Annotated in this window: 48 protein-coding genes and 1 pseudogene (1 of these 49 cut by a window edge); 19 read left to right on the top strand and 30 right to left on the bottom strand. The window is 67.2% G+C overall.

Annotated elements, in window-relative coordinates:
- Positions 1-579: the 5' portion of an AAA family ATPase gene (locus AC1RL8_RS24885; protein ID WP_095746764.1), read on the bottom strand. Its footprint begins 276 nt before the window's first position; 579 of the gene's 855 nt are visible here — the first part of the coding sequence; it begins with the start codon at positions 577-579; its stop codon lies beyond the left edge, outside the window.
- Between the two features lie 150 nt (positions 580-729).
- On the opposite strand from AC1RL8_RS24885, the gene AC1RL8_RS24880 reads away from it, so the two are divergent.
- Entirely contained in the window at positions 730-1,422 is a 693-nt protein-coding gene (locus AC1RL8_RS24880) for a c-type cytochrome (RefSeq protein WP_095948066.1), read from the top strand.
- Positions 1,423-1,494: 72 nt separating this feature from the next.
- Here the strand turns inward: AC1RL8_RS24880 and pcaG are convergent, their stop codons facing one another.
- Positions 1,495-2,106, bottom strand: coding sequence for a protocatechuate 3,4-dioxygenase subunit alpha (gene pcaG / locus AC1RL8_RS24875; protein WP_159279303.1), 612 nt, complete (start codon positions 2,104-2,106; stop codon positions 1,495-1,497).
- Between the two features lie 12 nt (positions 2,107-2,118).
- A complete protein-coding gene (gene pcaH, locus AC1RL8_RS24870) occupies positions 2,119-2,841 on the bottom strand; it encodes a protocatechuate 3,4-dioxygenase subunit beta (RefSeq protein ID WP_307584532.1) in 723 nt (240 codons plus the stop codon).
- Positions 2,842-2,944: 103 nt separating this feature from the next.
- Here pcaH and AC1RL8_RS24865 point away from each other — a divergent pair, with 103 nt between their 5' ends.
- Positions 2,945-3,940: a LysR substrate-binding domain-containing protein gene (locus AC1RL8_RS24865; RefSeq protein WP_492686556.1), complete on the top strand. Its 996-nt coding sequence runs from the start codon at positions 2,945-2,947 to the stop codon at positions 3,938-3,940.
- Between the two features lie 4 nt (positions 3,941-3,944).
- Here the strand turns inward: AC1RL8_RS24865 and AC1RL8_RS24860 are convergent, their stop codons facing one another.
- A complete protein-coding gene (locus AC1RL8_RS24860) occupies positions 3,945-4,379 on the bottom strand; it encodes a DUF1841 family protein (protein ID WP_070062687.1) in 435 nt (144 codons plus the stop codon).
- Positions 4,380-4,677: 298 nt separating this feature from the next.
- Between AC1RL8_RS24860 and AC1RL8_RS24855 the strand changes: the two genes are divergently transcribed.
- From AC1RL8_RS24855 to AC1RL8_RS24825, 7 genes are all read left to right on the top strand, one after another.
- On the top strand, positions 4,678-9,051 hold the full coding sequence (locus AC1RL8_RS24855) for a hypothetical protein (protein WP_493196608.1): 4,374 nt from the start codon (positions 4,678-4,680) through the stop codon (positions 9,049-9,051).
- 89 nt (positions 9,052-9,140) lie between these two features.
- Positions 9,141-9,638: an OmpA family protein gene (locus AC1RL8_RS24850; RefSeq protein WP_492686558.1), complete on the top strand. Its 498-nt coding sequence runs from the start codon at positions 9,141-9,143 to the stop codon at positions 9,636-9,638.
- 111 nt (positions 9,639-9,749) lie between these two features.
- Positions 9,750-12,842 (top strand): glutamate ligase domain-containing protein, encoded by a 3,093-nt coding sequence (locus AC1RL8_RS24845; protein ID WP_159272919.1) that lies wholly within the window; start codon positions 9,750-9,752, stop codon positions 12,840-12,842.
- A gap of 11 nt (positions 12,843-12,853) precedes the next feature.
- Positions 12,854-13,132 carry a hypothetical protein gene (locus AC1RL8_RS24840; RefSeq protein WP_492686559.1) on the top strand — a complete coding sequence of 93 codons (279 nt, stop codon included), beginning with the start codon at positions 12,854-12,856 and terminating at the stop codon, positions 13,130-13,132.
- A 91-nt stretch (positions 13,133-13,223) separates the two neighbouring features.
- On the top strand, positions 13,224-15,068 hold the full coding sequence (locus tag AC1RL8_RS24835; protein WP_390348642.1) for a peptidase domain-containing ABC transporter: 1,845 nt from the start codon (positions 13,224-13,226) through the stop codon (positions 15,066-15,068).
- 100 nt (positions 15,069-15,168) lie between these two features.
- Positions 15,169-16,464 carry an HlyD family type I secretion periplasmic adaptor subunit gene (locus AC1RL8_RS24830; RefSeq protein ID WP_492686586.1) on the top strand — a complete coding sequence of 432 codons (1,296 nt, stop codon included), beginning with the start codon at positions 15,169-15,171 and terminating at the stop codon, positions 16,462-16,464.
- A complete protein-coding gene (locus tag AC1RL8_RS24825; RefSeq protein ID WP_492686560.1) occupies positions 16,461-18,035 on the top strand; it encodes a TolC family protein in 1,575 nt (524 codons plus the stop codon). The genes AC1RL8_RS24830 and AC1RL8_RS24825 overlap by 4 nt, the downstream gene beginning before the upstream one ends.
- Before the next feature lie 129 nt (positions 18,036-18,164).
- Here the strand turns inward: AC1RL8_RS24825 and AC1RL8_RS24820 are convergent, their stop codons facing one another.
- From AC1RL8_RS24820 to AC1RL8_RS24745, 16 genes are all read right to left on the bottom strand, one after another.
- Positions 18,165-19,580 (bottom strand): sigma 54-interacting transcriptional regulator, encoded by a 1,416-nt coding sequence (locus tag AC1RL8_RS24820; protein WP_492686561.1) that lies wholly within the window; start codon positions 19,578-19,580, stop codon positions 18,165-18,167.
- 33 nt (positions 19,581-19,613) lie between these two features.
- On the bottom strand, positions 19,614-21,806 hold the full coding sequence (locus tag AC1RL8_RS24815; protein WP_492686562.1) for a TadG family pilus assembly protein: 2,193 nt from the start codon (positions 21,804-21,806) through the stop codon (positions 19,614-19,616).
- 18 nt (positions 21,807-21,824) lie between these two features.
- Positions 21,825-22,319, bottom strand: a complete 495-nt coding sequence (locus AC1RL8_RS24810; RefSeq protein ID WP_235926939.1) for a TadE/TadG family type IV pilus assembly protein — start codon at positions 22,317-22,319, stop codon at positions 21,825-21,827.
- Entirely contained in the window at positions 22,316-22,798 is a 483-nt protein-coding gene (locus tag AC1RL8_RS24805; RefSeq protein ID WP_492686563.1) for a TadE/TadG family type IV pilus assembly protein, read from the bottom strand. The genes AC1RL8_RS24810 and AC1RL8_RS24805 overlap by 4 nt, the downstream gene beginning before the upstream one ends.
- Before the next feature lie 39 nt (positions 22,799-22,837).
- Positions 22,838-23,236 carry a DUF3613 domain-containing protein gene (locus AC1RL8_RS24800; protein ID WP_159279296.1) on the bottom strand — a complete coding sequence of 133 codons (399 nt, stop codon included), beginning with the start codon at positions 23,234-23,236 and terminating at the stop codon, positions 22,838-22,840.
- Entirely contained in the window at positions 23,233-24,090 is an 858-nt protein-coding gene (locus AC1RL8_RS24795) for a tetratricopeptide repeat protein (RefSeq protein WP_492686564.1), read from the bottom strand. Before AC1RL8_RS24795 ends, AC1RL8_RS24800 begins: the two co-directional genes overlap by 4 nt.
- A complete protein-coding gene (locus AC1RL8_RS24790) occupies positions 24,087-25,043 on the bottom strand; it encodes a type II secretion system F family protein (protein ID WP_159279294.1) in 957 nt (318 codons plus the stop codon). The genes AC1RL8_RS24795 and AC1RL8_RS24790 overlap by 4 nt, the downstream gene beginning before the upstream one ends.
- Positions 25,040-26,035 (bottom strand): type II secretion system F family protein, encoded by a 996-nt coding sequence (locus tag AC1RL8_RS24785; protein WP_492686565.1) that lies wholly within the window; start codon positions 26,033-26,035, stop codon positions 25,040-25,042. Before AC1RL8_RS24785 ends, AC1RL8_RS24790 begins: the two co-directional genes overlap by 4 nt.
- Complete coding sequence (locus AC1RL8_RS24780) at positions 26,028-27,341, bottom strand: TadA family conjugal transfer-associated ATPase (protein ID WP_159279292.1); 1,314 nt, start codon at positions 27,339-27,341, stop codon at positions 26,028-26,030. The genes AC1RL8_RS24785 and AC1RL8_RS24780 overlap by 8 nt, the downstream gene beginning before the upstream one ends.
- Before the next feature lie 4 nt (positions 27,342-27,345).
- Complete coding sequence (locus AC1RL8_RS24775; protein WP_492686566.1) at positions 27,346-28,632, bottom strand: CpaE/TadZ family protein; 1,287 nt, start codon at positions 28,630-28,632, stop codon at positions 27,346-27,348.
- 37 nt (positions 28,633-28,669) lie between these two features.
- Entirely contained in the window at positions 28,670-29,959 is a 1,290-nt protein-coding gene (locus AC1RL8_RS24770) for a type II and III secretion system protein family protein (RefSeq protein ID WP_235926960.1), read from the bottom strand.
- A gap of 139 nt (positions 29,960-30,098) precedes the next feature.
- Positions 30,099-31,112 (bottom strand): Flp pilus assembly protein CpaB, encoded by a 1,014-nt coding sequence (gene cpaB, locus AC1RL8_RS24765; protein WP_159279289.1) that lies wholly within the window; start codon positions 31,110-31,112, stop codon positions 30,099-30,101.
- A 79-nt stretch (positions 31,113-31,191) separates the two neighbouring features.
- A complete protein-coding gene (locus AC1RL8_RS24760; RefSeq protein WP_159279288.1) occupies positions 31,192-31,689 on the bottom strand; it encodes an A24 family peptidase in 498 nt (165 codons plus the stop codon).
- Positions 31,690-31,699: 10 nt separating this feature from the next.
- Positions 31,700-31,924 (bottom strand): Flp family type IVb pilin, encoded by a 225-nt coding sequence (locus tag AC1RL8_RS24755; RefSeq protein WP_308789340.1) that lies wholly within the window; start codon positions 31,922-31,924, stop codon positions 31,700-31,702.
- Positions 31,925-32,297: 373 nt separating this feature from the next.
- Positions 32,298-33,773 (bottom strand): L,D-transpeptidase family protein, encoded by a 1,476-nt coding sequence (locus AC1RL8_RS24750; RefSeq protein ID WP_492686567.1) that lies wholly within the window; start codon positions 33,771-33,773, stop codon positions 32,298-32,300.
- The gene (locus AC1RL8_RS24745) at positions 33,773-34,945 is read right to left on the bottom strand and encodes a YybH family protein (RefSeq protein ID WP_491513621.1); all 1,173 of its coding nucleotides are present in this window, start codon (positions 34,943-34,945) and stop codon (positions 33,773-33,775) included. The genes AC1RL8_RS24750 and AC1RL8_RS24745 overlap by 1 nt, the downstream gene beginning before the upstream one ends.
- A 205-nt stretch (positions 34,946-35,150) precedes the next feature.
- On the opposite strand from AC1RL8_RS24745, the gene AC1RL8_RS24740 reads away from it, so the two are divergent.
- The gene (locus tag AC1RL8_RS24740) at positions 35,151-36,155 is read left to right on the top strand and encodes a Bug family tripartite tricarboxylate transporter substrate binding protein (RefSeq protein WP_095746745.1); all 1,005 of its coding nucleotides are present in this window, start codon (positions 35,151-35,153) and stop codon (positions 36,153-36,155) included.
- A 27-nt stretch (positions 36,156-36,182) separates the two neighbouring features.
- Here the strand turns inward: AC1RL8_RS24740 and AC1RL8_RS24735 are convergent, their stop codons facing one another.
- Complete coding sequence (locus tag AC1RL8_RS24735; protein WP_492686568.1) at positions 36,183-36,980, bottom strand: IclR family transcriptional regulator domain-containing protein; 798 nt, start codon at positions 36,978-36,980, stop codon at positions 36,183-36,185.
- 137 nt (positions 36,981-37,117) lie between these two features.
- Between AC1RL8_RS24735 and AC1RL8_RS24730 the strand changes: the two genes are divergently transcribed.
- The 6 genes from AC1RL8_RS24730 (at position 37,118) to AC1RL8_RS24705 (ending at position 45,198) form a co-directional block, all read left to right on the top strand.
- On the top strand, positions 37,118-37,819 hold the full coding sequence (locus tag AC1RL8_RS24730) for a 3-oxoacid CoA-transferase subunit A (RefSeq protein WP_492686569.1): 702 nt from the start codon (positions 37,118-37,120) through the stop codon (positions 37,817-37,819).
- Positions 37,816-38,463 carry a 3-oxoacid CoA-transferase subunit B gene (locus tag AC1RL8_RS24725; RefSeq protein WP_062482449.1) on the top strand — a complete coding sequence of 216 codons (648 nt, stop codon included), beginning with the start codon at positions 37,816-37,818 and terminating at the stop codon, positions 38,461-38,463. Before AC1RL8_RS24730 ends, AC1RL8_RS24725 begins: the two co-directional genes overlap by 4 nt.
- 30 nt (positions 38,464-38,493) lie before the next feature.
- Positions 38,494-39,699: a 3-oxoadipyl-CoA thiolase gene (gene pcaF, locus AC1RL8_RS24720; protein ID WP_492686570.1), complete on the top strand. Its 1,206-nt coding sequence runs from the start codon at positions 38,494-38,496 to the stop codon at positions 39,697-39,699.
- Positions 39,699-40,676, top strand: coding sequence for a Bug family tripartite tricarboxylate transporter substrate binding protein (locus tag AC1RL8_RS24715; protein WP_492686571.1), 978 nt, complete (start codon positions 39,699-39,701; stop codon positions 40,674-40,676). The genes pcaF and AC1RL8_RS24715 overlap by 1 nt, the downstream gene beginning before the upstream one ends.
- A gap of 56 nt (positions 40,677-40,732) precedes the next feature.
- A complete protein-coding gene (locus AC1RL8_RS24710; protein ID WP_095948087.1) occupies positions 40,733-41,746 on the top strand; it encodes a Bug family tripartite tricarboxylate transporter substrate binding protein in 1,014 nt (337 codons plus the stop codon).
- Between the two features lie 350 nt (positions 41,747-42,096).
- A complete protein-coding gene (locus AC1RL8_RS24705; RefSeq protein ID WP_492686572.1) occupies positions 42,097-45,198 on the top strand; it encodes an autotransporter outer membrane beta-barrel domain-containing protein in 3,102 nt (1,033 codons plus the stop codon).
- A 29-nt stretch (positions 45,199-45,227) separates the two neighbouring features.
- On the opposite strand, the gene AC1RL8_RS24700 is transcribed toward AC1RL8_RS24705, so the two are convergent.
- The 5 genes from AC1RL8_RS24700 to AC1RL8_RS24680 form a co-directional block, all read right to left on the bottom strand.
- Positions 45,228-45,647 carry a ribbon-helix-helix domain-containing protein gene (locus AC1RL8_RS24700; protein ID WP_159272942.1) on the bottom strand — a complete coding sequence of 140 codons (420 nt, stop codon included), beginning with the start codon at positions 45,645-45,647 and terminating at the stop codon, positions 45,228-45,230.
- A 75-nt stretch (positions 45,648-45,722) separates the two neighbouring features.
- The gene (locus AC1RL8_RS24695; protein WP_492686573.1) at positions 45,723-46,301 is read right to left on the bottom strand and encodes a DJ-1/PfpI family protein; all 579 of its coding nucleotides are present in this window, start codon (positions 46,299-46,301) and stop codon (positions 45,723-45,725) included.
- A 127-nt stretch (positions 46,302-46,428) separates the two neighbouring features.
- A complete protein-coding gene (locus tag AC1RL8_RS24690) occupies positions 46,429-47,283 on the bottom strand; it encodes a carbohydrate ABC transporter permease (RefSeq protein WP_095948089.1) in 855 nt (284 codons plus the stop codon).
- Positions 47,280-48,170, bottom strand: coding sequence for a carbohydrate ABC transporter permease (locus AC1RL8_RS24685; protein ID WP_159279278.1), 891 nt, complete (start codon positions 48,168-48,170; stop codon positions 47,280-47,282). The genes AC1RL8_RS24690 and AC1RL8_RS24685 overlap by 4 nt, the downstream gene beginning before the upstream one ends.
- Before the next feature lie 87 nt (positions 48,171-48,257).
- A complete protein-coding gene (locus AC1RL8_RS24680) occupies positions 48,258-49,481 on the bottom strand; it encodes an ABC transporter substrate-binding protein (protein WP_492686574.1) in 1,224 nt (407 codons plus the stop codon).
- Positions 49,482-49,811: 330 nt separating this feature from the next.
- On the opposite strand from AC1RL8_RS24680, the gene AC1RL8_RS24675 reads away from it, so the two are divergent.
- The 3 genes from AC1RL8_RS24675 to AC1RL8_RS24665 are packed head-to-tail and all read left to right on the top strand — an operon-like array spanning position 49,812 to position 53,294.
- Positions 49,812-50,600 carry an SDR family oxidoreductase gene (locus AC1RL8_RS24675; RefSeq protein ID WP_492686575.1) on the top strand — a complete coding sequence of 263 codons (789 nt, stop codon included), beginning with the start codon at positions 49,812-49,814 and terminating at the stop codon, positions 50,598-50,600.
- A gap of 36 nt (positions 50,601-50,636) precedes the next feature.
- Positions 50,637-51,833, top strand: coding sequence for an ABC transporter ATP-binding protein (locus tag AC1RL8_RS24670; RefSeq protein WP_492686576.1), 1,197 nt, complete (start codon positions 50,637-50,639; stop codon positions 51,831-51,833).
- A gap of 18 nt (positions 51,834-51,851) precedes the next feature.
- The gene (locus AC1RL8_RS24665; RefSeq protein ID WP_492686577.1) at positions 51,852-53,294 is read left to right on the top strand and encodes an aldehyde dehydrogenase family protein; all 1,443 of its coding nucleotides are present in this window, start codon (positions 51,852-51,854) and stop codon (positions 53,292-53,294) included.
- A 33-nt stretch (positions 53,295-53,327) separates the two neighbouring features.
- Here AC1RL8_RS24665 and AC1RL8_RS24660 read toward each other — a convergent pair whose 3' ends face one another.
- The 4 genes and pseudogenes from AC1RL8_RS24660 to AC1RL8_RS24645 form a co-directional block, all read right to left on the bottom strand.
- Positions 53,328-54,287, bottom strand: a complete 960-nt coding sequence (locus tag AC1RL8_RS24660; protein WP_492686578.1) for a LysR family transcriptional regulator — start codon at positions 54,285-54,287, stop codon at positions 53,328-53,330.
- 42 nt (positions 54,288-54,329) lie between these two features.
- A complete protein-coding gene (locus tag AC1RL8_RS24655; RefSeq protein ID WP_492686579.1) occupies positions 54,330-55,814 on the bottom strand; it encodes an N-acyl-D-amino-acid deacylase family protein in 1,485 nt (494 codons plus the stop codon).
- A 21-nt stretch (positions 55,815-55,835) separates the two neighbouring features.
- The gene (locus tag AC1RL8_RS24650; RefSeq protein ID WP_492686580.1) at positions 55,836-57,140 is read right to left on the bottom strand and encodes an alanine racemase; all 1,305 of its coding nucleotides are present in this window, start codon (positions 57,138-57,140) and stop codon (positions 55,836-55,838) included.
- Between the two features lie 132 nt (positions 57,141-57,272).
- A pseudogene (locus AC1RL8_RS24645) lies at positions 57,273-57,385 on the bottom strand (peptide ABC transporter ATP-binding protein); the annotation flags it as partial.

The raw sequence follows: 57,385 nt of genomic DNA, 5'->3' as shown, positions 1-57,385 counted from the left end.
GACGATGTGCTTCATCGTCTCGGCATCGGGGAACTTGATGTAGTGGAAGAAGCAGCGGCGCAGGAAGGCGTCGGGCAGTTCCTTCTCGTTGTTCGAGGTGATGAACACCAGCGGACGGTGCTTGGCGCGGATGAGTTCGCGCGTCTCGTAGCAGTAGAACTCCATGCGGTCGATTTCGCGCAGCAGGTCGTTCGGGAATTCGATGTCGGCCTTGTCGATCTCGTCGATCAGCAGCGCGACCGGCTTGTCGGCCGTGAAGGCCTGCCACAGCACGCCCTTGACGATGTAGTTCTGGATGTCCTTCACACGCTGGCCGCCGTCCACGTCGGCCAGCTGCGAGTCGCGCAGGCGGCTCACGGCGTCGTATTCATACAGGCCCTGTTGCGCCTTGGTGGTCGACTTGATGTGCCACTGCAGCAGCGGCATGTCGAGCGCTTGCGCCACTTCCTCGGCCAGCATGGTCTTGCCGGTGCCGGGCTCGCCCTTGACGAGCAGGGGGCGCTGGAGTGTGATGGCCGCATTGACCGCCAGCATCAGGTCCTGAGTGGCGACGTAGTTGTCTGAGCCCTTGAATTTCATGAGTGGAGCGGAGGCAGGGTGGAGAAAAGAACACACTCGATCTGCATTGCGCAGTCTCTTGTGCAGCCCGCGCGAGGTTCCCGTGGGACCCTTGCATATAATCGAATGTTGATTCGAAAAACTGTATCTCCACGAGATTGTGCGCGCAAAATGAACAAGTTGTTGACCACGATGTTTGCCCTTGCTGTCGCTTGCGTGACGGTCTCGGCCCAAGCCCAACAAGTCACTGGCAAGGCCCAGGACGGAGCCAAGAAGGTCCAGATGTGCGTGGGTTGCCACGGCATCATCGGCTACCAGGCGAGCTTCCCCGAGATCCACAAGGTCCCGATGATCGCGGGCCAGAGCGCCACCTACATCTCGGCCGCGCTCACCGCATACAAGGGCGGTGACCGCAAGCACCCGACGATGCGCGCCATCGCCGACAGCCTCACCGAACAGGACATCGCCGACCTCTCGGCCTACTACAGCCAGCTGGGCGTGAAGGAAGGTGACGCACCTCCGGCCGCACCGGCCAAGGCCGCGTCCGAGAACGTCCAGGCGCTAATCGCGCGCGACAAGGACAACAGCTGCACCAAGTGCCACGGTGCCAACTTCAACACGCCGAACGACGGCACCGTGCCCAAGCTGGCCGGCCAGCACGCCGACTACCTGTTCGTGGCGCTGAAGTCGTACCGCGTGAAGAACAACCCCCACCTGGGCCGCTCGAACGCCGTGATGGCCGCACAGGTCGAACCCAAGAAGTTCACCAACGCCGAGCTGAAGACGCTGGCCACCTACATCAGCTCGCTGCCTGGCGAACTGAAGGTCGTGCCTGAATCGCGCCTGCATCACGCGCCTCAGTAAGCCAGGCCAGACTGGTATCCAAAGAAAAAGCCCGCTGATGCGGGCTTTTTTTCGTCCGGATTTTCCCGGGGGTCAGACGTCGAAGAAGGCCGTCTCGTCCGCGCCCTGCATGCGGATGTCGAAGCGGTACGTCACCGCGCCGCCTTGTTCCACGCGCTCGGCGATCAGCGTGTGGCGGCGATCGGCCGGCACGCTCTGCAGCACGGCGTCCTTCGCGTTGGCCTCGGCCTCGTCGCTGAAGTACACGCGCGTGAAGGCATGCAGCAGCAGGCCGCGCATGAGCACGATCACGTTGATATGCGGGGCTTCGCCGGGCGTTTCGGCGCCGGGCTTGACGGTGTGGAACACGAAGCGGTTCTGCGCGTCGGTGCCCGTGCCGACACGGCCGAAGGCGCGAAAGCCCAGGGCGCGCGCCTCGTCGGGCGTCTGCGGGTAGCGGCCTTCGCCGTCGGGCTGGCTGATCTCGACCAGCGCGTCGTTGATCGGGTTGCCGTCGCCGTCGATCACGCGGCCTTCGAGGCGGATGCGCTGGCCGCTGGCGGTGTCCAGCGCCAGCACGGCGTCGAAGGGCTGGTTGAAGTTGTAGCCGTACTGCGTGGCGGTGAGGCCGTAGGCGAAGTAGGGGCCCACGGTCTGCGAGGGGGTCTGGCCGAAGTCGGCTTCCTGTGCGGTCATCAATGGCATGGGGAATTCCTTTCAGCGGTTCTCGAACGGCGTTTCATCGGCGCCGCGCAGCACCATGTCGAACTGGTAGCCCAGGGCGTAGCCTTCCTCGGTGATGTCGAGGCTGAAGTCGGCAATGAGGCGGTTGCGGTAGCGCTCGGGCGTGCCGGTGACCATCGGGTCGTACTGCAGCAGCGGGTCGCCGGGGAAGTACATCTGCGTCACGAGGCGGCTGGCAAAGCTCTGGCCGAACAGCGACAGGTGGATGTGCTGCGGGCGCCAGGCGTTGGGGTGGTTGCCCCAGGGGTACGCGCCGGGCTTGATGGTGAGGAAGCGGTAGCGGCCCTCGCTGTCGGTCAGGCAGCGGCCCGCGCCCAGGAAGTTGGGGTCCAGCGGGGCGTCGTGCTGGTCGACCTTGTGCACGTAGCGGCCCGAGGCGTTGGCCTGCCACAGCTCGACCAGCGTGTTGGCCACCGGACGGCGGCGCTCGTCGAGCACCTGGCCCGTGAGGATCATGCGTTCGCCCAGCGGCTCGCCGTTGACGCGCGCGTTGCGCGTGAGGTCGTGGTCGAACTCGCCGATGCTGTCGTGGCCGTACACCGGCTGCTGCAGCTCGCCGAGCGAGGCCTTCAGCGGGATCAGGGGCTTCTGCGGGCCGCGCTTGCCGGTCGACTTGTAGCCGGGATAGATGTAGCTGGGATGGGCGTCCCAGTCGCGCGGGGTGAGGGTGGGCTGAACGCCGCCGGTCTTGGTCATGTACGTTGTCTCCTGTCGTGGGACGAATCCGAAGCCCGCACTGTAGAAGTCGCAATCAATGATGTAAATTGAAGATTGTTCCAGTTTCAATAACCAGAAGGCATTGAAAAAGTCTCCCGCCGAGCTTCGCCAGGATTTCGTGCGCAACGTGCAGCTGCGGCACCTGCGCGCCTTCGTCGCGGTCGCCCAGGAGCGCCACCTCGCGCGCGCGGCCGAGCGGCTGGCGCTGAGCCAGCCGGCGGTGTCCAAGACGCTGTCGGAGCTCGAGGCCGTGGTCGGCACCCGCCTGGTGGAACGCAGCCAGGCCGGCCGCCGCGGCGTGCAGGGCCTCACGCCGGCCGGCGAACAGCTGCTGGCCCACGCCTTGCGCGTGCTCGAAGCGATGGACGCCAGCGCCCAGGCCGTGGCGCCGGCCGCGGGCGGGCGCATCGAGCGCCTGCGCATCGGCGCCTTGCCCAGTGTGGCGCCCGCGCTGCTGCCGGTGGCGTTGGCGCGGCTGCGCGAGGGCTGGCCGGCGGTGCAGATCCTGGTGAAGAGCGCGGCCAACGCCGTGCTGCTCGACGAGTTGCGCGCCGGCGAGCTCGACCTCGTGGTCGGCCGCATGAGCGACCCGCGCCTCATGGGCGGCCTGAGCTTCGAGCTGCTGCACACCGAGCCGCTGGTGTTCGCCGTGCGCGCCGGCCATCCGCTCGCGCTCAAGCCGGCGCCGGTGCAGGCGGTGCTCGACTATCCGCTGGTCGTGTACGGCGAGGGCACGATCCCGCGCCACAACACCGAGAGCTTCCTGTCGGCGCGCGGCCTGGCGCTGCCGCGCAATGCCCTGCAGACGCTCGACGTGGCGGTGGCACGCGCGCTGGTGGCGGTGTCGGACGCGGTGTGGATCACGCCGCTGGGCGCCGCGCGCAGCGAGCTGGCCGATGGCCGCCTGGTGCGCCTGCCGATTGACACCACCGGCACCGAGGAGCCGGTCGGCCTCCTGCAGCGCAGCGAGGCCGAGCCGTCGCCGCTGCGCGCCGCGATGGCGGGGCTGCTGCGCGAAGCGGCGAAAGCGCAGGGCGCGTTGCCGGCGCGAAAAGGAACGCCGCGCGCCGCTGGCTGATTGCTCAGTCCTTCGTGGCGCGACGCTGCACGCAGGCCACATAGCCATCGCCATCGGGCGGGCGCCCCGCGCGCTGGCTCTCCCACATCATTTGACCGAGGCAATCCATCGCCTCGTGATGCGCATGCAGCAGCGAGCCGCGGCGCGCGGCCAGCAGCTCGACGGCCTGGCGGATGCCGCGCGGCTGGTCGATGGAGCACTGCTCGCTGATCGACAGGTGCATCGACAGATGCAGGAACGGGTTCTCGCGGCCGTTCGATCCGTCGTAGACCCGCGCCACGGCCGCGTCGGCGTCGAGCAGGTCCTCGTGGTACTCGGGGTGCTCGTCGATCCAGCCGGCCGCGATGGTCTCCAGCGGCTCCATCGGCAGGCCCTGCCGGTGCTTGGCGTACACGTCGCAGAAGAAGCGGCGCACGTCTTCCTGGGAGGGATTGAACATATATAGAAGAGAGAAGAAGGAAAGAGAAAAAGCGGGTGGCGCGGCGCGGGCGCCAGGGCTGTGGAAAGTGCGCGCGACACGCCCGGCGTTCCGGGTACGAGGCGTTACATCGTTACGTAACGAATCGCGAATTGACCTCCTTACGGGCTGTTTCGGAGGTCGGTGCGTTGCGCGGTTTTCAGAAAAATATCCATACAAATCAATCACTTGAAGCGCCGATGGCGCGGCGTTGGCACGGCGGCGGAAAAGCGGCACGCAAGTTGCCCCTGTAGATGCATCTTTTGTCACAGAGGCTGCCATGACCGCTCCACAAGCATCGACCGTTTCGACCGAAGGGCTCGCCGCCACTGGCGCGCCCGTGGTTCTCGCCCAAGCCACCGTCACGCCGCTCGGCACGCCGGGCATCAGCGCCGGCGCCTCCGCCGCGCCTGCGGCCGTGGCGTCGCCCAGCGTGGGCACATTGTCCAATGCTACGCCCGGCGTTGCAGTGATGCGCGAGGGTGTCCGCATTCCGGTGGACGGCAATCAGACCCTGATGGCCGGCGACCGCGTGATCGTGCCGGACGGCGGCCAGGCCAACGTGCTGTTCCCCGGATCGGCCTCCAACAAGGCGCCGCTGGCCGGCGTCTTCACCGGCGGCACCGATGCGACCATCGGCTCGACCAAGCTGCCCGGTGGCCTCGAACAAGTGAATGTGGACGTCGCCTCGGGCGACCTGCAGGTGACCCCGCCGGACAGCGACGCCGATGCGGCCGCTCTGGCAGTGACCAAGAAGACCGCGGCCGGCAGCGGCATCGGCCTGGGTGAATTCGCGCTGGGCGCCCTGGGCGCCGCGGCGCTGGGTGCTGCACTGAGCGGCGGTGGCGGCGACGGTGGCACCACCGGCTTCCCGCTGTTCGTGGGCGGCCCGGGCGGTGAGTCCGATGCGGACGCTGACTCGGACTCGGATTCCGACTCGGACTCTGACAGCGACTCGGATTCGGACAGCGACTCTGACTCGGATTCGGATTCGGATTCGGATTCGGATTCGGATAGCGACTCGGATTCCGATTCGGACTCGGACAGCGATTCGGACTCTGACTCTGACTCCGACTCGGACAGCGACTCCGACAGCGATAGCGATAGCGACTCGGATTCGGACAGCGACTCTGATTCGGACTCTGACTCGGATTCGGACAGCGACTCCGACTCGGATAGCGACTCTGATTCCGACTCGGACAGTGACTCGGATTCAGACTCTGACTCGGACAGCGACTCTGATTCGGACTCGGACAGTGACTCCGACTCTGACTCCGACTCCGACTCGGACTCGGACTCGGACAGCGATTCCGACTCCGACGCAGACGCCGACCACCTCCTCGACCCAGCCGACGGCATCGTGGGTGGCGTGGTCGACGGCCTGGATGACGCGCTCGGCCTTGGTGGCTCGCTGACCCCGGTGGCGGGGGTGGTGGATGACCTGACCGACGTCGTCGACGACGTGCTCGCTCCGCTGCTCGGCGAAGAGTTCCAGGCCAACAACCCGAACCAGCTCGACCCGATCGACGACACCGTCGGCAGCATCACCGACCCGCTCGGCGAAGCGCTCAGCCCGGTGCTCGATCCGCTGCTCGGTGCCGGCGCCGCCGGTGCCATCCTGGACGGCCTGCTCGGCCAGGTCGACTACGTGACCGACGCGCTCAACAACGGGCTCGAGAACCTCGTCGGCGACAACGGCATCGTCAGCGGCCTCACCGACGCCCTCGGCCTGGGCGGTGTCACCGACCAGCTGCTGGGCGACGACGGCGCGCTCGGCGGCCTGCTCGAGAACGTGCTCGGCGAAGGCAGCCTCGTGGCCGGCGTGCTGGCCGAAGACGGCCTGGTCGGTGGCCTGCTGGCACCGGACGGCCTGGTCGGCGGCCTGCTGGGTGAAGACACCGCCGTCGGCGGCCTGCTCGACACCGTGCTCGGCGAAGACGGCCTGGTCGGCGGCCTGCTGGGCGACGGCGCCGTCGGCAACCTGACCGGCGGCCTGCTCGGCGCGGACGGCCTGCTGGGCGGTCTGCTCGGCGACGACGGCGCGATCGGCGGCCTGCTGGGCGACAACGGCCTCGTGGGCGGCCTGCTCGGCGGCGACGGCGCACTGGCCGGCCTGGCTGGCTCGGAAGGCCTCACCGGCGAACTGCTCGGCCAGGGCGGCCTCATCGACAGCCTGCTCGGCCAGGACGGCGCGATCTCCGGCCTGCTCGCCGACAGCCCGCTGGGCGGCCTGCTCGGTGGCGACGACGGCCTGCTGGGCGGCGTGCTCGGCGGTGTCATCGGCGAAGGCGGCCCCATCGGCGGCCTGCTCGGCAACGACGGCCTGGTCGGCGGCCTGCTGAGCGACGACGGCTTGCTGGGCGGTGTGCTCGGCAGCGACGGCCCGTTGGGCGGCCTGCTGGGTGACGACGGCCTGGTCGGTGGCCTGCTCGGCGATGCCGGCCCCATCGGCGGCCTGCTCGGCGGCGACGGCGTGCTGGGCGGCGTGCTCGGCGACAACGGCCTGGTCGGCGGTCTGCTCGGCGGCACCGGCCCCATCGGCGGCCTGCTCGGCGACGACGGCCTGCTCGGCGGCCTGCTGGGCGACAACGGCCCGCTGGGTGGCCTGCTCGGCGGCGACGGCGTCGGCGGCCTGCTCGGACCGGACGGCGTGGTCGGTGGCCTGCTGGGCGAGGACGGCCCCGTGGGCGGCCTGCTCGGTGAAGAAGGCCTCGTCGGCGGTCTGCTGGGCGGCGTGCTCGGCGGCATCGGCGGTGGCGGCACCCCCGGCACCGGCGCGGCCCTGCTCGACCCGGCCGACAGCGTGGTGGCCGGGCTGGTGAACGGCCTGAACAACGGCGTGCTCGGCGACCTCGGCCTGGGCGACGTGCTGGCCCCGGTCTCGCAACTGACCGACAGCCTGACCGACACGGTCGACGGCCTGCTGGCCCCGGTGCTCGGTTCCAGCTTCACGCCGAACGACCCGAACGTGCTCGACCCGGCCGACAGCCTCGTCGACGACGTGACGGACGGCGTGGGCGGCCTGGTCAGCCCGGTGGTCGACCAGCTGCTCGGCGCCGGCGCGACGAACGGCCTGCTGAACGCGGTGGACACGCAGGTCGACTTCGTGACCGACGGCGTGGCCAACCTGATCGGTGGCGATGGCCTGCTGGGCGGCGTGCTGGGTGGCGACGGCGGCCTGCTGGGCGGTGTCCTCGGCGGCGACGGTGGTCTGCTCGGCGGCGTGCTGGGTGATGACGGCCTGCTGGGCGGCTTGCTCGGCGGCGAAGGCGGTCTGCTCGGTGGCGTGCTCGGCGAGGGCGGCCTCCTGGGTGGTGTCCTCGGCGGCGAAGGTGGCCTGCTCGGTGGCGTGCTGGGCGACGACGGCCTGCTGGGCGGCTTGCTCGGCGGCGAAGGCGGTCTGCTTGGTGGCGTGCTGGGTGACGACGGCCTCCTGGGTGGCGTCCTCGGCGGCGAAGGCGGCCTGCTCGGCGGCGTGTTGGGTGACGACGGCCTGCTGGGCGGCTTGCTCGGCGGCGACGGCGGTCTGCTCGGTGGCGTGCTCGGCGACGACGGCCTTCTGGGTGGGGTCCTCGGCGGCGACGGCGGTCTGCTTGGCGGCGTGTTGGGTGACGACGGCCTCCTGGGTGGCGTCCTCGGCGGCGACGGCGGTCTGCTCGGCGGTGTGCTGGGTGACGACGGCCTCCTGGGTGGCGTCCTCGGCGGTGACGGCGGTCTGCTCGGCGGTGTGCTGGGTGATGACGGCCTCCTGGGTGGCGTCCTCGGTGGCGACGGCGGCCTGCTCGGCGGTGTGCTGGGTGACGACGGTCTTCTGGGCGGCGTCCTCGGTGGTGACGGCGGCTTGCTCGGCGGCATCCTCGGCGACGACGGCCTGCTCGGTGGTGTCCTCGGCGGCGTGACCGGCGGCGACGCTGGCGGCCTGCTCGACGGCATCCTCGGCGACGACGGCCTGCTCGGTGGTGTCCTCGGCGGCGTGACCGGCGGCGACGCTGGCGGCCTGCTCGACGACGGCATCCTCGGTGACGACGGCCTGCTGGGCGGTGTCCTCGGCGGTGTGACCGGTGGCGACGCCGGCGGCCTGCTCGACGGCGTCCTCGGTGACGACGGCCTGCTGGGCGGTGTCCTCGGTGGTGTGACCGGCGGCGACGCTGGTGGCCTGCTCGACGGCGTGCTGGGCGACGACGGCCTGCTCGGTGGGGTCCTCGGCGGTGACGGCGGCCTCCTGGGCGGCGTCCTCGGCGGCGGCGAAGGCGGTCTGCTCGGCGGCGTCCTCGGTGACGACGGCCTGGTCGGCAGCCTGCTCGGTGCCGATGGCCTCGTGGGCGGCCTGCTCGGTGGCCTGACGGGTGGCGCCGAACCGGTGGCCGGCATCCTGGAACCGGTGACGAGCATCCTCGACGGCTCGGCCGGCTCGGTGGTCTCGACGGTGGTCGAAACCGTGACCAACGCAGTCGAACCGGTGACCGACATCCTCGCCGGCACCCCGGCAGCCCCGGTGGCCGCGGTCGTGACCGGTGTGCTGGACACCGTCGAACACACGGTGGCCCCGGTGCTCGACAACGTGCTCACCCCGATCACCAGCCTGCTCGACCAGAGCCCGGCCGGCGGTGCCCTGGCACCCGTGACGAACATCCTGCACGGCCTGCTGGGCTGATCCAAGGACACGAAGAAGGAGGAAGGGAAACCTCGATAGCAAGCAGACAGGGACGGGCCGTCAGCGGCCCGTCCCGCGAAAGGACCGTCATGAACAAGAATTTCCGGATACTGGCCCTCGTGGCAATGGGCGCAAGCCTCGCTGCCTGCGGTGTGCCTCCCAAGGGCGGTCGCGACGACGCGACCTACTACTACTCCAACAAGAGCGTGCGCGAAGTGCCCAAGGTGGAGCCGGCACCCCCGCCGCCGCCGCCGAACACACCGGCCAAGATCGTCTACTTCGACTTCGACCGATACGACGTCCGGGCCGGCGACCGCAGCATCGTCGAGGCGCACGCGGGCTACATGCGCAACCGGCCGGCGAGCCGGGTCGTGATCGAAGGCCACACCGACCTGCGCGGCGGCCGCGAGTACAACCTCGCGCTCGGCCAGCGCCGCGCCGAGGCCGTGCAACGCATGCTCACGCAGATGGGCGTGCCGGGCGAACGCATCGAAGCCGTCAGCTGGGGCATTGAAAAGCCCGCATCGCTTGCCACCACCGAGGAGGGCCATCAGCTCAATCGTCGCGCCGAGTTCAGCTACCGCTGAATCGGGAGCACGCGATGATTTCACGGGCGGCTTCCGGTCCGCGATCACGTCATTCAAGCGAGAGCAGATGACGGACGCGACCGGCCTTCGCCCGCATTCGACCGGGGCCGAATGATGTCCTTCTCAGACCAGCTCCACGCCTGCCACGAGCGCCTGGTGTCCGTGTGCGCGGCGTTGCCTGCCCCGTACCCGGCCTTCACGCTCTTCTTCTCGGTGAGCGACGGCTCCCAGCGTGCGCACGTCGTGCATGCGCGGGCCGACGACTTCGAGACCGCCTGGCGCGAAGGCGCCGACCTCGTCGAGCGATGGGTGCGCGAGCGCGGCATCGTCTCGCCCTGGCTGCGCATCGACTGGGTCGAGGGCGCCAGTCCCATGGACTGGACGCAGTTCAAGACCCAGCTCACCGCGGTCAAGCGCAACTACTTCCGGCTCGGCCTGGCTTTCGACCAGGACTTCGGCTTCGCCTTCACCGAGCAGGAACTCAACGCCAACGCCATGCTGTGCGGCGATTCGACCATCGCGCATTCGGTGGTGAACGTGCGCAACTTCGACGTCTATGCGCAGGCCCGCTTCGAGCGCACGCTGCCGCTGGAAGAGTCGTCGGAGCGCACCGTGTACCTGCTGGCCACGGTGGGCGTGTTCTGCCAGCCCGACGGCGTGGTGCACAAGCTCGTGGGCACGGGGCTCGACGCGGGCCGCCGCCAGCTGCCGGCGCTCAACCCGCAGGCGGTGCTCGAGCTGGTGCGCAGCGGCTCGTCGTACCTGGCGCGCCAGATGCAAAGCGACGGCCTGTTCGTGTACGGCTACTTTCCGTGCTTCGACCGCCGCATTCCGACCTACGACGCGATGCGCCATGCCGGCACCGTGCACGCCATGCTCGAGGCCTGGGAGCTCACGCGCGACGACACGCTGCGCGCGGCCATCGACCGCGCCATCGACCACCTCACCGACGCGCTGATCCGCGACTACACGCTGCCCGACGGCCGCGAAGTCGCCTACCTGGTCGACACCGGCGGCGAGATCCGCCTGGGCGGCAACGCGGCCTGCGTGCGCATGTTCGTGCGCTACTGCGAGCTGATGGAAACGCGCCACTGGCTGCCGCTGCTGGAGAAGCTCGCACTGGGCATCGTGGCGCTGCAGGACCCGGCCAGCGGACGCTTCGACCACGTGCTGCACGCGGCTGACCTGTCGCTCAAGCAGGCCTCGCGCGTCATCTTCTACGACGGCGAGGCGGCCTTCGGCCTCATGCGCCTGTACGGCCTCACGCGCGATCCGCGCTGGCTGGCCGCGGTCGAGAAAGCCTTCGACCACTTCATTGCGAGCCAGCACTGGCAGTCGCACGACCACTGGCTCAGCGGCTGCGTGAACGAGCTCACGCAGTGGAGCCCGCAGGAGCGCTACTTCCGCTTCGGGCTGCAGAACGTGGCGGGCTACCTGGACTTCGTGCTCGACCGCAAGACCACCTTTCCCACGCTGCTCAGCCTCATGCTGGCGGCGCAGCAGATGCTGCAGCGGCTGGAGAGCATGCCCGCCATGCGGCATCTGCTCGACGAGCTGGACACCGAGAAGTTCTACCGCGCGCTCGACTACCGCGCGCACTACCTGCTCAACGGTTTCTTCTGGCCCGAGATGGCGATGTACTTCCGCCGGCCGTCCACGGTCGTCGGCGCCTTCTTCGTGCGGCACCACTCGTTCCGCGTGCGCATCGACGACGTCGAGCAGTACGTGACCGGCTTCGCGGCCTACCACCGCTACCTGCTGGACCGGCGCAGCCAGCCCGGCGGCGCGGGCCCCGGGGGCGGTGGTGGCGGCGTGCGCGACGACGGCGCGGTCTGGACGGCCAGCGAGATGGCGCGCGTGACCGGCGGCGAATGGGTGGTCAAGCCCGAGGACGGCTGGCGCGCCACCGGCGTGACCCAGCGCACCTTCATGCGCAAGGGCCGCGTCGTGTTCGAACACCAGGCCCGGCCCTCGAAGACGCCGCTGGCCGCCGTCACGCTCAAGGGCGTGCTGCAGCCGGCTGCGGCCGTGCTGTGCACCGACCCCAAGCCGCACCTGGACAAGCGCGTGCCCGTGCTGCAGGTGGCCAACGTGCTGCAGGCCGTGCTCGAGCTGGGCGACCACGCGCGCACCGAGTTCACCGGCCGCGTGTGCGGCGTGCTGGGCAGCGGCGCGGGCAGCAGCACCGTGGCCGCCATGCTGGCCGGCGCGCTCACCGTGTGGGGCGAGGTGGCGCAGCCCGAAGGCAACATCAGCCTGCCGTCGGGCATCGCGTGGAACCTCACCTGCATGCCGCGCCATGCCGCCTACTGGGTGCTCGAAATGGGTACCTCGCACATGCCGGCCTCGGCGCAGCTGATGCGGCCTTCGCTCATCGTGGTGACGGGGCTGTCGGCCGCGTCGCAGAAACACCGCGGCCCGTCGGAGGCCGCCGCGCGGCTCGATTGCCGCATGTTCCAGGCCATGGCCGCGGGCGACCGCGTGGTGCTCAACCGCGACATGCCCGAGTTCGCCACCTTCGCCGAAGCCGCGATGGCGCACCAGCTGCAGATCGTGACCTACGGCGAGCACAAGGACGCCGACGTGCGCCTGCTCGCCTTCGACCACGGCGAGGTGCAGGCCGAGGTGGCCGGCGAGCCCTTCCAGCTGCGCCTGAACGCGCCGGGCCGCCACATGGGCGCCAGCGCCGTGGCCGCGCTGGCCGCGCTGCAGGCGCTGCGCCTGCCGCTGGCCGCCGCGGTCGAACCCTTTGCGCACTTCGAGCCGCCGGGCGGACGCGGTGCGCTGCACACCATTCACATCGGCGGCGGAAGCTTCAAGCTGATCGATGAAACCTACGACGCCAACCCGAGTTCGATGCGGGCGGCGCTTGAGTTGCTGTCACAAGCCCCCTGCGAGCCTGCGCGCCGGGTGGCCATCCTGGGCGACATGCAGGAGCTGGGGCCCGCGGCGCAACGCCATCACCTCGATCTGGAGGCCGAGTTGCTGGCGTCGCAACCTGACCGCGTGCTCCTGTGCGGACCTTTGATGCGGGCGCTTCACACGCGCATCCGCACCAAGGTCCGCTCCCATTGGTTTGTCGATGTGTCCGACCTCTCCACCGCACTCGGCGGGCTGCTGCAACCAGGCGACTGGGTGCTGGCCAAAAGCTCCGCCGGTGTCGGTCTTTCCCGGCTGGCCCGGGTCCTGAAAGCACTGCCATGAGATGGAACGCATTGGTCCACATCCCCTATGAATCCGAACGCGAGGTACCCCCGCGGCGCTGGTGGCTGGGCTGGCTGCAGCTGCTGTGCGCCTGGGTGCTGCTGATGCTGCTGTGCGCCAACATCGCCCTCGTTTTTGCCGAAGGCCTGCCGGGCTCGTCCGGCCGCACCGCGACCCACAGCCATGCCCACAAAACGATGAATTGCACGCTCAGGGAAAACGCCGCGCCGCAAGCAGCGCGCGGCGCGGAAACGACCGGTCCGGCGCAGGTTCGCACCCACCGATGCTGAGAGGCGTCAGAGGCGAATTTTTGCCTTGTAACAGTCGGGTAACAGTTGATAATGATGCAGGCGTCGTTGCCCGACGGATCGGTCTTTTTCCATGATCAAGTTCCTCTTGCCCAGCCAGCTGGTTGCCGACAGGCCGGAAGTCCCCGGCGCCAGTCCGTATGCCGGTGCGCTGAACGATGCGTTTCGCGCGGCCTACCCGCTCGTCAAGAGCGCGGCCTGGCTGTCGCTGCCCATCAGCCTGTTCGGGCTGCTGCCTTCGATCTTCCTGCTGCAGGTGTATGACCGCGTGCTCTCGCGCAGCGGTGTCTCCACGCTCGCCGCGCTGGTGAGCGGCATCCTGTTCTTCCTGTGCATCGAGTTCTGGCTGCGCACGCGGCGTTCGCGCCTGCTGCGCAACGCGGGCGCCACCGTCGACCACGGCGTGTCGGGCGCGCTGCTGCACTCCATGCTCGGGCGCCCGCTGCGCGCGCTCGAGGCGCGGCCGGCCTCGTCCTGGCAGCTGTTCTTTCGCGACGTGGGCGCGGTGCGCGGCACCGTCACCGGCGGGCTCGCGCAATCGATCTTCGACCTGCCGATGGCGATCTTCGCGCTGATCGTGATCGGCATCGTCGCGCTGCCGGTGCTGCCCGTGGTGGCGGCCTTCCTGGCCATCATGGCGTTCCTGGCTTGGTGGTGGGCCGACGAAGTGCGCGCCGGCCGCGTCGAAGAAGTGCTGCGCGGGCGCGGGCTCGATCGCATCACCTCCGAGATCTGCCATGCGCGCGAGACGCTCAAGGCGCAGTCGAACGACGGCCCGACCATCGAGGTCTGGCAGCAGACCTACAACGCCTGGCTCAGCGAGAGCTTCGGCAAGAACGGCCAGATCGAAACCGCGCGCGACGGCACCACTGTGCTGCTCACCGTGTTCTCGGTGATCGTCGTCACCGTCGGCGCCATCGCCGTCATGCAGCAGTGGATGACGGTGGGCGGCCTCGTTGCCTCCAACATGCTTGCGCTGAAGGCGCTGCAGCCGGTGGCCGGGCTCGTGTCGAACTGGCGCGCGCTGGCCACCGCCAAGGAAGCCGCCAAGCGCCTCGAGACCGTGCTCGGCGAGCCGGTCGAGAAGGCGCCCACCGGCATGGCGCTGCCGCAGCCGCTGGGCCGCGTCACGCTGAAAGACGTGAGCTTCAGCTTCACCGAAGACGCGCCGCAGCCCGTGCTGGAAAACGTCGACCTCGACATCGGCCCCGGCGGCCTGCATGTGATCGTCGGGCGCAACGGCGCGGGCAAGTCGACGCTGGTGAAGCTGCTGTCGGGCCTGTACACGCCCACGCACGGCGTGGTGAGCATCGGCGAGTACGACCTGTCGCAGTTCGGCCGCGAAGAGCTGTCGCGCTGGATCAGCTACCTCTCGCAAGAGGTGTACTGGTTCGGCGGCCCGCTGGTCGACACCATGCGCCGCGGCGCGCCGGGCCAGAGCGACGAGCAGATCGTCGCGGCCTGCAAGCTCTCGGGCGCGCACGACTTCATCTCGCGCCTGCCCGACGGCTACCGCACCGTGGTGGGCGAGGGCGGCACCGGCTTCTCGGTGGGCGAGCGGCGCAAGCTCGCGCTGGCCATGAGCTTCCTGCGCAAGCCCTCGGTGCTGGTGCTCGACGAGCCCAGCAACGACCTCGACTTTCAAAGCGAGCGCAACCTGCTCGCGACCATGCTCGCGGTGGCCAAGGTGCGCACCGTGGTCGTGGTCACGCACTCGCTGCGCATCGTGTCGGCGGCCTCCGCCGTCTATCACGTCACCGGCCAGGGCAACGTGGAAATCGGCTCCGCCGCCGTCATGGTGCCCAAGCTCTTCGGCGTGAAGAAGCCGCTGGTGGCGCTGGGCGACAGCACCGACGACGGCAGCGGCAGCAGCAACAGCAATGCAGGCGTCCCGGCCGCCTCGCGCTCGATGGCGTGAGCAAGAAGGGCCACGCGATGCGTGATTCGTGGTTGACACGGATCGACCGACTGACAGACAGAGACAGGGGAACGGGATTTTGAAACCAGACTTGCCGCAGGTGCTTCAGGGCGAGAGCGAGAAACAGGCGGCGCAGACCACGCCGCAAGGCCGGCGGCGCCAGTGGATCATCGGTGGCGCGGTCGCGGTGCTGGCGGTTGTGGGGCTCGGCTTTCCGATGGAAACCGTCGTCGTCGCACCGGGCCGCGTGATCCCCTCCGACCGCGTGAAGTCGATCCAGCATCTGGAAGGCGGCATCGTCAGCAACGTGCTCGTGAAAGAAGGCGACAAGGTCAAGCAGGGCCAGTCGCTGGTCGAGATCGACCTGGGCGGCAGCGGCCTGAACTTCGAGGAGCTCACCGCGCGCTACGCCGCCACGCAGGCCACGCGCGTGCGGCTCATTGCCGAGAGCCGCGGCCAGCCGCTCAAGCGCGATTCGTTCGATGCCGACATCGACGAAGCCGTGCTCGAAGGCGAGGTCGGCGCCTACCAGGCGCGCGCGCTCGAACAGCGCGGCGTCATGGCCGGCGCCGTGTCGGGCCTGGAGCAGGCGCGCAGCAAGCAGCTCGAACAGCAGGCCAAGGCCAAGGGCCTGAACGATCGGCTCGCGCTGATGCAGAAAGAGCTGGAGATCTCCGAACAGCTGCTGAGCGAAAAACTCGTCGGCCAGGTCGAGGTGCTCGAAAAGCGCCGCCAGGCCGAAGGCGTGCGCAGCGAACTCGCCGTGGCGCGCCAGGGCGTGATCTCGGCGCAGGCCGCCATCACCGAGGCGCAGGCCAAGATGGCCGAGGCCGAGGGCCGCTTTCGCCGCCGCGCATCGGACGAGCTCGCCACCGTCGAGCGCCAGTTCGCCAGCCTGAGCGAAGACCTCGCGCGCGCCCGCACCCAGCGCTCGCGCACGGTGGTGAAGGCGCCGGCCGACGGCATCGTGAAGGGCCTGCGCAGCTCCAGCGCCGGCTGGGTCGTGAAGCCCGGCGAATCCATCCTGGAGGTGGTGCCCGACGAGGACGAGATCATGGTCGAGGCGCGCCTCAACCCGAACGACCGCGGCTTTGTCGAAGTGGGGCAGGAGGCGCGCGTGAAGATCACCGCCTACGACTACCTGCGCTACGGCGCCGTCGACGGCAAGGTCAAGCTCGTGGCGGCCGACGCCGATCGCGATGCCGCCATTGCCAGCGGCGCGCCGTACTACCGGCTGCTCATCAGCATGTCGCAGTCGCACGTGGGACGGCCGGAAAACCGCGTCACCGCCGGCATGGAGTCCGAAGTCGACCTGCGCGTGGGGAGCGATCCGTTCATCTGGTACATCCTGCGGCCTGTGCTCAAACTGCGGCGCGAAGCCTTCCGCGAACCATGAGCAAGCCCGTGTTGCCGGGCCGGCGCGCGCGCATCGCCCCGGGTGTGCTCTGCGCGACCTTGTGCGTCAGCATGGCGCTGCCGCCCACCGCGTATGCCCAATCGTCGCCGGAGCAGGAGGGGCCACCTGCAGCGCTGGCACTGTCGCGCCGCCTGTCGCCACCGTCCCTCGGCGCCGCGAGCTATGCGCAGCGCGTGAAGCAGGCGCTCATCGCGCTGTCGCAGGAGTACCCCGAAGTGCTGACTGCGCAGGCCGCGGCCAACACCAGCAGCTTCGGCGTCGACGCGGCCCGCATGGCGCGCTACCCGCGCTTCAAGGTCGGCACGTCGTCGGGCACCTACAGCAGCGGTGCCAAGGATGCGAAGAGCGAGAACTACACCGTGCTCACCGCCGAAGCGCGCGTGAGCCTGATCGATGGCGGCGCCATGAGCGCGGCGCAGCGGGCCGCCGAATTCGGCAACCAGGCCGACGACGAGGCCGTTACCACCACGTCGCAGAAAGTAGTGCTCGACGCGCTCACCGCCTACCTGCAGGTGCAGCGCTTCGACCTGAAGAAGCAGATCGCGCACCGCGCCACCGAAGTCGTGGCCGACCTGTCGAAGGCCGAGGCGCGCCGCGTGGCGCTCGGCGTGAGCGGCGACAACGACCTCAACATGGCCGCCTCGCGCCGCGCCCTCGTCGCTGCGCGCGAGTCCGACTTCGAGGCCCAGCGCGACGAGGCGCTGGCCAAGTTCCGCAACTACTTCAAGTTCTCGCCCGCGCCTGAATCGCTGCCCGTGCTCGCTGCACCGTCGCACTGGCGCATCGGCTCGCAGGAAGAAGCGCTGCGCCGCGCCGAAGCACGCAGCACCGAACTGGCCGAAGCCCAGGGCCGCGTGGCACGTGCACGCGCGCTGGTCGACCAGACCGAAGCCAGCCTGTACCCCACGCTCGACGCCGTCGTCGTGAAGAGCAAGGACCCGCGCGGCGTGTCGCCGCAAGACCCCACGCGCGCCGCCTTCGAACTCAACTGGAACTTCGGCAACGGCTTCGACCGCCAGCTCAAGCTCAAGGGCGCCCTGGCCGAAGTCGCGAACCAGGAAGCCAAGATGGAGGGCGTGAAGCTCAACCTGATGGAGCTCACCGCGTCGTCGTGGTCCCGCACCGTGGCCGGCCGCGAACGCGAGCGCCAGTTGATGGAAGCTGTCAGCACCTCGGGCCAGGCCTTCCGCGGCCGCCGCCGCCTCATGGAGTTCGGCCGCGAGACCCTGCCCCAGGTGCTCGACGCGCAGCTCGACTACTACACCCTGCTGTTCGACTACATCGACGGCGTGTTCGACCTGCGCATTTCGGAACTGCGTCTGGCGCGCACCACCGGCGAACTGCGCATCGACCCCATCGGCGCCAACAACTGGATCGACCGCATCTTCGGCCCCCCGAGCCGGAACGTCCTGACCGAAGACGGCCTGCTGGGCGCGCTGTGCATCTCGAGCAACACGACCTGCGCGAGCGAACCGTTGGTCGACCGCGCACCGGGCGCATCGATTGCGAACCCGCCGCTGCGTCGGTCAACGCGCCTCGGAATCAACTGACTCACGAGGCAAGCGCCAGCGAAGCCCCTTCGCGAAACACCGAGGAACCGGCTTTGCCGGGCCTCAGGTGTTGCCCCCGGTAGGGGGAAGGAGAAGCGGACACGAAGTGCCGCGCAGCCTGGGGGCGAGCTAAGTCTCTTCGGGGATGCCGGGCTCGCCGTCGAGGATCTGGTACTTGCGCATCTTTTCCCACAGCACCTTGCGGCTGATGCCCAGGTGCTGCGCCGTATCCTGGCGCTTCCAGTCGTTGATCTCGAGCGCCGCGATGATGCGATTGCGCTCGCTGCTGTTCCAGCCCTTGCGGTCGCCATTCGCGTCGAGCGCGACCCCCGTGCCATTGCGGTCGGTGGCCAGCGCAGCGGGCGCTGGCGTGCCGCGCGTGAGCGCGATCGCGCGCTGGATCAGGTTCTGGTCCCAGCTGTGCAACTGCCTCGCGATCACGCCCACGCGCTCCGCGAGGTTGCGCAGCTGCCGCACGTTGCCGGGGAAATAGGTTTCGGCCACCGCATCGCTGAGCCAGTGCGGCGTTTCGCCCAAGGCCTCGAGCTCGTCGCCGAGCACGTTCGCCAGCAGCGCCTTGAAGATCGCGATCTTGTCGATCTCGCCGCGCTCTTCGAGGCTCGGCACATGCAGCTCGATGACCGCGAGCCGGTAGAAAAGATCGGCACGAAACTCGCCGCTCGCCACCATCTCGCGCAGGTTGCGGTTCGTCGCCGCCACGAGCCGGAAGTCGACGCGGATCGGCGACGTCGCACCCAGCCGCGTGACCGCGCTGTCTTCAAGCACGCGCAGCAGCTTGACCTGCTGATAGCGCGGCAAGTCACCGATCTCATCGAGAAACAGCGTGCCGCCCGTGGCCTGCTCGAAGTACCCGCGGTGCGCGTGCACGGCACCCGTGAACGAGCCCTTCGTGTGACCGAAGAACAGCGACTCGAACAGCCCATCGGGAATCGCACCGCAGTTCACCGCCACGAACGCGCCCTTGCCGTACTGCTGGTGCCCGATGTGAAGTTGTTGCGCGATGCGCTCCTTGCCGACGCCGGTCTCCCCGCGCACCAGCACCGGATGGTTGCAGTCCGCAAAGGCGCCCACTTCGGCGAGCAGCCCTTTCATTGCATCGGAATGCGCCACCAGCACGTCGGGGGCCTGCGGCGCGACATCGCGCGCACGCAACTGGCGCACCAGCTTGGCCACCATCGTGCGCAGCTCGGCACAGGTGAAGTCGTAGGGCAGGACGTGCAGGTACTCGGGCGGATACGTGCGCGAGTCGCGCTCGCGCGAGGCCGCAGCGACCCAGATCACGGGCATGCCTTGCAGCAGCTCGGTGGCATGAGGAAGACCGCCGCCGTCGATGACAGTGACGCTGATGATCGCGACGGAAGGACGCAACGCGACGCCGCGGTCCTGCTGAGGCGGCGGCAGTCCATCGGCCCGGATGACTTCCACGTCGAAGCTCGCCATGCACCGCGCAATGCGGTCGAGGATGTCGGCTTTGCCTTCCCAGACAAAGAGGTCGAGTTCGTCGAAGTTGGAGGGGGATGACATTAAAACTGAAAGACGGATATCGGAAGAGAGCGGTCAATACACCAACTGTGCTCGACCGCACTGCAGCGCATTCAACTTCACGTCAGTGCGACCCAGTTCAAGACCGAGGACATTGCTCAGTACCGAAGACAATACGCTGCCGATGCCGTCGAGGATCGGCTTGAGAAGGGCGATGACCGGACTGAGTAGTGCTTGTAGAAGTCCGGCATTGCCGGTGCTGCCGGTCGGGGCGTTGCTCCCCGGCAGCTGGCTTGCGGCATGGTTAACCACATCTGCCGGCGCGGAGTTCAGCGCGTCGACCACCTTGCTCTTGACGCATGTATTCCAAAGCAGGAGCTGCTGGAGAAGACCAGCGCAAGACTGACCAAGGCCGAGCAGCCCGAGCAGGCCACCAGAAGGCGTGGTCTGGAGAGTCAAAACATCCCAGACCGACATGGTCTTCTCAACGGGAAAAAGCCCGAGCACAGGATCCTGAACCATTACCTTGCGCGTCCAGTCACCGAGGTTCGGCGATGTTGGACTGCCGTTCTTGAGGAGGTCCACCACTTTGTCTGCGTCATAGAACCCGTTCGGTTTCTTGGTCGCATTGAGGTATGAGTCTGCGAGCGCGTTGGCGCGATCAGCAGAGGTCGAACCGGCGGATGGCGTGAGGAGTTGGTTCAAGGTGCTGAGCAACGCGTTGACGAGATTGGAAAGGGTCGCTCCGATAGAGAGTCCGTTGGCTTGGCTGGATTTGGTTTCTCCTACGGCCAGCTTTAACGTGTCCTTTTGCGTCAATGCGTCCAACGAGAGCGTAGTGGGCCCTGGAACGGGAAGGTTGAGAAGCTGGATCAATCGTTCAGGCTGCAGGACGAGAGGGTCGTTGCAGAGGTTCTTGGTTGAAAAGCGCACGATGGGATCGTCTACCTTGCCGACACAGGCTTTCAAGATATAGGAGGTCACATCGATGGTTGCCGTTGGAGGCGTAGCAAGGCAATCCAGCTTGGAAATCTGACCCAGTCCACTCACGGCATCCAGGTAGATCGGAAGATGAACTCGGGTCCCCAGCAAGCCACTGACCAACGGATTCAAAATTCCGCCGAGAAGCTTGTTCGAATCGATATCGATGTACAGGCGGACCTGCGCGTTGTAAGCCCGTGTGCCGACCCCGCCGATGCCGATGGAGGGCGGCTCGACGATGCCTGCCTGGATGTCGACACCCAGAAGGTTCAGATCTTGGATGGCCACACCGCGCTTGCTCGCCGTCGCAATGCCGATGGTGGTACGCAGAATGCTCCCCAGGTCGACTTGCGTCAGAAGGGCCGCCGCGTTGGTGGCGTCGGGTGCCTTCACGGTCAAAAGTCCGTTGCCGCCGGTATCAGGGACCAGAAGGCTTAACGAAACCTTGTCGAGACCGACATTGACCAGTTCAGCTTGAAGCGCTTTCAGTGATGCGCTCAGAACCTCGTTACCCGACACAGCATTCAATGCCACGGTCACGATTTGCCCCACCGAGACATTCGGGATCTTCGCAAGAGCTTCCGGCGTCAGCACACCGGCGTCGAGATCGACCTTGAGTCCAAGATCCTTCAAGAGGCCAGCGGGTGTGACCTTGGCGTTGGCGAGGCCTTCGGAGTCCAGCACGGTCAGCTTGGTGATGTCCAAGCCGACGGCCTTAAGTACTTGCCCCAGTGGTGCATTCCCATTGGTGCGAAGGAGTTGAGCGCCGACAGAGAACGCCGCTGTAGCCTCGCTCTTCGTTGCTAGCGATTGCACGACAACAGCGCGAGCGTCGTTGCCTGGAATCGACGGGAAGAGCAGGCTGGGTCTTCCCTCGATCGTCACTTTGATCGCGTTGTTCGTTTCGGTGCCGCTCGCGGTACCGAAATACTGTGGGGGCGGACGCGTTGTTGGATCCCAGCGGCCGCAGACGGCCGTGAAATCGTATTGCTCCGGTTTCAGGAACGACAGGTTCTTGGCCGCATTCGTTGCGGCGACTCCTTTAGCGAAGTCGCAGTTGTCCGCCTTGAGTACTTGGGCGCCAGCCAGCGCGGCGAGGTCGGATGCTTTCTGCAGTTCCCGCTTCATGTAGAAAAGGTAGCCGAGCTCGGAACCGATCAGGATCACGACGACGAGCGCCAGTGCGATGGTGGCATTGATGACGACCGAGCCGCGCAGTGCCGATCGGCGAGGCAATGTGGGGCTGCCGCGTGCTGTGTGATGCACCGCATGGAGGGTTGTATTCATGTCGATCAGTGCTCCTGTCTAGGACGGAATCGCGACTGTCGCGCGGCTGAGAAGGTTGTCAGGCATCCAGCGGCTTGTGTCGAGCACGGGTAGCGTCGGCAACAGGCGATTGGCGCTGTAGCGGTATGTCACGGTCACGATCGCCGTCGTATTCGGGCCGCCGCCGCTGGCGCCCGTCAGCTCCGTTTTCACCGTCGTGTTGTCGGCGAGCCAGTTCCGCCTGCTACCGGGGGATGCGTTGGCCGAGACAGGCGCGATCAGCGCAGCTGCCAGCGAATCGCGTACTGTGGCTTCGATCCGAGCATCGTCAGTCGCGAGCGGCGGCGACAGGATCATGGGAACGGCGCGTGCACCGTCTTCCGCCGCGCGCGAGATGATCTGTTGCGTGTAGAGCACGGCGCCGAACGTCGCGATGCCGTAGATCACGAAGAAAAGCGCCATGAAAACGAATGCAAACTCGATGGCCGCGATTCCGCGTTGGCATTTCGCGGAGGGACAATGCACGAGCGTCATGGCAATCCTCCGTCGAGGAGCATGCTGGCCTGCCCTACAAGCGTGTCAGGCACAACGAAAAGCGGCAAGGGAGGAAGCAACTCCGCAATGCCCGTGGCCTTGACGGTCACAACCACCTGGCAGCGCTGCTCCCAGCTTGAGGTGCAGTTCACCGTGCTGGAGCAATCAGCCTCCCCGGAGGGAAGCACTTGGCAGCGCTGGGCGAGGATGTTCGGTCCGCCCGGCAGCTTGACGGGAACCTGCGCGAGGGCGACCCGTTCGGCTTCGTTCTTTCGGGCCGCCCAACTCGTCTGATATCGCAAGGCTGCACGAGCACCATCTTCGGCAGCATTCTGTAAGCTGAACCTCAGCGTGAACATGATGCCGTAGCAGATCAGCGCATACAGCATCGTGAACAGAAAGATGAAGACGATGGAGAACTCGATCGCATAGACCCCCCACTGCCCGCGGGCGGAAGGACGAAGGATGAGGCGTTTCATGACGGTGCCAAGGAAGTCGCGAAGGCTGGACGGGGATCGTTACTTGCCGGCGCCCGATTGCGTCTTCACCGATGAGTTCAGGTGTTCCGGAATCGGGTACTCGAAGCTCTTCAGGTAGCGCTCATAGCTGCGGTAGGCAATGGCGCCTGGAATTGGGCGAGGCGTGGGCGACGCGATGACGCCGGCGCGTTGCCACGCTAGCAAGTCATGAGTTGCGTCGCCGACTTGCAGGGAGCGGTATTCCGGTTCGGACTCGCCGACCGATGTTGTGGGCACCGCTGGCGCCTGGGCTTCAACGGTTTGGGGGGCCTCGGACACAGGCGGGCGGTCCACTGCTTTGTTCACCGGTTCCTGTGCCGTGACCGTAGGTGAGAACGCCATGAACGCGAGAGCGGCGGTCGGAAGTGCCAGGCTGAGATGGAGTCGGGATTGCTTCATGGGGTACCTCTTGCGGGCTGGCCGGACGAGAACAGATTGCTGGAGCGCGAAGCCTTGAGTGCCAGTGGGGCCGAGCCGTTGCTGGCGAGGGAAACGTCGGTTGCTGGTATTTCTGAAGGCCTCGGTGTCGAAACACCGAGTTGCCGGGCTGCGTTTTGAATGATCACTCGAGTTGCCGCTGGGATCTTGTTTGCATCCATCAGCGCCCTTGCTTCCTCGTGTTGTTGGGTCATCTCGAGGTACATCGCAAGATTGGCCTGCGCCTGCGGGTTGTCGGGTTTGAGTTGCAGCGCCTGCATCAGGGGCAGTCGCGCGTCGGCAATGAGGCCAGCGCGCAGGCTCGCGTACCCGAGGTCGTTCAGCAGCAGCGCATCAGTTGGAGTTTTTTGGACGGCCTGCTTGAGCATGCGAACAGCTTCGGCGTAGTCACCGCGCGCGCCGGCCAATAGTCCAAGACCGCGATAGCCGGATGCATCGAGCGGCGTACCGAGAAGCCGCCGATAGGCAGCTTCGCTCTGTGCTGCCTGGTCGGCGTGGCGCAAGGCTTCGGCGCGTGCGCGTGTGGATTCAGGGCTCACTCCCCATCGCTGCTCAAGTGCATCGATATGCGCGAGCGAGGCAAACCAGAGGCCCTCCTGTTGCATCTGCTCTACCAACCGGAGATAGGTTGGCTGCGTGTCGATGTTGGCGCTAGCCTTTGTGTTCACATTCTCCTCGGCTGCTTGGCGCTGCTGCGCTTCCGTGGCAGCCGGATAAGCGTCTTTCATGCTGGTGCAGCCGCCCGCTGCGAGCGCTGCCACGATGGCAACACAGCCGAGCAGGTGGGTTCTTGGTCGGTCAGTGTGTTCGGTCATTTGGCAAGGGCTCCCAAAGAGCGGAAGACGGCGAGAAATCCGGGGCCAGCGGTGACGATGACCAACGCCGGCAACAACGTGACCACCATCACGCCGGTCATCTTCACAGTGATTTTTCCGATGCGCTCTTTCATTTCAGCGCGGCGGTGCTCCCGGAGCCGGTCGCTGAACTGGCGCAAGGGCTCCTGCACTGCGCCGCCATGGCGGTCGACTTGCACGAGCAATGCCACCAGACCGGCAAGGTTCTCGTTGTCGTGCAGCGTTGCCAACCTGAGCAGCGAGTGCTCGCGCGTGCGGCCCTGGCTGTATTGCCGGTTGGCAAGCGTCAGTTCAAACCCTAGGACACGCAGTACGTGCGAGAAATCTGTCGCCATGATTTGCAGGCTTTGATCCAGGCTCAGGCCAACGCCTTGCAACAGGCGAAGCAGGTCGATGAACAGCGGCAACTCACGCCCCACACGTTCGCGCCGGCTCGCCGCTTGTCGTGCAAGCAGCCATTTCGGCGCCATAAACCCTATGACGAAAGCACCGGCCAAGACAGAGACAAGTTGCCGTTGAGGTTGTCCGCCGGCCCAGACGAAATAAGCGAGGACAGGCAAGAGCAGTGCCATCGCAATGCGCAGGACCAGAAAAATGAGTTGCGCTCTCAACGATGGGAAACCGCATTGATCGATCAGCTTGCGGTCTTCATCGGCAACCAGCATGCGACCGACGCGGGTGTCCAGCCAGTGAAACGGGAGTTCGACTTCGGGGCGAGGTGATGCATTGAGTGCCGGCTCCGTCTCGACCGCCGCGGCGGGCGTGTCCACGCTTCGGCGAATGGCGCGCCCCAGAACTTCACCTCGTCGGGCTCGGCGTAGCTCGGCGGCAATGAGCAAACCCGCTGCAACGAGCAGACCGAGGGCCAGAAATACCAGGCTGGCAGTGGCGAGTTGAGTGGGCACAAGTGTCATGCGAACCTCGCCAGGCGATAGAGCATGATGGCGCCTGTGATCTGGAGCGCAACTGCGCCGAACACCATGTACTGCCCGAAACCGTCGTGCCACATCCTCAGAAAGTAAGCAGGATTCAGCGTGATGATGACGGCACCCACGCATATTGGAAGCAAGCCCAGGATCCAAGCGGAAAGCCGTGTTTCGGCTGACAGCGCCACCAACTCGTGCTCGGCTTGTTCACGGTCGCGCATGAAATTTCCAACGCGTTCAAGAAGCAGGTCGGCGCGACCGCCGTAACGAACGCCAAGGCCAAGAATGGATGCCAGCAGGAACATTTCCTCTACGCGCACCCGCGAAGCCATCTGGAGCAGTGCCCGATCCAGATCTACGCCAGCGCGTACCAGCCCGGCGGCACGATCGAGGTAGTCGCGCAAGGGGGCGCGTGACGAGGCGATTGCCAGCTGGAAAGATGCCTGTGTGGAGTTGCCGATGGTGATCAGGCGCACCATGGCATCGATGAAGGCCGGAAGTTGGCTCACGAGTTGGCGACGAAACTTCTGTAGGCGCAGCCATACTGCAAAAGAGGCAACAATCAGTAGAAACAACAGAGAAGCAATCGCTGCCGGCCAGCCGCCTAACGATGCAGCAATGGCAGTGAGCAGAACGATTGCCATGGTGCCGAGCGCGACTGCTGGCGCGCCGATCACGCCTTCAAGCGATGAAGGCATCCACCGCTCAAGGCGGCTTTTAGTGGGGGCTGCGGCAGACTCAGCAGTGGCAGCCTCGGTCCATGGATCGGACAAGGGCGTCCCAGACGTCGAGGCCGCCGGGGCGTCGCGCAAAGGTGCGAGCACTGGTGCCTGGGGCGCGAGGCTCGCATGGATCTGTTGTTGCAGATGCTGACCGGTGGCTTGCCTTGCCTGGCGCGTCGTGGCCCATTGCCACAACAGCAGGCCCGCCGCCGCGAGCAGCAGCGCGATACAGGCCACGACAAGCAGACCCTCACGCACGACGGTCTCCTGATCCTCGTGCCAGCGTCTGGCGGAACCGCGTGATCTTCGGCGAATGCGGTGCTATGCCGAGTGACACCCAGCGGTCGCGCTCTTCGCCATCAGGCGCCACCACGGGCTCGTAGCGATACAGTTCCTGCATCGCGACCACGTTGTCGTTCACACCAGTGACTTCGCTGAGTGAAAGAATGCGTCGCTGTCCGTTGGACAGGCGGCCGATCTGCACGATGAAGTCGATGGCGTTGGCAATCTGGCGGCGCAGGCTGGTCTCGCTACCCTGGTAGCCCGCAAAGCCAGCCAGCATCTCCAGGCGGTAGAGGCATTCGCGCGGCGAGCTTGCGTGGATGGTGCCCATGGAGCCTTCGTGGCCCGTGTTCATCGCCTGCATCATCTCGATGACTTCGGCGCCACGGACTTCGCCGACGATGATGCGGTCAGGTCGCATGCGCAGGCTGTTGCGAAGCAGGTCGCGGATCGATACAACGCCAGTTCCGTCGAAGCCGCCGGGCCTGCTTTCGAGCCGCACCACGTGCGTATGGCCCAGCGAAAGTTCGGCGGTGTCTTCGATGGTGATTACGCGCTCGGCATGTGGAATGAAGCTGGCGAGCGCGTTGAGCAACGAGGTCTTGCCTGAGCTCGTGCCGCCGCTGACCAGGATGTTGCAGCGCGCGCGCACCGCGATCTCGAGCAATTGCGCCATGCCTGCATCGAAGGTGCCGAGTTTGACCAAGTCGGCCGGTGTGAGCGGCTCCTTGCGGAACTTGCGAATCGACACCGAGAGGCCATCGATGGCCAGTGGTTCAATGATGACGTTGATGCGGCCGCCATCGGGCAGGCGTGCATCGACCATAGGATTGGCTTCGTCGAGTCGGCGACCCAACGGAGCGAGGATGCGACGAACGATGCGCATCACGTGCTCGGTGTCGGCGAAGCGCAAGGTCTCGCGTTCCAGTATGCCGTTGCGCGACACGTACACGTTCGTGTGGCCGTTGATCAAAATGTCTTCAACCGCGGGATCGTTGAGTAGATCCTCCAAGGGGCCGAAGCCTGCAAGCTCCTTCGTCAGCGCATCGGCGATGAGCTGCATCTCGCGGTCGTTGATCGGCACGCGGCGCAGGCGCACGAAGCTGTCGACCTCCAGTTCGACGAACTGCTGGATCGATGCGCGCGACCAGCGGCCGAACTCCGCGCCCAGCTCTTCGATGCGGCTCAGCAGATGATCGTGCGTCCAGCTCTTGATGTCCTGGAACTGCTGGGAGTTGATGAACGCCTGGTCGTCGTCGGCAAATTCGATATCGGAGGACATGGGCTCAACCTTCACTTGAACTCTTCCAGAGCCCCGAAATTTGCGACTTCAGCGCAAACCAGCGGGAATCTTTGGCCGGCGATTGGCCCGTGGAGGGCAGGTATTTCTGGGACAGGCTGCGGGCCAGCCCTGTCACGGATTGCGAGTAGGGGTCGTTACGCGTGGTGCGAATCAGCATCTCGCCGCGGCTGGCAGCAGACAGAAGAGGAGCACTTCGGGCAGGCAGTACGTGGTGAAGCGAAAGCTCCAGGCGCTCGGCGATGTCCTTGGCTGACAGGCCTACATGGCTGTCGAACTTGTTGACCACCAGCGCAAGGCGCTCCGTTTCGATGCCGCGTGTGCGCAGTTCCTTGAGCAGGGTGGCTGTGGACACAATGGCACCGATACTCTGGTCGCACACGACCCAGTTGTGCTGGGCCTCACGCACTGTCTGTGCCACAAAATCGATCGTCGAGAAGCCGCCTAAGTCGGCAATCTGAAAATCGTAAAAATCGGACAAGCGCTTGATGAGGGCCACCGAGTCGGCGTGCGAGATTTCGCGGACTTGCGCGAGGCTGGAAGGCAACGGAAGGACCGCGACACCGCTCGTGTGATGGGCGACAGCGGTGTGTAACAGGGTTTGGTCGAGCCTGCGCAGGTTGCGCACGCCGTCCACAAAACTAAAGCCGCTTTGCGTGTCGAGATAGAGCAGGCCGTCGCGGGCGGGCAACCCCAAGTCGAGCAACGCAATACCTTGCCGGGAAGCCCGCCCCGGAGGGCGGGCGAGCGCTTGCGCCGCCGATTGGTCGTTGAGTGCCAATGCGAGGCTCGTGGCCAGCGTGGTGACGCCGAGCCCTGCGCGAGCGCCAAGCAATGTCAGCGTGCAGCCACGCGTGTTGCTCTGCATGCCGCTGCGTCGTTCGAGCAGCATGCGCAGCGTGCTCACCGCTTCCGTCGGCGGTGCGGTGATATCGATGAAGTCGTCGACACCTGCACGCAGCGCCGCGAGCATGGCAGCCGGTTCGGCCGAAACGCCGGTGGCCAGCACAGGCAGGGCAGGCCAGTCGCGTTTGAGGCGCTGATGCAGCTGGCTTGCTGAGACGCTCTGGTCCGGCGAGAAGTCGATGAACACCGCCGCAGGTCCCAGGAGAGTGATGCGCTCGTCGACCGATTGGGCATCGGGTGCAAGCACCACCACCGATCCGAGGCGCCCGAGCGCGTCGGTCAGCCAGGTGATGTGGCCGTTGTTGCTTGATGCGAACAGGTAGGTCTCTGCGCCTGTTTCGGGGATGCTGTCGCGTGGAGCGTTCATGGTGCCGGCCAGCCGTAAGGTTCACGCACTGGTTGCATCAGCGCGAGAAACCTGGAACCTGTGTGTTGCTTGCCCCGCCCAAGAAGATCGAGCGCCAAACCGCACCGTCCCTCTGCTCGGCGCTGCCGGGAAGATAGGGCGTCAGGTCGGTGTCGCGCGCGATCGGCTTGACGAGATGCGGTGTGACGACGATGACTAGCTCTTTCTCGCTCATCTGGTACTTGTTCTGCTTGAAGAAGGTGCCGAGGATCGGCAGGTCGCCGAGGAGCGGCACCTTGTCTGCATTCGACGTGGTCGTGCGGCTCACCAGGCCACCGATGACGAAACTCTCACCGTCGCCCAACTCGACGGTGGTGTCCGCGCGGCGCGTGGTGATGGCAGGTACTGCCACACCATTGATGCTCAACGAGTTGGTGTAGTCGAGGTCGCTGGCTTCTGGTGCGACCTTGAGAACGATGCGCTCGTTCGAGAGCACGGTAGGTGTCAGCGTCAGCCCGATGCCGAATGGCTTGTAGTCGATGGCCGTGGAGCCAAGCCCCTGTGGTACAGGCACCGGGAGTTCGCCGCCCGAAAGAAAGCTCGCACTTTGTCCCGACATCGCCACCAGCGTGGGTTCCGCAAGGACACGAGCCATACCGTTGCCTTCCAGAAAACCCATGTTCAAGCCGATGCCTGCCTTGCGGAAGTTGAGCAGCAGACTGAAGGCCTGCGCCAGTGGCTGATTGGCCTCGGTGGCGATGGAACCATCGGGGCCAAAGCTTGATTTGGTGAGCGTTGCCGGCGCGAAAGCACCAAAGCTGAAGCCATTGGAGTTGGTTCTGGTGCTGAAGATGTTCAGGCCCGCTTGTTTGAGCACGCTGCGGTTGAACTCGACTACTTTCACAGCGACCTGGACGGTGTGGCTGCGCACAGTCACTGTGCCCAGGTCACTGACGGGTGTCTTGTCCGGTTGGACGGCGAGTGCCGCATCGCGCATCTGCTGATACGCGGGCACGCTGCTGGTTGTGCCGGAAACGGCAGCGATGCGTCGCTGCACATCGAGTGTGTAAGTCGTGGCTGCAGGCTGTCCCTTTTCCCAGACCATCAGCGTGGTGCGGCCTGGCAGCTTGCCTGTGACGATGAGGCGCGCCGCGGCCGAACTTGAGGTCTTCCGCGTGATGGTCACACCAGCGACTGTTTCGTCGGCGATGGCGATGCGGTCGACGCCTTTATCGATGAGCAGCTCTCGTTGGGTGCCGGCTGTCACGGTGAACGGCACTTGAGCCAATACCCCCGGGGCGGACGATGCGATGGGCCAAGTTGCGGGCGCTAGCAGTCCTAGCGCCATCAAAGCATGGCGCAGCACGAGCGGGCGCAAGGGTGCGGGGCGTCGTGTGACAGATGGCGTCGTCGCACAGGGCAGGTCCGGCATGGATGTTCTTTCTTGGACAGGGGCGGTCATGTCTGGGGCGGCGTTGCTCGGGCGGTCAGTAGCGCAGTGTTTCGCTTCGGTCGCCACGAATCATTTCGACTTCAAGGCCGGGTCGAGCGCCGCTACCAGCCTGGCGTGGCAATGAGGCTGGGGCGGCATAAATACGTGGCTCGGATTGGCGACGACCTGCGGCCGTGCCGCCAGTTACGAGGTCGGCTGCCGTAAGGCCCGCCTGTGCGCTGTCGAGGCCTTCCAGTGGTCCTCGTGGTTGCTCGCCGCGCTTGAGTGGTGGAGGGGGGAGGGCTACGGGTAATACAGCCAGCAGTGAGGGATCGGGCAGGTTCGTGTCGAGCGGATTACGAAGCGCAAGCAGCAACCGACCAGTGGATTCGCCCAGCGTCAACCGGTTGATGTCTTCGACCGGCACGGCCAGAACCGCTGTACGGGCAGCGTCGTTCCGCTGCTGCTGCGCAGCTGCAGGATTGCCATTGCCGTCCGCTGTCTTGGAGGGAAGGGCGTCGACAGAAGAGTTTCCGAATGCCAACACTCGCTTGCGCGACAGCAGCAAGCGGGCCTGACTCCTGTCAACGTCCTTGCCATCGAACTTGAGCATCACGAACACATCGACGAAGTCCCCGGGCTGCACCTTGTTGCCGACGCCCATGACTTCGTCAGCCTTAATGGCAACCGCGCGTTCGCCTTCTTCGACGCGCATCGCAAGGCCGGAAGCCAGCTGGCCTTCAAGCAGCGGTGTTCCTTCGCCCAGGTCGAACACCGGTACGCGACCGAGGAGCGGTGCGATCTCCTTGAATGCGCCGGTCGGGTTGATAGGCAATTGCTCCACGCGCAGCGCTTCAGCCGTGATGGGCTGCCCTGCAGCGATGGGCTTCACCGCGATGACCACGGCATAGACCGGTGCGGAAGGTGTTTTCGCGGTAGATGTAGTTGCCAATGCCTCAGCGACGGGAGGGGGCTTGGCTGGCGTACGGCTCAGTACCCATGCATAGCCCCCGAGGGCGATGGCCAGAAGCACCAGCACGGCTGCAATGATTTTTGTCAGGTGAATCATGGGCAATGGGGAAAGAGGTGAGAGCAGGCGCTTGACGGATTGATGGAGGGCCGACAGCGGCGAGGCGGCATGACGACCGTTAACTCTGTCGGCCCCAGATCATCCAAACGGTGGCGGCCAACGCGAGATAGGCCGCATAAGGGATGGGGCGTGCTCGCTTTGAGAGGCCCGAGGCGTCTGCATTGCGCGGCTTGCCGGAAAGCAAAGTGGCAAGCTTGGGAAACAGGGCCCAGCGCTGGAGAAGCAGCCAGGTAATGCCGTGGACGGCGGCCAGCAGGCTGGCGACAGCCCAGATTGGCAGCAGCGGTTGCCAGCCAACCCAGAGGCCCAACGCACCGGCAAATTTCACGTCCCCCGCGCCCATCAGGCCGGCGACGTAAAAAAAAAGCAGAAAGACGAACCCCAGTGTGGCGCCGATCAATGCATCAGGCCACTTGATGCCGAATGGTTGTGTGTTCATGGCGAGAGCACCCAACGCGATCGCAGCACCCAGCAGCACGAGCCAGTTGGGAACGCGACGTTGTCGGGCGTCATAAACCGTGACCAGCAGCAGCCATAACAGCCACAAATGAGGCATCAAGTCCTTGTCAGACGATGGCGACGCGGGTTTTGATGGACTGGAAAATATCGTTCAGAACTTTTCCGACGCCAGTGCCCGTGCCAGTGCCGAACACTGCAATAAGAATCGTGGCCATCAGCCCCGCAATAATTCCATATTCAATTGCAGTAGCACCTTCTTCATCGCGCAGAAAACGAGTAATAGAACTAAGCATGGTGATCTCCTGAAAGGAAGTGTTAACAAAGGCTGGCACGGTGGATGTTATACAGCGTAACTCCGTGTATCAACAGGAGAAACACACCGGATCGAGTCCCGGATGTGCTACTCGGAGGGGTAAAGCAGGAAGGCGGCCAGCCTCGTTCGGCCCCCACAACGGGGCAGAAAAGGTCACTTATTCACAGTCTGGAGATGTTCGTTTCCCTCTGTAAACCGCATGCACACTGGCATGGACGAGGGGAACACGTTACGGGCGTGGGAACGTCCGGACGTTGAGCGTTACGGGAACATGCCCGTTACGTGTTACGTAGCGCGGTACCCAGGAGTGCAATTTGTAACACTCGACAAGGCGGCTCCGTTTGGGCAATAAATCACACTTTTGGGGCCGAGACCCCTTCGGTGATGTGGGCTCAGCCGAGGATTTCTTCGTGGAAGAGCTTCCACTCGCCGCCCTGGCGCAGCCAGTACTGGCGGCGGGTGCGGCCGTTCTTCTCGCCCTCGAACACCTCGCCGAAGGTGGCGACCATGGTGTCCTCGGTGTCGCGCCAGTGCAGGTACGACGTGTCCTTGATTTGCACTCGTTTACCTTGTGCGTAGGTCAATTCGTCGCGGAGTACCGCATCGGCATCGATGGGCTTGCGGCTGGCACGCTGGAAATCCGGCAAATAGAATTTTTTCAATTGCGCTTCATTGCCGCTGGCGCGCGCGTCTTTCCAGGCGGCAATTGAATCGGCGAATTTCTTTGTTTCTTTTTCGGCCTGCGGCTGGGAAATCCATTGCAGGCTGCGCGCGGTGACGACCGGCGTGGCGCCGATCTGGACCTTGCGCAGCAGCTGCTTGAGGTCGGGGTTGGCCATGACGACGCAGCCGTCGCTGGCCAGCGGCGCCCGTGCGAACTGCTGGGGCGGGGTGCCATGCAGCCAGATGCCGCTGCCGGTCTTGCCGCGCCGCACGTCGTACGGGTTGGGGTAGTTGATGGGCAGGGCGCCGGCGCCGTAGAAGTCTTTCAGCGAGCGCGGGTCGAGGCTGCTGGTGATGTAGTACACGCCCAGCGGGGTGCGCGCGTCGCCTTCGACGGCCTTGTCGGTGCCCGACTTGCCGACCGAGATGTAGTAGTCGGCGACGAGCTTCAGGCCCTTGTCGGAGTTCTCGAACAGGTACAGCCGCGAGCGCGAGGCGTCGACGGCAATGGCGAAGCGGCTGCGGGTCGAGAGGGTGAGGAACTGCGAGGGCACGGTGCCGGCGGGCGGGCGTTCGCGCAGGGCCTGCAGGCGGCGGCGCGATTCCTCGTGCAGCTCGACCATGGCCGGGTTGCCGCGCAGGCGCGCGATGCCGGCGGTGTCGGGCATGGCGTTCGACGGCGGCACCTGCGCTGCGAGCAGGTCGCCGTACACGAGCTGCGCGAGCTGGAAGTTCGGGTGGTCGCGCACGAGGGTCTGGGCCTTGGCCAGCGCCTCGCGGGTCTTGCCGCGACCGAACAGTTCGTAGACGCCGATCAGGCGGGCCTCGGCGCCGCTGGCTTCCTGCAGCGGCGCGGCGGTTCTGGCGGTCTTGCGGGCCGGGCGCGTGGCGCCCGCGTTGTCTGCTGCGACGGCGGACCGCTTGCCCTTGGCTTGCAGCTGCGTCTTGCTGGCGCCGCTGCTGGCCTTGCTGCCCCTGGCTTCTTTGGCGGACGCACGGCTGCCGCCCGCCTTGGCGGCCTTGGTGCCGCTGGTCTTGGCGGTGGCCGACTTGCTGCTGGAACTGTTGCTGTTGTTGGCTGCGAGCGCGGCGCCGGGCGTGGCCAGCAGGAGCGCAGAAGCGGCCGTCAAGGCCGCGAGCAGCTTCCCGCTCCGCAGCGGGAACGGGAGGGTCTGAAGCCGGCCGCGCCGGACGATGTCTGCCACTAGCCGCCGACGCTTTCCTTGCGAATGTGCCACTGGTTGCCGGAGCGTTGCAGCTCGAGCGTCTTACGGCTCGCGATGTTGAGGTTGTCGGCGCGGTAGATCTGGCGGAACTTGGCGGTGGCGGTCTGTCCGTCGACCTTGATCGCGAGGTTCTCGAGGTTCACGCTGATGCTGGACTTGCCGACGATGCGCGCGCGGCGGTCTTCTTCCCAGGCCTTGCGGCTCTGGCCGCCGGCGGGCACGAAGTCGCTGCCGTAGGCGGCGAGGTAGCGGTCCATGTCCTGGCTGGCCCAGGCCGAGGCCCAGCCGCGCACGACGGATTCGATCTCAGCGTTGGAAGCCGGGGCTGCAGCAGGCGCTGGTGCCGGTGCCGGTTCAGGCGTCTTGGCAACCGGCGCGGGCGCTGCGGCCACCTTGACGGGCGGGGCGACAGGTGCGGCGGCGGGTGCCGGCGCGGGCGCAGGCGGTGCCTTGGCGACGGGCGCAGGTGCGGGCACGGGGGCCGGAGCAGGTGCCTTGGCAACCGGTGCGGGCGCAGGCGCCGGGGCGGGCTTTGCAGCCGGTGCCGGTGCGGGCGTCGTCGTGGCCGAGGCCACGAGGGTCGAGCCCTTGGAGCCGGCCGCCGGCGGGGCGGTGAAGAGCGTGCGGATCACGGCCAGCTTGGGCTGTACTGCGGTGTTGTTCTGGTCGAGCTGCAGCGCCTTGCTGTAGGCCTGGCTGGCCAGCCGCGCATACACGTCGCCGAGGTTTTCCTGGGCGGTGGCGTAGCTGGGGTTGGTGCGAATGGCGCTTTCGAGGGCGTTGCGGGCCTTGTCGAACTGGTTCTGGCTCGCGTAGATGACGGCGAGGTTGTTGAACGGTTCGGGCAGCTCGGGCGCGTCCTGCGTGAGCTGGGTGAAGGCGGCGATGGCCTCGGCGCGCTTGCCGGTGTCGAGCTGGATCACGCCCTTCAGGAAGCGCATCTGCGGATCGCGCGGCTTGTCCTTGAGGAAGGCCTCGGCCTTGGTCATGGCCTCGTCGAGCTTGCCGGACTGCATCAGCCGGTCGACCTCTTCGTGCTCGGTCGCGGCCAGCGCGGGAAGCGCGGCGCCGCAGGCCGCAACGGCCAGGAACAGGGCGCGCACGGTGGGGGAGAAGCTGAAGCGGGCGCGAGGCCGGGGGCTCTTGGGCATTGCGGACAAGACCTCGTTGGTGGGGAAGGGGAATGCGGCAGGCATTGTAAATGCGCCCGTCACCTCTGGATACCAAGCTGACGGAGCCCTGCGATGGCCCTATTCACAGTTGTGCCGAACTTGTGCGCTGCAGCATCATCATGTAACGTCTCGTAAGCAAAATGCACGTGTTTACCCTGATTTTTCCAACCCTCCGGAGTCCGTTTTGAAGATCACCAAACGCCGCCTGCTCGAAGGCGGCGCTGCAGCCATTGCCACCTCGCTGTTCACGCCGGCCTCGTGGGCCCAGCGCGCAGCAGGCGGCGACGCCGCCTGGCCAACCAAGCCCGTGCGCATCCTCGTGGGCTTTCCGGCGGGTGCCTCGCCCGACCTGGCGGCGCGCGCCATCGCGGAGCCGCTCTCGAAGCTCCTGCGCCAGCCGGTGACGGTGGAGAACAAGCCCGGCGCCAGCGGCAATCTCGTGGCCGCCGAAGTGGCCAAGGCCACGGACGACCACACGATCGGCGCGCTGATCAACGGCAACCTCACGATCGCCAAGCTGCTGAACCCCTCGCTCGACTTCGACCCCGAGAAAGACTTCGCCCCCGTCGGCCTGATCGGCACCGCGCCGCTGGTGCTGGTGGTGTCGGGCAGCGCCACGGGCAAGTCTGCGGCCGACCTGCTGCTGTGGGTGCGCAACCTGGGCAGCGCCGGCAAGTACGGCACGCCGGGCGTGGGCACCGTGGGCCACCTGGGCATGGAACTGCTCAAGAGCCGCGCGGCCATCACCGCGCAGCACAAGCCCTACACGGGCAACCCGCAGGTGATCGCCGGCATCCTCGCCGGCGAGATCCAGCTGGCGCTGCTGCCGCCGGGCCTGGCGATGCCGCACGTGAAGTCGGGCAAGCTCAAGGCCATCGGCGTGACCTCGCCCGAGCGCAGCCCGCTGGTCAACGAGCTGCCGACGATCCGCGACGCCGACGTGCGCGGCGCCGACCTCGAGATCTGGACCGCGCTTGCAGCCCCCGTCAGCATGAAGCCGGCCGCCGTGGCCCGGCTGAACGCCGCGTTGGTCGAGGTGATCAGTTCGCCCGAGGTGAGCGGCGAGCTGCTCAAGACCGGCTGGCAGGCGCAGCCCGGTTCGCCCGACACGCTGGCCAAGCGCATGCGCGCCGACACCACGCGCCTGGGCGGCGTGATCCTCATGAAAGGCATTCGCTCAGAGGCCTGAGCCAGTGCCAGCGCGATCGCGCTGCGGCTACAGCAGCGCCGACACCTGCCGTGCCGCATCGATCAGCGCCGGCAGCATCGTCTCCTGCATCACCTTCGCGCTCGTGCGGTTCGCCTGCCCGCTGATGTTCAGCGCGGCCACCATCCGGCCCTGCCGGTTCACGATGGGCGCGGCCACGGAGATCAGGCCTTCTTCCAGTTCCTGGTTCACCAGGCACCACTGCTGCTTGCGCGCCTGAGCCACCTTGGCCATGAGTGCGTCGATGTCGGTCACGGTGTGCTTGGTCAGTGCCTCGAGGTTCGAGGCCTGCAGCCGCGCGCGCACCTCGTCGTCGCTCAGGTCGGCCAACAGCAGGCGGCCCAGCGACGTGCAGTAGGCCGGCAGCCGCGAGCCCACGCCCAGGCTGATGCGCATGATCTTCTGCGTCGGCACGCGCAGCACATAGACGATGTCGGTCGCGTCGAGCACGGCGGCCGAGCACGACTCCTGCACCTGCTGCACCAGCGCCTCCATCACGGGCTCGGCGCGGTTCCAGATCGGCATCGACGACAGGTAGGCAAAGCCCAGGTCGAGGATGCGCGGCGTGAGCGTGAAGAGCTTGCCGTCGGTCACCACATAACCCAGCGTCTGCAGCGTGAGAAGAATGCGCCGCGCCCCCGCACGCGTGAGGCCGCTGCCGGCCGCCACCTCGCTCAGGGTCTGGTGCGGTGCGCTCGCGCTGAACGAGCGGATCACCTGCAGGCCGCGCGCAAAAGACTGCACGTAGCTGTCGCCGGGGGCGGGCGTGTCGGTGGCGGAACTGACGGAAACGGGGTGGGTTGCCATGGCGAGCGATCCTCTCTAAAATTCATTATACGAACAAAAGTTCTTTAGGCGAACAAATTGCGATTCGCGAGGATTCGTGAATTCGGCAGGGTGTTCGGACCGTTCGGTTTCTTTCTTCACTCCCGGAGACAAGCTTCATGATCAACAAGATCGCGCGCTCGGTCGCCGATGCCCTGGCAGGCATCCAAGACGGCGCCACGGTGCTCATCGGCGGTTTCGGCACCGCCGGCATTCCAGGCGAACTCATCGACGGCCTCGTCGAGCAGGGCGCCAAGGACCTCACGGTCGTCAACAACAACGCAGGCAATGGAGAGACCGGCCTCGCGGCGCTGCTCAAGGCCGGCCGCGTGCGCAAGATCATCTGCAGCTTTCCGCGCCAGGCCGACAGCCAGGTGTTCGACGGCCTGTACCGCAGCGGCAAGATCGAACTCGAGCTCGTGCCCCAGGGCAACCTGGCCGAGCGCATCCGCGCGGCGGGTGCCGGCATCGGCGCCTTCTACTGCCCCACGGGCTACGGCACGCAACTGGCCGGCAACCGCGAAACGCGCGAGATCGACGGCGTGCAGTACGTGCTCGAGTACCCCATCCACGGCGACGTGGCGCTCATCAAGGCCGAGCGCGGCGACCGATGGGGCAACCTGGTCTACCGCAAGGCCGCGCGCAACTTCGGCCCGGTGATGGCCATGGCCGCGAAGAAGACCATCGCCACCGTGCACGACATCGCCGAGCTCGGCACCCTCGACCCCGAGACCATCGTGACCCCGGGCATCTTCGTGCACCAGGTGGTGCGCATCGAACGTGTCGCCACGCAGGCCGGCGGCTTCAAGAAGGCAGCATGACCATGGCATACACACGTCGCACCAAGGACCAGCTCGCCGCGCGAGTGGCACAAGACATCTTCGACGGCGCCGTCGTCAACCTCGGCATCGGCCAACCCACGCTGGTGGCCAACCACCTGCCGCAGGGCCGCGAGGTCATCCTGCAAAGCGAGAACGGCATCCTCGGCATGGGCCCCGCACCCGAGGCCGGCGAAGAAGACTACGACCTCATCAACGCCGGCAAGCAGCCCGTCACGCTGCTGCCGGGCGGCTCGTTCTTTCACCACTCGGACAGCTTCGCGATGATGCGCGGCGGCCACCTCGACATCTGCGTGCTCGGCGCGTTCCAGGTGTCGGCCACCGGCGACCTCGCCAACTGGCACACGGGCGAGAAAGACGCCATTCCCGCGGTCGGCGGCGCAATGGACCTGGCCATCGGCGCCAAGCAGACGTGGGTCATGATGGATCTGCTCACCAAGCAGGGCGCGAGCAAGCTGGTGCAGCAGTGCACCTATCCGCTGACCGGCATCGGCTGCGTCAAGCGCGTGTACTCCGACCTCGCCACGCTCGAATGCACGCCGCAGGGCCTGAAGCTCGTCGACACCGTCGAGGGCCTGAGCCGCGAAGAACTCGAGACGCTGGTCGGCCTTCCGATCGCCGCCTGATCCGTTCCACCCATTCAAGAGACAACTCACATGACCACCCAAGCCTTCATCTGCGACGCCGTCCGCACCCCCTTCGGCCGCTACGGCGGTTCGCTCAGCAGCGTGCGCACCGACGACCTCGGCGCCGTGCCGCTGCGCGCCCTCATCGAGCGCAACAAGAACGTCGACTGGCAGGCCGTGAGCGACGTGCTCTACGGCTGCGCCAACCAGGCCGGCGAAGACAACCGCAACGTCGCACGCATGTCGGCGCTGCTCGCGGGCCTGCCGATCGAAGTGGGCGGCGGCACCATCAACCGCCTGTGCGGTTCGGGCCTCGATGCACTGGGCACCGCTGCGCGCGCCATTCGCGCCGGTGAAGCCGGCCTGATGATCGCCGGCGGCGTCGAGAGCATGAGCCGCGCCCCCTTCGTCATGCCCAAGGCCGAGAGCGCCTTCAGCCGCAACAACGCGGTGTACGACACCACCATCGGCTGGCGCTTCGTCAACAAGCTCATGAAGGCGCAGTACGGCGTCGACTCGATGCCCGAGACGGCCGAGAACGTGGCCACCGACTACAAGATCGAGCGCGAGGCGCAAGACCTGATGGCGCTCAACTCGCAGCTGCGCGCCGTCGCGTCGCAGAAGTCCGGCTTCTTCGACGCCGAGATCGTGCCCGTGAGCGTGTCGCAGAAGAAGGGCGACGCCCTCATCGTCAACAAGGACGAGCATCCGCGTGACACCACGCTGGAGGCGCTGGCCAAGCTCAAGCCCATCGTGCGTCCCGACGGCACCGTCACCGCCGGCAATGCCAGCGGCGTGAACGACGGCGCCTGCGCGCTGCTGCTGGCCGACGAAGCCAGCGCCGCCAAGCACGGCCTCACGCCGCGCGCCCGCGTGGTCGGCATGGCCACGGCCGGCGTCGCGCCGCGCATCATGGGCATCGGCCCGGCGCCCGCCACGCAGAAGGTGCTGGCGCTCACCGGCCTCACGCTCGACCAGATCGACGTCATCGAACTCAACGAAGCCTTCGCGGCGCAAGGCCTCGCCGTGCTGCGCCTCTTGGGCCTGAAGGACGACGACGCGCGCGTGAACATCAACGGCGGCGCCATCGCCCTGGGCCACCCGCTCGGCGCCAGCGGCGCACGCCTGGCCACCACCGCGGTGAACCAGCTGCACAAGGGCGGCGGCCGCTACGCGCTGTGCACGATGTGCATCGGCGTGGGGCAGGGCATTGCCGTGATCCTGGAACGCGTCTGATGGCGCTCGCCCGACGCGAGCTGCTGCTGGGTCTGCTGGCAGCAGCAGGCCTGCCGGCGCACGCGCAGCAGAGCGATGCCAAGCCGATCCGCATCGTCGTGCCCTTCGCGGCCGGCGGCGGCAACGACGTGTTCGCACGCCAGATGGCCAAGGGCCTGGGCGAGGTGCGCAAGTCGGGCGTCATCGTCGACAACAAGCCCGGCGCGGGCGGCAACCTCGGCACCGAGCAGGTGGTGCGCAGCACGCCCGACGGCAGCACGCTGCTGCTGGGCCACACGGGCACCGTGTCGATCAACCCGGCGCTGTACAAGGGCCTGAAGTTCGACGCGCGCAAGGACCTGCTACCCGTGGCCATGTTCGCGTCGTCCGCGCTCGTGCTCGTGGTGCCTGCCGCTTCGAAGGTGCGCAGCGTGGCCGACCTCGTCAAGGAGGCCAAGGTGCGCCCGGGCCTGCTCGACTACGCCTCGAGCGGCAGCGGCACGGGTGGCCACCTCACGGGCGAGCTCTTCGCGCAGCGCACCGGCACGAAGATCAATCACATTCCCTACAAGGGCACCAACCCCGCGCTCACCGACCTCGCGGGCGGCCAGGTGCAGATGATGTTCAGCGTCATCCCGCCCGCGCTCGCGCTGGTCAAGGGCGGGCGGCTGCGCGCCATTGCCGTCACGGGCGCCAAACGCCTGCCGTCGCTGCCCGACGTGCCCACCGTGGCCGAGTCGGGCCTGCGCGAACTCGCGGGCTTCGAGAGCACGCTCACCTACGGCATCCTCGCGCCGCGCGGCACGCCCGATGCGTTCGTGAAGACGCTGTCGGCGCAGATGCTGCAGGTGGCGGGCGGCGCCGAGTTCCAGTCGCGCCTGGACGTGGAAGGCGCCGTGCCGCTGCTCGGCGGGCCGGCCGAGTACGCCGCGCTCATCGCGAAGGAAAGCGCGCTGTGGGCCGGCATCGTCAAGGCCTCGGGCGCGTCGGTCGACTGAGCGGCGACGCATCGCTTCCCACCCATCAACGATTCATCAAACCGGAGACTTCCCTCATGTCCTTCTTCCGTTCGTCGCTTTCGCGCCGCGCCATCGCAGCGGCCGTGCTGGCCCTGACCGCCGGCGGCCTGCTGCCCCTGACCGCCTCGGCACAGCAACAACCTGCGGCCTTCCCGACCAAGCCCGTGCGCATCATCACGCCGTTCCCGGTCGGTGGTGGTCCGGACGGCGTGGCCCGCCTCGTGGCCGACAAGCTCTCGCGCGCCTGGGGCCAGCCGGTGGTGGTCGAGAACCGCCCGGGCGGCAACGGCTTCATCGCCATCGACGCCTTCAAGCGCGGTGCCAAGGACGGCCACGACATCATCGTGCTCGACAACGTGCACCTGGCCGCGTACCCGGCGCTGTTCAAGAAGCTGCCCTACGACGCATCGAAGGACTTCGACGCACTGCTGCCGCTGTTCAAGACCTATTTCTTCTTCACCGTGGCGACCAACAGCAAGTACAAGACCGTGGGCGACCTCATCGCCGACGCCAAGGCCAACCCCGGCAAGCTCGACTACGGCTCGTGGTCGGTCGGCAACCCGGTGCACCTGGGCTCGGAGCTGTTCGAGTCGGCCACCGGCACGCAGATGGAGCACGTGATCTACAAGGAGACCACGCAGCTGTACACCTCGGTCGCCACCGGCGAGCTGGCCTTTGCGCTGGGCAGCAGCGCCACCGCCGGCCCGCTGCAGCGCGCCAACAAGCTGCGCTTCCTGGCGGCTGCCGCGCCCCAGCGCGTGGCCGCCTTCCCCGACGTGCCCACCGTGAGCGAATCGGGCGGCCCCAAGGGCTTCGAGGTCATCGGCTGGAACGCCATCGCCGTGCCGAAGGGCCTGCCCGCTTCGGTGACCGACAAGATCAAGCGCGACATCGAGAAGGGCCTGGCCGAACCCGACGTGCTGGAGAAGTTCAAGAGCTTTGGCTACGAGCCGTTCCCCACCACGCGCCCGCAGTTCGACCAGTTCGTGGCGACCGAAACGAAGCGCTTCACCGACGTGATCCGCAAGGCGAACGTGTCGCTGGACTGACAGCGCGCGCCCAGGGCGCATCCGCAACGAACAAGGCACCCGCGAGGGTGCCTTTTCTTTTGGGCGCCGCGCCCAGGGCGAGAGATTGTGCTGTCCAAAAGTCACATGTTACGTATGGATACGCGACAGGGTAGACCGTCTACCGAAGGGCCTGACAGAGGCGGAGTGGCCCCGCATGGGGCGGTCGCTCCCGTTTCAGGGTAGCCCCTTGCAGGGATACGCGTAACCGGCACCCGTTCTTACATTTTTGACTTGCAAATCCGAAATCGTCGCCGTGGGGAGGAGCAAGCCATTGCTGCTGCACACGGAGGTCCACCTGCCCAGTCAGTGAACGAAGAGGGAGTTGAGTCATGAACAAGATCTTCCGAACCCTGTGGAGTCCCACCGCCGGCACCTGGGTGGCCGCGCCGGAAATCGCGCGCGGCCACGCGCGATCGTGCAGCGGGGGCGGCGTGCGCGCGGTGGCGGCAACGGCGGCGCTGTGGGTCTGCGTCGTGCCGGTGCTCGCGGCCGGCGGTGCGGGTGGCCAGCCGGTCGGTGACGCGTCGCTGAACGCGGGCACGGGCGGCAGCGACGGCACGGGCGGGAGCGGCGGGCTCAACGACACCACGGTCAACGCCTTCGGCGGCGCGGGCGGATCGTCCACGCCAGGCGGCGTCACGGCGGGGGCCAACGCCAGCATCGGCGGCTTCGGCGGTGCCACGCCGGGCACCGGCGGCGCGGCCGGCACCACCAGCACGCCCACCGGCCCCGGGGCGTTCCAGGGCGACGCCGGTGGCGCGGGCCAGGCGCAGACCGGTGACGCGGCCAACGGCAACGGCTATGGCGGGGGCGGCGGCGGTGGCTTCCAGGGCATGTCGATCGCCAACAACGTGGCCAATTCGTCCGACAGCTACACCGGCGGCATCGGTGGCGCGGGCGGCAACGGGTACTGGGCAGCGGGCGGCGGCGGCGCGGGCGGCTACGGTTCGATCCTCAGCGGCCCGCTCGGCAGCTACACGGCCACGGGATCTTCCACGGGCGGCGCCGGCGGCAAGGGCGGCGACGCCTTCTCGCAGGGCGGTGGCGGCGGCAGCGGAGGCGGCGGGTTCTACCTGAACGCGACCAACCCGGGGCTCAGCTTCACCAACACCGGTCCCCTCACGGGCGGGGCGGGCGGTGCCGGCGGGGCCGAACTGGCGCCCGCCCGTTCCAACGCCTCGGGCGGCGGCGGCGGCGCAGGGGGCATCGGCGCGACGTTGGCGGGTGTTGCCGTCACCGTCAACAACTCCGGCGCGATCACGGGCGGTGCCGGGGGCGCGGGCGGCGCGGCCGGCGGCGGTGCGGGCGGCACCGGTTCACCGGGCGGCGGCGGCGACGGCGGGGCGGGCCTCGCGTCGACCGGCGCGGGCGCAACCGTCACCAACACCGGCACCATCGCCGGTGGGGCGGGCGGCGCTGGCGGGGCCAACAGCAACGGCGGACCGAGCGGTGCCAACGGGGTGGGCGGCGTCGGGGTGACGGGCGCGAACCTCGCGCTGACCAACGGCGGAACCATCTCGGGCGGCCTGGGCGGCGACGGCGTCACGCGCGCTGCGGCGGTCGCATTCACGGGCGGCACCAACAGCCTCACGCTGAACACCGGCTCGTCGATGACGGGCGCGATTTCGATCGGTGCGGGCGCCACCGCCAGCGTCGTCGCGGGCGCCGGCGGCCTCAGCGTCAGCAACGCCCTGCTGCTGGGCGGCACGGGCACCATCGACACCAACGGGAACGCCCTGACGTGGACCGGCGCGATCTCCGGCGCCAGCGATCTCGTGAAGATCGGCGCGGGCGTGCTGACGCTCAGCGGTGCCGACACCCACTCGGGCGCCACCAACGTCGCGGCGGGCACCCTGCGTGCGGGCGCGGCCAACGTGCTCAGCAGCGCGAGCCCCTTCACGGTGGCCACCGGCGCGACGCTCGACCTGGCGGGCAACAGCCAGACCCTCGCGTCGATGGCCCACAGCGGCACGGTCTCGCTGGTGGGCGCGGTGCCGGGCACCACGCTCACCGTCAACGGTCCCTGGGTGGGCAACGGCGGCACGCTGCGACTGGGGACCGCGCTGGGCGGCAGCGCCAGCGCGAGCGACCGGCTCATCCTGAGCGGCGCCACTGCCGTCGCCAGCGGCACGACGAATGTGCAGATCACCAACCTGGGCGGCCTGGGCGCGCTCACCACCGGCAACGGCATCGAGGTGATCAGCGCCCTCAACGGCGCGACCACCACCGCGCAGACCACCAAGAGCGCGTTCGTGCTGGCCGGCACGCACGTGGATGCGGGCGCCTACGAGTACCGGCTGCATGCGGCCGATGCCGCCGGCGCGGGCGAGAACTGGTACCTGCGCTCGACCGCTGCGCCCGTGACACCCGTGACGCCTGTCCCGCCCGGCACGCCGCCTGCCGGCGGTGGCGGCTCGGGCACTGGCGGCACCGGCGTCGTGCCCGTGCTCGCCGTGCCCACCTACCGCGCCGAAGTGCCGCTGTACGCCGCGCTGCCCGAGCAGCTGCGCCAGTCCAGCCTCGCGATGCTCGGCAACAGGCGCCTGCGCATGGGTGAGGACCTTGTAGCGGGCGCAAACCCGGCCAAGCCCACGCAGGGCTACCGCGAGGCGTGGGGGCGCATCATCAGCACCGAGCGCACCATCGCGCAGGGCGGCACCGTGAGCCCCACGAGCAAGGGGCGCCTCACGGGCTTCCAGGCCGGCACCGACCTGTGGGCCAACCCCGACTGGCACGCGGGCGTGTACGTCGGCCAGCTCGACGGCGACATGCGCGTGAACGGCTTTGCCAGCGGCCTGGCGAACCTCGGCGTGGGCACCAACAACCAGAAGAGCGAGTACCTGGGCGCCTATGCCACCTGGAAGCACGCCAGCGGCGTGTACGTCGACGGCGTGCTGCAGGCCGGGCGCCACCGCTACACCGCCAGACCCACGCTGGGCTTCTCCCGGGGCGGCAAGGGCAACAGCCTGCTGGCGTCCATCGAGGTGGGGCAGTCGATTCCCATCGCGCAGAACTGGACCGTCGAGCCGCAGGTGCAATTGGTGCACCAGCGGGTGAGCCTGGGCGACACGGGCATCTCCGGCGCGCTGGTGCAGCAGAACAGCCACAACGGCTGGCGGGCACGCGCCGGCGTGCGCGTGAAGGGCGAGTTCGTCACCAGCGCCGGGGTGCTGCAGCCTTATGTGCGGGTCAATTTCCATCGCAGCAGCCGCGGCACCGACGTCACCCGCTTCGTCGGCCCGGCCGGCTTCACCGACATCGCGACGCGCACCGGCGGCAGCAGCACCGAGCTGGCGGCGGGGGCCACGCTGCAGGTGGCCGAGAACACGAGCGTGTATGTGGAGCTGGGCAAGCTGTGGTCGGGCTCCGGCGGCGACTCGCGCATCAAGAGCGGGGTGAACGCGAGCGTCGGCGTGAAGATGCGCTGGTGATCTCGTGAAGGGGCGCGCAAGGGCGGCGTCTACGCATGCCGCCGCGCGGCGGTGTGGAGCGTGTGCACGCGGGCCTCGCCGGGTTGCGCAGGCGAAGGTCGCCCCCAACCTTGCGGCAGTTCATGCAGCACGGCGTTCGCATCGAGCGAGCGGATCGCGACCGAGGTGTCGGCCGGAATCCGCCCCTGCGCCACCATCGCCTCGTAGCGCAGCGCGCACACCCGCAGGAACGACGCGAAGTTGCCGACCTCGCCGCGCGCCGCCACCAGCTCGTCGTACAGCCGCTCGATGAGCTGCACCACGGCCATGCCGTCGCGCTGCGCGATCTCTTCGAGCACCTGCCAGAACAGGTTCTCGAGCCGGATGCTGGTGACCACGCCGTGCAGGCGCACCGAGCGCGTGCGCGCGTCGTAGCTTTGCGGATCGGCGCTGATGAAGACTTCGCACATGGGCCATCTCCTCGAGAGGCGGAATGAATCGGGGCGACGCGGCACTGTAGCGCCGCCCGCGTCCATCCGTTCAGGTCAGTGTTCGATGCGGGTGCCGAGCACCACCAGGAACTGCGACAGCCACGCCGGATGCGCCGGCCAGGCCGGTGCCGTGACGAGGTTGCGGTCGGTCACGGCCTGGTCGACCGGAATGCCCATGTACTCGGCGCCGGCCAGTTCCACCTCGACCTGGCAGGCCGGGTAGGCCGACACCTTGCGGCCCTTGATGAGGCCCGTGGCCGCGAGCAGCTGTGCGCCGTGGCAGACGGCGGCCACCGGCTTGTCGGTGGCCAGGAAGTGGCGCGCGATCTCGACCACGCGGCTGTGCATGCGCAGGTACTCGGGCGCGCGGCCGCCGGGGATCACGAGCGCGTCGTAGGTCTCGGGGCGCACCTCGTCGAAGGTTGCGTTCAGCGTGAAGCGGTGGCCCGGCTTCTCGCTGTAGGTCTGCGCGCCCTCGAAGTCGTGGATGGCGGTGTGCACCCAGTCGCCGGCCTTCTTGTCGGGCGCCACCGCATGCACGGTGTGGCCGACGGCCAGCAGGGTCTGGAACGGCACCATGGTTTCGTAGTCTTCGGCGTAGTCGCCGCAGAGCATCAGGATCTTGCGAGCCATCGGGTTTGTCTCCTTCGGATGAGGTGGGGCGAAACCGGCCGGCGCAGGGTGCGCGCCGGCCGTCGCCGCATTATTCGAAGGGGGCGGGTGCAGCGGGTAGCAGCGGGCTGTGATGCCGCTGCGGTCGCTATTTGACCGAGCCCGCGGTCAAGCCTTGCACCATGTAGCGCTGCATCCACGCGAACAGGATGGCGACCGGGACCACGGCGCAGATGGCGGCGGCCATCACCAACTCCCACTGCACCACGTACTGGCCCGCGACCATGTTGGTGACGAGCACGGTCAGCGTCTGCTTTTCCGTGGAGCGGATCAGCGTGTAGACCACGGCGAACTCGTTCCAGGCATTGACGAAGGTGACCAGCGCCGTGACCGCCATGGCCGGCAAGGCCAGCGGCAGGAACACCTTGCAGACCGTGCGCACCGGGCCCGAGCCTTCAAGCCAGGCCGACTCCTCCAAGTCGCGCGGAATGGTCTCGAAGTACGAGGTCATCATCCAGACGGCAAAGGCAATGCCGAAGGCGCCATAGGCCACCACCACGGACAGGCGCGAGTCGGTCATGTTGCCGCCCTCGAACCAGGGCAGGCTGGCCGCCATCTTGAACAGGCCCACCACCAGCAGCACGGGCGAGATCATCTGGGTGATGAGCAGGAACTGCCGGTAGCCGCCCTGGCCGCGAAACTTCAGGCGCGCCAGCGCGTAGGCGGAAGGCACGCTGACGGCAATCGTCAGCACGGTCGCAGAGAGCGACACCAGCAGGCTGTTCAGCAGCGCGCGCCCGAAGCCGGTCTGCGTCCACATGGCGGAGAAGTTGCTCCACTGCCACTGCTGCGGCAACCAGCGCGCCGGATAGACGTAGATCTCGGACGCCGGCTTGAGCGCCGTGAAGAACATCACCGCGAGCGGAAAGACGACCACGGCCACCAGCGGCGCGAGCAGCAGCCAGCACCAGAGGCTGCGCACGAGTTTGTCGGGGCGGATCATGCGGCGGCCTTCGCGGACTGGCGCTTTTGCAGGCGCAGGTAGAACACGGTGAAGGCCAGCAGCAAGGCCAGCATCACGAGCGAAATGGCGGCTGCCTCGCCGGGGCGGCCCATACGAAAGCCCAGCTGGTACAGCCAGGTGACGAGGATGTGCGTGGCGTTGTCCGGCCCGCCCTGCGTCATGATCCAGATGATGGGGAACGAGTTGAAGACGTAGATCACGTTCAGCACGATCGCCATGTGGATGAAGGGCTTGAGCAGTGGCAGCGTGAGCCGGCGAAACTGCTGCCAGCGCGACGCGCCTTCGATGCCGGCCGCTTCGTAGATGTCCTGCGACACCGACGACAGGCCACCAAGAAAGATGGTGACGGTGAAGGGGATGGACACCAGGATGCCCACGCCCACCTCGACCCAGAAAGCGAGCTGTCCGTCGGCCAGCCAGTTGATCGGCTCCTGGATGATCCCGACCATCGCGAGGCTCGCATTGACCATGCCGTACTGGCCGTTGAACGACCAGGTCCAGACGATGGCCGTCATCGTCAGCGACACCGCCCAGGGCAGCATCACGATCGTGCGCGCAACGCCCCGGCCATAGAAATCCTGCTGCAGGATGAGCGCGATCGGCACAGCGCACAGCACCGCGCCGCCGACCACGCACACCGTCCACTGCACCGTGCGCCACACCACATGGGCGAACACCGGATCGGTGAACACGGTGCGAAAGTTGTCCAGGCCGTTGAAGGCCCGCAGCAGGCCGAAGCGCGAGATGTCGTGCACCGACTGGAACACCAGGGTGGACAGCGGGTAGGCCAGGATGAAGAGGGTGAGCAACAGGCTCGGCGCAATCAGCCCCCAAGCCAGGGCAGGGCCTCGAACGGGATTCTGCATAGGGCAATTCGATCGGATAGGCGTGGTTGGGCGTGGTGCGACACGCGAAAAGCTGGCGCAGCCCCAGGGCTGCGCCCCGAGGCTTACTTACTTCTTGTTGAGCTTGGTGTTGGCCTCGGCCGCGGCCTTGTCCAGCGCCGCCTTCGGTTCCGCCTTGCCCTGGTAGATGGCCTGCAGTGCGTTGGTGACGGCCTGCGCCGAGTCTTCCCAGCCGGCGACCAGCGGGGCGAAGCGCGCGTTGGGCAGCAGGGTCACGAACTCGGAGAGCACCGGGTCGTCCTTGAACACGGGGTCGTTGGCCACCTCGCGCGTCACCGGCATGAAGCCTTCGCCTTGGTCGAACTTCAGCCGCGCGGTTTTCGAGAACATGAAGCTCAGGAATTTCTGGGCGGTTTCCTTGTTCTTCGAGGTCTTGAACATCATGATCGAGTCGGTCACGCCGAAGGTGATGTCCTTGCCGCCATTGGGCACGCCGGTGATGCCGTATTTCAGTTGCGGCGCGTCCTTGGCGATTTCCTTGGCCAGCGGCGGCAGCGAAATGACCATGCCCAGGCGCCCCTGCTTGAACAGGTTGTGCAGGTCGTAGCGCGTGTTGCCGGCCACGCCGGGCTCGGTCAGGCCCTGGTCGATCATGCTCTTGTAGAGCGTGGCGGCTTTCACGCCGGTCGGCGAATTGAAGGCGGCCTTGTTGCCCGCATCGAGCACGTCGCCGCCCATGCTCCACAGCGCGTAGTAGAAATAAGTGTCGGTATCCAGGTCCTTGCCCTGGATGCCATAGCCGTAGGCCCCCGTGGCCTTGATCTTTTTCGCGGCGGCAATCACGTCGTCCCAGGTCTTGGGGCCATTGGGAAAGCCCGCCTTGCTCAGCATGTCCTTGTTATAGAACATCGCGCGCACGCTGGCTGCAATAGGCAATGCATAAGGCTTTCCATTGATATTGCCGGCTTTCAGGAAGGCCGGAATGAATTGGTCCTTGAACGCCGCATTGGCGTAATTGTCGACCGGCTCCACCAGACCGTCGTTCACGAAATCGCCGACCCAGCGGGTCGCGACGTGGGCCAGGTCGGGCGGGTTGTTGCTGGCGATTTCCGCCTGCAGTTTCTGCTGCATGTTCTCCCAGCTTCCCACCTCGACCTTGACCTTGTCTCCCGGGTTGGCCTTTTCGTAGTCCCGGGCCAGCGCCTCCAGCCAGGGGCGCGTGTTGTCGCTGTAGCTGGACATGGCGATGCGGATATTTCCCGCCTGGGCCGTGAGGGAGGAAAGGCCCAGAAGAATCGCGCCTGCCAATAGAGTTGTATTTCGTTTTTTCATATTTAATTCCTCGTGAAGTGATTGAAAATTAATTGAATACACGTCGGGATCTGCTGCGATCAATGCTTGCGCTTTTTTATCTTACGAGTCGGCCGAATGGCGCCATAGATAGAGCTAACCCTCGATTTCTAAAAAACAGAACCCTGCCTGCGAAATATTGAAGGCCAAATTCCCGTGACGTCCTGTACGCTTCAAAATTCGAGCTCGAATTGCGCGCGGTAATTCATTGCCGCCCGGTCGGGAGAGGTATTGGCAATTCACAGGGCGCATTGCGTGGACACATCAATTTCGACTCCGTCTTCGGTTCATCCCCACGCGCCGTCCCGGCGCGTGACGCTGGTCACGGGCGCCGCGGGCGGCATCGGCCAGGCCCTGTGCCGCCGCGTGCTGCAGGCGGGCGACCGGCTGATCGCGCTGGACCACGACGCGGGCGCGCTGGAAGGCCTGGCGGCCGTGTTGGCCGGGCAGGGCGTGAGTGCCGACGATCTGGCGCGGCTGCATCCTTTGGTGGCGGACGTCACCGACTGCGCAGGCCTGTGCGAGAAGGTGGCCACGGCCGTTGCAGCGGTCGGGCCGGTGGATGTGCTGGTGTCGAACGTGGGCGCCGCGCGCGGGCCGACGGTGCGCAAGACCACGCCGCAGGACTGGCAGGCCGACATCCAGCTCAACCTGAATGGCGCGTTCCATTGCGTGGAGGCGGTGCGCCACGCCATGGTCGAGCGCCGCAGCGGGCAGCTGGTGCTCATCGGCTCGGTCAACGCGCTGACCACGCTCGGTCACCCGGCCTACAGCGCGGCCAAGGCGGCTCTCGTCAGCTACACCCGCTCGCTTGCCATGGAGCTGGGCGCCTATGGCATCCGCGCCAACATCGTGCTGCCGGGCACCGTCAAGACGCCCGCCTGGCAGGCGCGCGCCGACAAGAACCCGCAGGTGTTCGAGCAGCTGAAGAAGTGGTACCCGCTGGGCGACTTCGCGACACCCGACGACGTGGCCGATGCCGTGCTCTTCCTCGCGTCGCCCGCCGCGCGCGTCATCACGGGCGTGGCGTTGCCGGTGGACGCGGGCCTCATGGCGGGCATCCTGCCGATGGCCCGCGAGATCACCGTCGAAGACTACTGAGCCAGCGACTCACTTCCACAAAGACAAGGAGACCCCATGGCTCAGGTTCAACTCAAGCAACTGCGTAAGGATTTCGCCGGCGTGCCCGTCGTGCACGGCATCGACCTGGACATTGCCCACGGCGAGTTCGTCGTGCTCGTCGGCCCCTCGGGCTGCGGCAAGTCGACGCTGCTGCGCATGATCGCGGGGCTGGAGCCCATCAGCGGCGGTGAGCTGCGCATCGGCGGTGCGCGCGCCAACGACCTGTCGCCGCAAAAGCGCAACATCTCGATGGTGTTCCAGAGCTATGCGCTCTACCCGCACCTGTCGGTCTACGAGAACATCGCCTTCGGCCCGCGCACGCGCGGCGAGGCTGAAAGCGACTTCCGCCCGCGCATCGAAAAAGCCGCCAGCCTGCTCAACCTCACGCCCTACCTGGACCGCCTGCCGCGCGCGCTCTCGGGCGGACAGCGCCAGCGCGTCGCCATGGGCCGCGCCGTGGTGCGCGAGCCCGCGCTGTTCCTCTTCGACGAGCCGCTGTCCAACCTGGATGCGCAGTTGCGCGTGCAGATGCGCGCCGAGATCAAGGCCCTGCACCAGCGCCTGGGCAACACCATGGTCTACGTCACGCACGACCAAGTGGAAGCCATGACCATGGCCGATCGCATCGTCGTGATGCGCGCGGGCCGGGTGGAGCAGGTCGGTGCGCCGCTCGAGCTCTACGACCGCCCGGTCAACCGCTTCGTGGCGGGCTTCATCGGTTCACCTGCGATGAACTTCACGCAGGGACAGGTGCATCGCGCACACGGCCGCACCTGGCTCGCGCTGCCCGACGGGCAGGCCTGGGACCTGCCCACGTCCGGGTGCACGCCCCTGCTGGCCGATGGACAGCACGTGCTGCTGGGGCTGCGGCCCGAGCACCTGCAGTTGGCCCCCGAGGGCCTGGCGCTGCGCGTGATCCTCACGGAGTCGACGGGCGACAAGACGCAGATCTACGGCACCGTGGCGGGCAGCGAGACGCCCTGGTGCGTGTCCGTGCACGACCGCGTGGCCCTCAAGCCCGGCGACCTCGTGCGCCTGCAGGTCCGCGAGGCCGCGTCGACCCATTGCTTCGACGCGAAGACCGAGCGCCATGTGGGTGTCGCGGCCCCCGCGCCGGCCGGGTACAGGCCGTCCACGTCCAGCGTGGAGGCGCGTGCCGGCGGCAGTGAAGGCCAGCGCCATGCCGCGTCGATCGCGTATTCGTACGGCTAGGCCATGCGCAACCACTGCATGTCCGAAGTCGAAACGGGCAACTGCATCGGCGGGCGCTGGTCGACCCCCGTCGACACCCTGCCGGTGATCAACCCGGCCAACGGCGACACCCTCGCCACCGTGCCCCGTTCGGGCCGCGAGACGGCGGACGAGGCGGTGGCCGCCGCCAAGGCCGCGGCCAAGGCGTGGGCCACCACGCCCGTGTTCGAGCGCGCCGCGATGTGCATGGCGATCGCGGCCGAGATCGATGCCGCGCGCGAGGCCCTCGCGCACACGCTGTCGTGCGAGCAGGGCAAGGTCCTGGCCGAGGCGCTCGGCGAAGCCGCCAAGGCCGCTGATGGCTTCCGGCTCGCCGCCGAACTCGTCAAGCAGATGGGCGGCAAGACGCTGCCGGCGGAAGACCCGGGCAAGCTCGTCATGACCCTGCGGCAGCCGCGCGGCGTGTATGGCGTCATCACGCCCTGGAACTTCCCGGTCAACATTCCGGTGGAGTACCTCGCCCCTGGCATCGCCACCGGCAACACCCTCGTCTGGGTGCCTGCGCCGTCCACCGCGCTCGTGGCCTGCGCGCTGATGGCAGTCATCGAAAAGGCCGGCCTGCCCGCCGGCGTCGTCAACCTGGTGATCGGTGAGGGCGCGACCGTGGGCGATGCGGTGGTCGTGCACCCGGACGTGACCGCCATCGCCTTCACCGGCAGCACCGCGACGGGCCAGCGCATCGCCGAGCGAGGCGCCGGAAAGCCCCTGCTGCTCGAACTCGGCGGCAATGGCCCCCTGATCGTTTTCGAGGATGCCGACCTCGATGCGGCAGCCGCTGCAGCGGCAGGCGGTGCGTTCTTCAATGCCGGGCAGGTGTGCGCGGCGACCGGGTGCGTGCTGGCCCATGCCAGCGTGATCGACCGCCTCTGCGACAAGCTGGTCGCCCGGGCCGCCGAGCAGGTGCTGGGCAACCCCTTGCATCCCGCGACGACCATGGGGCCGCTCAACAACGCCCAGGTGGCGGCCAAGGTGCGCGCGCATGTGGACGATGCCATCGCGCAGGGTGCGCGCGTGCTGCACGGCGGTCGGGCGCGGCCGGACCTGGGCAGCGACCTCTTCTTCGAGCCCACCGTGGTGCGCGACGTCACGCCCGCCATGCGGCTGTGCCGCGAAGAAACCTTCGGCCCCGTCGTGCCGGTCATCGCCTTCCAGGACGAAGCGCAGGCCCTGGCGTTGGCCCTGCAGAACGACTACGGCCTCTCGGTGGGCGTCTTCACGCAAGACATCGGCCGCGGCATCGCCCTGGCCAAGGCGATCCCCGCCGGCATCGTCAACATCAACGCGGGCACCACCTGGTGGGAAATCCACCTGCCCTTTGGCGGTGGCTGCGGCAAGAAAAGCGGCATCGGCCGGCTGGGCGGCATGCTCACACTGGAGGCGATGACCGAGATCAAGATGATCACGGTCACGCTGCCGGGTTGAGCCCTTCGATGCCGACGATCCCGCGCGCGGGGACTACTCCGGCTTTCCCCTGGCGGGCGTGCGAGCGGTGGTGGCGCGCCCCGGCTTCACGGGCCGCTGCCACCCCTGCATGTAGGCGATCAGCGACTGCGACAGGTGATTGGCCGCGAGCGACAGCCGCCGGGAATAGCTCGCGACCAGCGTGGCGCGCGCCGAGCGCAGCGACGCATCGGTGAGCGGAATGGCCACCACCTTGCCGGCCTCGATCAGCGGCGCGACCACGTCGCTCGGCTGGAAGGTGATGAGGTCCGACTCCGCGACCAGTCGGCTCGCGAAGGACAGCGAATTCGTCTCGACCGCGATGTTCAGCTTGAACTTGCCTTTGGAGCTGACGCGGTCGACCAGCTGGCGCAGACCGAAGGAGCGGTCGGGCAACGCCAGCGGCGCGTCGGCGACTTCCGCGAGCGTGCAGCTGCGCTGTTGTGCCAGGGGATGCTGCGTCGAAGCGATCACGCACAGCGGCTGCTCGATCTTCTGCAGCTCGATGAGGTCGGGGCGCGGCGAGGCGCCGAACAGGATGCCCAGGTCGTACTTGTGCTCCGCCACCGACTCGCCCACCGCATGCGAGCCCATGAGATCGAGCGAGAAGGTGATGCCTGGGTGTGTGCGGATGAAGCTCGGCATGAAGCTGGTGAGCAGGCCGTGCAGGATGCCTTCCACGCAGCCCACCCGCACGTGGCCCTTGGCCAGCGTCTCGTACTCGTGGATCTGGCCCTTCAGGTCGGCCAGCTGCGTCTTGTTGTCCTGCGCATAGCGCAGCAGCAGTTCGCCGGCCGCGGTCAGTGCCATGCCCCGTGCATGGCGTTCGAAGACGGGCACGCCCAGTTCGTCTTCCAGCAGCGCGATCTGCCGGCTCACGGCGCTCTGGGCGACGAAGAGCTTTTCCGCCGCCACGCGCACGGAGCCAAAGGCCGCGACCTCGTAGAAGTACCGAAGGGTGGTGGATTCGATCATGCGTGCACTCTACGGGATGGCAGGGAAGGGGCGCGGCGACGCTCAGTTCGCGGCGCGTGCCTGCCGTGTCAGCATGCGCCCTGCGCGCGCGAGCACGCGCGCCTCGCTCGCACCGCGGTACGCGAGCACGCCGTTCACGAACACGCGTTCGATCCCTTCGCTTACGCCCAGCGGCTGGTCGTAGGTCGCGGTGTCGGTGATGGTCTCGGGGTCGAACACCACCACGTCGGCCATCGTGCCGACGCGCAGCAGGCCGCGATCGGCGATGCGCAGGTTGCGCGCCGTCATGCCCGTCATCTTGTGCACCGCCTGCTCCAGCGTGAAGAGCTTGCGCTGGCGCCAGTAGCGTGCGAACACGCGCGGGAACGCGCCCCACAGCCGCGGGTGCGGATGGCGGTCGTGCGGCAGGCCGTCGCTGCCGATCATGGTGCGCGGATGCGCGATGACTCTTTCGACGTCTTCTTCCTGCATCAGGAAATAGCACGCACCGCCGGGCTTCAGGCGCAGGCTGGCCTCCTGCTCCGTCGTGCCCCATTCGCGTGCGATGTCGGCGATGAGGCGCCCGGTCATCTCCGGGTGGGGCTCGGACCAGGTCAGCAGCACGTCGATGACGCCGTCCACCATGTCCTCGCGCAGCACGGTGGAGCCGGCCACGTAGGGATACACGTCCATCGAGATCTCCTGGCGCTGCGACAGGGCATCGATCAGCGGCAGCGTCTCTTTCGTGCGGCCCCAGTTGGCGGGGCTTGCGCATTTGTGGTGCGAGATGATCAAGGGCACGCCGGCCTCGAACGCCGAGTCGCCGGCCTCGTGCATCGCCTCGATGATCTGCTGCATCTCGCTGCGCAGATGCGTGGCGTACACGCCGCCGTGCCGCGCCACGACGCGCGCGAGCGCGGTGACTTCCTCGGCCGGCGCGGCAAAGGCTTCTTCGTAGAACAGACCCGACGACAGGCCGTGCGCGCCTGCGGCCATGCAGTCGTCGAGCAGCGCGGCCATGTGTGCCAGTTCATCGCCGTTCGCCGGGCGGTCGAGCGCCTGCATCGCCGCGAAGCGCAGCGTGGTGTGCCCCACGAGCGCGGCCACGTTGAGTGCAGGCTGAACCGCATCGACCGCGGCGCGGTACTCGGCCATGGTTGCGTGCTTGAACGAGTCCGCGCCTAACAGCGTGAGCGGCGGCTTCGATTGCGGCGTGCGGTACGGCGCGAGCGAGATGCCGCAGTTGCCCGTGACCACGGAGGTGATGCCCTGCGACACCTTGGGCAGGCACAGCGGGTCGCGCAGCACGATGGCGTCGTCATGCGTGTGGGCGTCGATGAAGCCGGGCGCGATCACCTTGCCGCGGCAGTCGACCACGTCGACGTCGGCGATGTTCAACCCTGCAGGCAGCCGCGTGCGCAGGCCGTCGCCCAACGCGAGGATGCGGTCGCCCTGCAGCAGCACGTCGCCGGGCCACGAGGGGCCGCCCGAGCCGTCGACCACGAGGCCGCCTTCGAGCAGCGTCGCGCTGTTCTTCTGTGTGTTCATTGGGGGGAGGCGTCGTCTTGCTCAGAAATGGATCACGACCGCATCGCTCACGCGGTAGTCGTTCTCGACCACGGGCATCCAGTGCCACTTGTCGAAGGTGGTGCAGGGGTGCGAGATGCCCAGGCCCACGCGGTCGCCGACGACCGGGGCGTGCGCTTCGTCATTCGCGTCCCAGCGCAGGTAGGCGTGCTGGTCGTTCAGTGCCGTGACCTTCCAGCTGGTGGGCACAGCGTGCGGCTGCAAGGCACCGCGGGCTGCGTGCGCAATGGGAATGGGCATCGACATGTCGAAAGAGATGTCGCGCTTGCCGACCGAGAGAATCGCCAGTCCCGGCTCGGGCCGCGACTGCACGTTGGCCCAGACCTCCATCGCCGGCGTCAGCCCTTCGCCGCACTCGCAACCCATGCGCTCATCCGCCACATTCACCATGCGCTTGTAGAAGCCATGGTCGTGCGTGACGTAGCAGCCCGAGCGCAGCAGGCCGCGCACCGGCGAGCCCAGTGCGGGCTTCAGGCGCCCGGCCACGAGATCGAAGATGGCCGACCCGCCGGCCGAGACCAGCACCTCGTCGGTCTCGAAGAGCTGCTGCGTGTCGCAGTGGCGGGCCACGGCTTCGATCCGGTCCATCAGGGCCTTGGCGAAGGCGGTGTCCTGCTCGGTGGACCCGGTGGCATTCAGGCCTTCATAGCTCTCGATGCCCACCAGCTTCGCGGCGCTGCTGGCACGCACTGCACTGGCCACGGCGACCGCTTCCGCATGCGTGCGGCAACCGGTACGCCCGCCGTCGATGCCAATCTCGAGCATGACCTCGAAGGGCACGCTCGCAGGATTGCGCTTCGACCAGTCTTCGATGAGCGCCAGCTGCGCGATCGAGTCGACCAGGAACACCACACGCAGGTCGGCATGGTCGGCCAGCAGCAGCTGGATGCCCGCGAGGTCTTCGTCGCTCACGACCTGGTTGGCGATCAGCGTGCGGCGCGCGCCGGCAGCCACGCCCACGGCCAGCTGCGTGACGGTGGCAAAGGTCAGGCCCCAGGCGCCGGCGTCCAGCTGGCGCTGGAACAGCTGCGGCGACATGGTGGTCTTGCCGTGCGGCGCCAGGTCGATGCCCCATTCGCGCACGCGCGCCTGCATCCACGCCAGGTTGTGTTCGAGCGCCTCGCGCTTGAGCACGGCCAGCGGCAGCGGCAGGTCGCCGGCCAGCACGTTCCAGCCGGCGGCGCCGACCTCGCTGCGCAGGCGCGGCGGCTGGGTGCGCGGGTAGCCCTTGAAGCGGTCGCTGAGCAGCGGGTCGATGAGGTCGTGGGAGGAGGGCAGGGTGTTCATTGGAGCTCTCGGTTCATGAGGGTTGTCGCATGGTCGTGGAACACCGCGGAACCGGCTTTGCCGGGCCGCTGGTGTTGCCCCCAGAAAGGGGGTTGGCGAAGCGACACGAAGTGCGCGAAGACTGGGGGTGAGTCATGGCGTTCGGATGCAGGCGCTGTAGTGTGCGGGGGAAATCTCCTCGAGCGGCGGCACCGTCTGCGCACAGGCCTCGATGGCATGCGGGCAGCGCGTGCGGAACACGCAGC

This window comes from Variovorax sp. GW822-FHT04E09 (assembly GCF_058800845.1).
This window is presented reverse-complemented; position numbering and strand designations above follow the sequence as displayed.

Bases quoted from the DNA above. Each gene is read 5' to 3' on its own strand.
- AC1RL8_RS24880 (WP_095948066.1), top strand. From the start codon at position 730: ATGAACAAGTTGTTGACCACGATGTTTGCCCTTGCTGTCGCTTGCGTG.
- pcaG (WP_159279303.1), bottom strand. From the start codon at position 2,106: ATGCCATTGATGACCGCACAGGAAGCCGACTTCGGCCAGACCCCCTCG.
- pcaH (WP_307584532.1), bottom strand. From the start codon at position 2,841: ATGACCAAGACCGGCGGCGTTCAGCCCACCCTCACCCCGCGCGACTGG.
- AC1RL8_RS24860 (WP_070062687.1), bottom strand. From the start codon at position 4,379: ATGTTCAATCCCTCCCAGGAAGACGTGCGCCGCTTCTTCTGCGACGTG.
- AC1RL8_RS24855 (WP_493196608.1), top strand. From the start codon at position 4,678: ATGACCGCTCCACAAGCATCGACCGTTTCGACCGAAGGGCTCGCCGCC.
- AC1RL8_RS24850 (WP_492686558.1), top strand. From the start codon at position 9,141: ATGAACAAGAATTTCCGGATACTGGCCCTCGTGGCAATGGGCGCAAGC.
- AC1RL8_RS24845 (WP_159272919.1), top strand. From the start codon at position 9,750: ATGATGTCCTTCTCAGACCAGCTCCACGCCTGCCACGAGCGCCTGGTG.
- AC1RL8_RS24835 (WP_390348642.1), top strand. From the start codon at position 13,224: ATGATCAAGTTCCTCTTGCCCAGCCAGCTGGTTGCCGACAGGCCGGAA.
- AC1RL8_RS24825 (WP_492686560.1), top strand. From the start codon at position 16,461: ATGAGCAAGCCCGTGTTGCCGGGCCGGCGCGCGCGCATCGCCCCGGGT.
- AC1RL8_RS24820 (WP_492686561.1), bottom strand. From the start codon at position 19,580: ATGTCATCCCCCTCCAACTTCGACGAACTCGACCTCTTTGTCTGGGAA.
- AC1RL8_RS24815 (WP_492686562.1), bottom strand. From the start codon at position 21,806: ATGAATACAACCCTCCATGCGGTGCATCACACAGCACGCGGCAGCCCC.
- AC1RL8_RS24810 (WP_235926939.1), bottom strand. From the start codon at position 22,319: ATGACGCTCGTGCATTGTCCCTCCGCGAAATGCCAACGCGGAATCGCG.
- AC1RL8_RS24805 (WP_492686563.1), bottom strand. From the start codon at position 22,798: ATGAAACGCCTCATCCTTCGTCCTTCCGCCCGCGGGCAGTGGGGGGTC.
- AC1RL8_RS24800 (WP_159279296.1), bottom strand. From the start codon at position 23,236: ATGAAGCAATCCCGACTCCATCTCAGCCTGGCACTTCCGACCGCCGCT.
- AC1RL8_RS24795 (WP_492686564.1), bottom strand. From the start codon at position 24,090: ATGACCGAACACACTGACCGACCAAGAACCCACCTGCTCGGCTGTGTT.
- AC1RL8_RS24790 (WP_159279294.1), bottom strand. From the start codon at position 25,043: ATGACACTTGTGCCCACTCAACTCGCCACTGCCAGCCTGGTATTTCTG.
- AC1RL8_RS24780 (WP_159279292.1), bottom strand. From the start codon at position 27,341: ATGTCCTCCGATATCGAATTTGCCGACGACGACCAGGCGTTCATCAAC.
- AC1RL8_RS24775 (WP_492686566.1), bottom strand. From the start codon at position 28,632: ATGAACGCTCCACGCGACAGCATCCCCGAAACAGGCGCAGAGACCTAC.
- AC1RL8_RS24770 (WP_235926960.1), bottom strand. From the start codon at position 29,959: ATGGCGCTAGGACTGCTAGCGCCCGCAACTTGGCCCATCGCATCGTCC.
- cpaB (WP_159279289.1), bottom strand. From the start codon at position 31,112: ATGATTCACCTGACAAAAATCATTGCAGCCGTGCTGGTGCTTCTGGCC.
- AC1RL8_RS24760 (WP_159279288.1), bottom strand. From the start codon at position 31,689: ATGCCTCATTTGTGGCTGTTATGGCTGCTGCTGGTCACGGTTTATGAC.
- AC1RL8_RS24745 (WP_491513621.1), bottom strand. From the start codon at position 34,945: ATGCCCAAGAGCCCCCGGCCTCGCGCCCGCTTCAGCTTCTCCCCCACC.
- AC1RL8_RS24735 (WP_492686568.1), bottom strand. From the start codon at position 36,980: ATGGCAACCCACCCCGTTTCCGTCAGTTCCGCCACCGACACGCCCGCC.
- AC1RL8_RS24730 (WP_492686569.1), top strand. From the start codon at position 37,118: ATGATCAACAAGATCGCGCGCTCGGTCGCCGATGCCCTGGCAGGCATC.
- AC1RL8_RS24725 (WP_062482449.1), top strand. From the start codon at position 37,816: ATGACCATGGCATACACACGTCGCACCAAGGACCAGCTCGCCGCGCGA.
- pcaF (WP_492686570.1), top strand. From the start codon at position 38,494: ATGACCACCCAAGCCTTCATCTGCGACGCCGTCCGCACCCCCTTCGGC.
- AC1RL8_RS24715 (WP_492686571.1), top strand. From the start codon at position 39,699: ATGGCGCTCGCCCGACGCGAGCTGCTGCTGGGTCTGCTGGCAGCAGCA.
- AC1RL8_RS24710 (WP_095948087.1), top strand. From the start codon at position 40,733: ATGTCCTTCTTCCGTTCGTCGCTTTCGCGCCGCGCCATCGCAGCGGCC.
- AC1RL8_RS24705 (WP_492686572.1), top strand. From the start codon at position 42,097: ATGAACAAGATCTTCCGAACCCTGTGGAGTCCCACCGCCGGCACCTGG.
- AC1RL8_RS24700 (WP_159272942.1), bottom strand. From the start codon at position 45,647: ATGTGCGAAGTCTTCATCAGCGCCGATCCGCAAAGCTACGACGCGCGC.
- AC1RL8_RS24695 (WP_492686573.1), bottom strand. From the start codon at position 46,301: ATGGCTCGCAAGATCCTGATGCTCTGCGGCGACTACGCCGAAGACTAC.
- AC1RL8_RS24690 (WP_095948089.1), bottom strand. From the start codon at position 47,283: ATGATCCGCCCCGACAAACTCGTGCGCAGCCTCTGGTGCTGGCTGCTG.
- AC1RL8_RS24685 (WP_159279278.1), bottom strand. From the start codon at position 48,170: ATGCAGAATCCCGTTCGAGGCCCTGCCCTGGCTTGGGGGCTGATTGCG.
- AC1RL8_RS24680 (WP_492686574.1), bottom strand. From the start codon at position 49,481: ATGAAAAAACGAAATACAACTCTATTGGCAGGCGCGATTCTTCTGGGC.
- AC1RL8_RS24670 (WP_492686576.1), top strand. From the start codon at position 50,637: ATGGCTCAGGTTCAACTCAAGCAACTGCGTAAGGATTTCGCCGGCGTG.
- AC1RL8_RS24665 (WP_492686577.1), top strand. From the start codon at position 51,852: ATGTCCGAAGTCGAAACGGGCAACTGCATCGGCGGGCGCTGGTCGACC.
- AC1RL8_RS24660 (WP_492686578.1), bottom strand. From the start codon at position 54,287: ATGATCGAATCCACCACCCTTCGGTACTTCTACGAGGTCGCGGCCTTT.
- AC1RL8_RS24655 (WP_492686579.1), bottom strand. From the start codon at position 55,814: ATGAACACACAGAAGAACAGCGCGACGCTGCTCGAAGGCGGCCTCGTG.
- AC1RL8_RS24650 (WP_492686580.1), bottom strand. From the start codon at position 57,140: ATGAACACCCTGCCCTCCTCCCACGACCTCATCGACCCGCTGCTCAGC.